Genomic DNA, 56,217 nt, shown 5'->3' with positions numbered 1-56,217 from the left:
GCCAGCTTCATATAGCGGCGCCAGATGGCCTGAACGGGATTGGCAATGCCAGGCAGCCCTTGCGGCGACAGCGATTTCGCCGCCAGGAAGCCGCCAATGACGAGGAAGACTTGCACGGCAATCCGTGCGTAATCGTAGAGCCAGTCGATCAGCGACGGCATGATGGTCCGCGCGTGGTCGGACATCGGGCCGTAGAAGGCCAGGTGGTGCAGGACGATCAGCTGCGCCGAACCTGCCTTCAACAGGTTAATCAGGACAAACTGCTTCTGGGGTGCCGGTTGCGATCCGGACGTGGGTACCGCTCCATGTATGAACTTCATGCCTAGCCTTCTCAACAACGAATCGTTCAACATTGCCTTGGAGACAATGTTGAGCGAGGCATCATAGCTGAGCTGGCGGAAGCATGGTCACTCGTTACATTCAGTAACTTTCGTCAATACGCTGTCTTTCTGCTAGGAACAGCTTCCATAAGCGTAGTATCCGGCCGACGTACGCCGCACATCGGTATATGCCGTCGTCAGGTAATAACCCAGGTACTGGTTCGAGTTCACCGCATACACCTGCCCGTCGGTACCGATGTAGGCGCGGCCATTGGCCACGTGCGCATAATTGCTGGCATACCAGTGGCTGCAAGTGAACGGCGCCGCCGTATTGCCGCCGACGATCTTGTCGATCATCGTCTTGATGGCCACCATCTGCCCACCGCTCTTGCCCGGGAAATTCACGTCCTCGTAGCCCCACCAATCCCAGCAGCCGCCCGGGTTGTTCGTGGTAGCGATGGTCTGCGGATACAGCACGACGATCCTGTTGGTATCGGCCCAGCGGTTATAGCCGGCGTTCTGGTAAAAGGCGGTGCCGGCGACCGACGCGCTTTGCAGGCAACCATGAAAAGCGACGTGCAACCGGCACGCCTGTCCTGCCGTGCAGGCAGCAGGAACATAGGCATAGCCGCTGCTGGCCATGCTGTAGGTGCCCGGATTGAAGTTGCCCCAGAATGCGGACTGGTCGAAGTTGATGAAGCTGCCGCTCAGGGTGCCGGTGTTCTTTGTATTCAGCGTCCCGTAAATCCATTTAAGAATCTCGCCGGCGGTATCGAAGTTGCAGTTGTTGAGGTAAGGGCTGCCATTGACGCTGCAGCCGTTGCCGAAGAAATCGGTCGGCACCGCGTGCTCGGCGGCGAGGTTGTTCTTGTAATAGATGTTCGCGGCCGGCAGGTAATTGGCGTACATCGTTTTCAGGTCATCCATCACCGGTTGGCGCACCGTGGAATCGATGGTGCCGGACAGCAGATAGACCCTGGAAGCAGACATATTGCCGGTCGGATCGATGTAGCCGTTGCCCGACCAGGTATTCACCACCGACATCAGATACGGCAGGTTGCGCGATCCCGTGTTGGCCATACACGGGCCGACCGAGATCGCGACATTGCCTTGCGAGCAGTACACCGGACCGCCGGCCACGATCCCCGCCCCTTTCCGGATCGTCTTCGAGTAGGCGAAATGCATCTGCGCTGCCATGTGCGCCCCGGACGAGAAGCCGGATACCGAGACTTCCTCCACGCTGACGTTGTATTTCGGCAGGGCGATGATCGCCCCCAAGGCGCTTGCGCTCGGCAAGCTGGTGAGAACGACCAATGCCGCAAGAAGTCTCGAGGCTGTAACGCGAATTGCCATGTGTTGTCTCCGCTCGTCATCGTTATGTGAATCCCAATGTGGCAACGACGCGTCAATTTTTAACAATTGACTAAAAGCAGAATAGTTCAGGTAGGTAAATATTCAAGCAGAAAGAGTGTGCCTGCGTGAGGAAATGCGTGTGCAAATAGTTTATGAAATCGCAACGTCCTAAAGCCGAGTTCACGAATGTTCGCTAACGATATTTGAGTCAGCACAAACCTCATGCACGAGATGTTGTAATCGTGTCCCAACAGAAATATTCGTAGCAATTGAACATCACTGGTGCAATAATATTTCTGCAAGTTAATTTTATAACAACCAGGGATAACCATGAAAAAGACCATCGCTGCACTCGCCGGCGCTGCTTACCTGCTCTGCTCCACGCTCGCCCACGCCACCGTCTACAAGCTGGATTTCACGGCGTCCGGCTACGGCCCGGGTATTTTCGGCGGCGCCGCCGCCCCGCAAAATTCGGTCACCGGTTCAATCCAGTTCACCGCAGCCTCGCTGGGCGCCGCCGTCACTTCGATCGACGCGGTCAACCTGACGATCGGCGGACACGCGTATAAACCTGCTGAGCTCGGCACCAGTTTCTACAGCGACGGTTACGTCTTCGGCGCCCTCGTGAACGGCGTCGGCGTCACGCGCACGAACTCGGACGACTTTTATCTGATCCTGTCGAGCAGTTACAACGTCTTCGCATACGCGGTGAACAACATTCCGGATACCTGGACCACGCGCAATATCACTGCCAGCTACACCGAGGTGCTGCCGCCGTCGGCTCCGGTACCGGAACCGGCTACCCTGGCCCTGCTGGGGCTTGGTATGGCTGGACTGGGCATGGCACGGCGGCGCCAGGCGCGGCGCGCCTGATCTTTACAAGCGGCCCATCGTCAACGACCGTACAGCGCCGTCATCCGCGCGCTCCCCAGCGCATTCGCATGCAGCATGAAACCCACCATCGCGCCCGACGGCGCCGGCGGTACAGGCAGCTTGTCCACCTTCAGCGCGTGGACGGTGAACACGTAGCGGTGCGGCTTGTCGCCAGCCGGCGGGCAGGCGCCGCCGAAGGACTGGGTCCCGAAGTCGCTGCGGCCCTGCTGGGCCCCAGCCGGTAACGCGCCGGGCTGGCCCTTGCCGGCGCCGGCCGGCAGGCTGCGTGTGCTCGCGGGGGAGGTCGTACACGACCCAGTGCCACCAGCCGCTGCCGGTCGGCGCATCCGGATCGTAGACGGTGATGGCAAAGCTTCTGGTCCCTGCCGGGGGATCGGTCCAGGACAGCTGCGGCGACTGGTTGCCGCCCTGGCAGCCGAAGCCGTCCAGGACTTGCGCGGCGCCGAGCGTACCTTGGTCGCTCAGGTCGGCACTCGTCAGGCTGAACGCCTGGTCGAGCGCATGGGCACATGGTGCTGCGGACAAGGCGCACGACAGCGCCAGCAGGATGGAACAGCGTGGAATGGACATGAAGTTCTCTAGGATGGACAGGAACTTCAGGATGCCGCCAGCGGTGCGCGCCGTTCGCTCGGATTGCTGCGCCGGTCGCTCAAGCCGGGGCGGCGCGGCGCGGGTCAGGCGCCGCCGTTCGCCACCGTGGCCGCATCGACGCCGAAGCGCTCGGCGAACTGGCGGCAGAAGCTCGGCACCGAGCGATAGCCGCAGGCGTGTGCCACGCTCTTGAGCGGGCGCCGCGTCGTCTGCAACTGATATAAACCGTGATCAAGCCGCGCCTCGCGTACCAGCACCCGCAGCGAGGTGTGTTCTGCGGCCAGGCGCCGGCGCAGTGTGGCGCCGCTTATGTGCAGCTGCGTTTCGACATCCGGCGACGACCAGTCGCGTGCCGGCGCGCTACTGACCAGCAGACGGATGCGGCTGGCCAGTGCCGGGTCCTGCGCCAGCCTGAACTGCGACTCGCCGCCGCGCACCAGCGCCAGCAGCAGTCCCAATAAAGCGTGGTCGCGCAAGAGATCGTCGCCGCTTTTGGCCGCGTCCAAGAGGCGCTGCAAGGCCTCGCCCAGCGGTGCCAGCGTTCCAGTCCCCAGTGCGGCGCCGGGTGCCGGTGGCAGCGTATGCGCATCCAGCAGCGTGCGCGCCAGCCCGATCACATGCCATGGGAAGACGATGCACCAGGTGATTGCTCGGCGAGTTGCTCGGCCAACTGCGTCAATCGCTCGTCATTGCGCGCGTAACGCTCGATCGCATCTGTGCGATCATCGCCGCCATGACCTACCGCCTCGCCCTCTTCGACTTCGACGGCACACTTGCCGATTCCTTCCCGTTTTTCCTGAGTGTCTTCAATACCATTGCCGACCGCCACGGTTTCAAGCGCATCGACACCTCCCGGGCCGGGCAGTTCCGCCATTACGGCATCCGCCGCATGATGGCCCACGTCGGCTTGCCGGCCTGGAAACTGCCGCTGGTCGCGCGCAGCTTCATGGGAATGATGACGGATAACGCGCACACGATTCCGCTGTTCGACGGCGTCGGCGACGCGCTGCGCCACTTGTCCGCCGGCGGTGTGCGGCTGGCGGTGGTGTCCTCGAATTCGGAACACAACGTGCGCCAGGTGCTGGGCCCGGAGCTGGCCGGGCTGGTCACGCAATTCGAATGCGGGATGTCGGTGTTCGGCAAGGCCAGCCGGATGCGCGCGGTACTCAAGGCCAGCGGCGTCGCCGCGGACGAGGCGATCTATGTCGGCGACCAGGATACCGATGCCGAAGCGTCGCACCGGACCGGCGTGGCGTTCGGGGCGGTGCACTGGGGCTATGCCACCATCGAATCCCTGCGTGAGGCCGGGTGCGACGAAGAGTTCGTCACGCCGCGCGACCTGCACCGGATCCGGCTGAGCAGCTAGTTACACTCAAGAAACAACATTTCCTCAGAAAAATTACGTACAGAGTTGAAGCAAAATACTTCGCATGCTAAACTTTCGCATATCAACAGTATTCAAGCGAAATATATTTACGCGAAGCTTCCATGACCCTGTCGGACCAGACCCTCAGTAGCCTTACAGCCGCCCTCACCCATGCTTCGCGCGCCTACCGCGCCGCTGCCGACAAGGTCGGCGCCGCCTATGGTTTGTCGCAGGCGACCGGCCTGCCGGTGCTGGTCATCAGCCGTTTCGGCGAGGCCGGCGTGCGTCCCGGCATCCTGGCCGAAACGCTGGGCCTGGAAGCCTCGTCGCTGGTGCGCGTGGTCGACCAGCTGATCGAAGCGCGCCTGCTCGAGCGCCACGAAGATCCGCACGACCGCCGCGCCAAGATCCTGCGCCTGACCGAGGAAGGCGAACAGACCGCCCAGCGCATGGACCAGGCTTTGATCCCGTTTCGCCGCAAATTGTTCGGGGATTTTGCACCGGAAGACGTCGAAGCCGCCCTGCGCGTGCTGGCCGGCCTGCCGGCGGCGATCGCCAACATTACCTTTGCCTCGGACAACGCAGAAGAGTCGATGCACGCATGAAGTTTGCTAGCAGGTCGGAGCTGCTGTTCTCCGTTAAGTCTTTCGCGGCAGCGATGCTCTCGGTATATCTATCCTTGCGCATCGGACTGCCGCGTCCTTTCTGGGCCATGATGACTGCCTACATCGTGGCCCAGCCGTTCGCCGGGCCGACCCGCTCCAAGGGACTGTACCGGGCGGGCGGCACCGTCCTCGGCGCCACCGCAGTCGTCCTGCTGGTGCCGCACCTGGTCAATGCGCCCGAGCTGCTGTCGCTGGCGCTGGCATTGTGGATCGCCGGCTGCCTGTATTTCTCGCTGCTGGACCGCACCCCGCGTTCCTACATGCTGATGCTGGCCGGTTATACCGCCGGCCTGATCGGTTTCCCGGCCGTGAGCAATCCGGGCGCCATCTTCGACATCGCCCTGGCGCGGGTCGAGGAAATCGTGCTCGGCATCACCTGCGCCACCGTCGTGCACAGCCTGGTGCTGCCGCAGTCCTTCGGTCCGGTACTGCTGGCGCGCCTGGACCAGGCGGTACGCGATGCGCACCACTGGATCCGCGATGCCCTCAACCCGGCCGGCGACGCGCGCTCGGCGGCCGACCGCCGCAAGATGGCGACAGACATCACCGAGCTGCGCATGATGAGCACCCACCTGCCCTTCGACACCTCGCGCCTGCGCTGGACCGGGAGCGCCGTGAACGCGCTGCAGGAACGCCTGTCGCAGTTCGTGCCCATCGTGTCCGGTATCGAAGACCGCCTGACCGCGCTGCGCGAGATGGGTGCGACCGGCGTGTCCGCGCACTGGAACGCGCTGCTGCAGGACGTCGTGGCGCTGGTCGAGACGCCGAAGAACACCGATATCGCCAAGGCGGGCGGCAGCCTGCACGAACGCATCGACGAACTCGCGCCGCCGGTGCTGCGCGGGCTGGGCTGGACTGGCATGATCGAACTGAACCTGGCCGCGCGCCTGCACCGCCTGGTCGACATCGCGGTCGAGATGCGCGCGCTGCGCCAGCATATCGACGCCGGCGTCCATGGCCGCCTGCCGCCTGAAGTGCGCCGCTTGCCTGGCGTGTCGCCCAGCGCGCTGCACCTGGACCGCGGCATGGCCCTGCTGTCGGCCTTTGCCGCCATCGTCGCCGTGCTGGTCTGCTGCGCCTTCTGGATCCTGACGGGTTGGCCGGCCGGGGCGGCGGCGCCGATGATGGCCGCCGTGCTGTGCTGCTTCTTCTCGACCCAGGACAACCCGGTGCCCTTCATCCGCGGCTTCCTGGAGTACACGATCTATTCGATCCCGGTGTCGGCGCTGTACCTGCTGGTGCTGCTGCCCGCGGCGCACAACTTCGAGACGCTGGTGCTGTTCTGCGCCCCGGTGTTCCTGCTGCTCGGCGTGTTCGTCGCGCGGCCGGCGACCTTCGGACGTGCCTTCCCCTTCCTGTTCGGCGTGACCGGCACGCTGGCGCTGATGGACACGGACACCGCCGACATGGTGTCGTTCACCAACGGCATGCTGGCGCAGATCGCCGGACTGGTGGCCGCCGCCGTCATCACCAGCATGTTCCGCCGCGTCGGCGCCGGCTGGACCGCGCGCCGCCTGCTGAAGGCCGGCTGGCGCGAACTGGCGCGCCTGGGCAAGGGCGAAAAGACCACGCTGGCGAAATTCTCGGCGCGCATGGTCGACCGCATCGGCCTGCTGGCACCGCGCCTGGCGCTAGCCGCCCAGGCGACGCCGGGCGACCAGCAAGGCTTGCAGGCGCGCGACGCGCTGCGTGACCTGCGCGTCGGCCTGAACATGACGCTGCTGCAGCAGATCCGTGCCCAGCTCGGCCGCGGCGACACCGCGCTCGGCCCGCTGATGTCTCAGCTGTCGCACCATTTCGAGCGCCTGCCCGCGCTCGACAAGGATGGCGAGACGCATCTGCTCGGCGCCCTCGACAACGCCCTGCGTGCTGTCTGCGAGGGCACGCACGACGCGCCCCAGCGCGAAGCCCTGGCCGCCCTCACCGGCATCCGGCGCGACCTGTTCCCATGGGCGGCGCCGTACCAGCCTGCCCACATGACTGCTGTTTAACCAAGGAGATCCGATGATCGGCGAAGTCAGCATCTATGGCCTCTACCTTCCTCCGCTCCTGCTTCTCACGCTGGCGGCATTGGTGGTATCGCGCCTGTTCAAAGTGGTCCTGGCCTGGACCGGCTTTTACCGCGTGGTGTGGCATCCCGCGCTGTTCGATTTTTCTTTATTTGTCATCGTGCTCGGCGCGCTGACGTATTTCACACGTAACTGGTCCTGACATGGCGACGAAAAATTTTCTTCCGGCGGTCGGCCGGGTTGGTATCACGCTGCTGGTGACTGCGGGCGCAATCTATGCGGGCTGGCAGATGTGGCGCCACTATGAGGTCGAACCCTGGACCCGCGACGGCCGCGTCAAGGCCTACGTGGTGCAGATCGCGCCGGACGTCACGGGACAGGTAACGAAAGTGTACGTGCACGACAACCAGCATGTGGCCGCCGGCGAACCGCTGTTCGAGATCGACCGCGCGCGTTTCGAGCTGGCGCTGCGCCAGAGCGAAGCCGAGGTGACGGCGGCCGAGGCGGCCCTGAGCCAGGCGACCCGCGAGAACAAGCGTAACACTCAGCTGGACGACCTGGTGTCGCAGGAAACCCGCGAGCAAGGCCAAACCCGCACCGACCAGGCCCGCGCCACGCTGGCCCAGGCCGTCGTCAACCGCGACACGGCCAAGCTGAACCTGGAACGCTCGCACGTGGTGTCGGCGGTGGACGGCATCGTCACCAACCTCGACCTGCGCGAAGGCGCCTACGCCACCGCGGCACACCCGGTGATGGCGATCGTCGACCGCAGCACTTTCTATGTCGAAGGCTATTTCGAGGAAACCAAACTGCCCGGCATCCAGCTCGGCGACAAGGTCGAAGTCACCCTGATGGGCACGCGCCAGCCGATCTCCGGGCACGTCGACAGCTTCGCCGAAGGTATCGCCGACCGCGACCGCTCGACCGGCGCCAACATGCTGCCGAACGTGAACCCGACCTTCAACTGGGTGCGCCTGGCCCAGCGCATCCCGGTGCGCATCGCGCTCGATCCGGTGCCGGCCAGCGTGCGCCTGGTCGCCGGCCAGACCGCCACCGTGAAGGTGCTGCCGGGCGCAGCGCAGCCTGCGCCTGCTGCGCCGGCCACCCTGCCTGCTACTCCGGCCACCCCGCCTGCCGCCAAGGCACCGGCCGTCGTCGCTGCGGCGCCGGCCGCCGCACCTGCTGCCAAGACAGCGCATTAAGGAATTCATCATGACCCGGTATCGCTCCACAGCCTCCATCAAGAAGGCGCTGACGCTGTCGCTGATGGCGGCGGCACTGGCCGCCTGCACCACGGTCGGCCCCGACTACCACGTGCCGAAAGAGGCCGTGGTCAAGCGCGACGCCGCCAATGCCAAATTCATGGGCGCGGCCGACAAGGCCTTCAAATCCGACCCGCTGCCGGCCGATTGGTGGCGCCTGTACCAGGACCCGGTGCTGGATAAACTGATTGCGAAAGCCTTCAGCGCCAACGCCGACCTGCGCGTCGCTGCTGCCAACCTGCAGCGCACGCATGCGGTGCTGGAAGAAGTCGAAGAGAAGAAGCGTCCCGAAGTCGAGGCCAGCGTGGCGCCGGTGTACGGCCGCCTCGCCGGCGAATCGATCGGCATCCCGGAACAGCTGCCGCGCAGCGGCCTTTACGACGGCGACATCCGGGTGTCCTACCAGCTCGACATGTTCGGCCGCATCCGCCGTGCCATCGAAGCCGTGGAAGCCGACGTCGACGCCGCCCAGGCCGCCGCCGACCTGGCCCACGTGACGGTGGCCGCCGAGACCACGCGCGCCTACGCCGACGCCTGCTCGGCCGGCTACCAGCTGAAGGTGGCGCAGCAGTCGGTCGACCTGCAGCAGAAGTTCGCCAACCTGACCGCCGAGCGCGTCCAGCGCGGCCGCGGCATCGCCATCGACAACAGCCGCGCCCAGGCCCAGCTCGACGGGCTGCGCGCCAACCTGCCGCCGCTGGTGGCGCGCCAGCGCACCGCGCTGTACCGCCTGGCGGTGCTGACCGGCGAAGTGCCGAGCGGCTTTCCGCAAGAGGTGGCGCAGTGCGCCACGCCGCCGCGCGTGATCAGCGCGGTCCCGGTTGGCGACGGCGCAGCCCTGCTGCGCCGCCGTCCGGACGTGCGCCAGGCCGAGCGCCAGCTGGCCGGCGCCACCGCCCGCATCGGTGTCGCCACCGCCGAGCTGTACCCGAACATCACGCTCGGCGCCTCGTTCGGCGGCGTCGGTTTCATGAACGACTTCGGCAACGCCAACACCTGGAAATTCTCGATCGGCCCGCTGATCCAGTGGAACCTGCCGTCGACCAGCTCGGCCCACTCGCACATCGCCCAGGCGAATGCCGCCACCGCGGGTGCGCTGGCCCACTTCGACGCGGTGGTGCTGAACGCACTGCGCGAGACCGAAAGCGCGCTGACGGTGTATGGCCGTGAACTCGACCGCAACTCGCTACTCCGCGCAGCGCGCGACCAGAGCGCGCTGGCGGCCCGCCAGACCGCCAGGCTGTACCAGTTCGGCCGCACCGACTTCCTGGCCGCGCTGGATGCGGACCGCACGCTGGCCTCGGCCGAGAGCATGCTGGCGGCGTCGGATGCGCAGCTGGCGGCGGATCAGGCGCAGCTGTTTCTGGCCTTGGGTGGTGGTTGGGAGAATGCGCGGCCGAAGGGTGGCGAAGGCCATGAAGGCGGCCACGGTGCGAAGGGAGAGAAATCCGAGCATGTGGCACAGGCGGGGCACGCAGGGCACGCCAAATAAAGAGCACCATTCCTGCTTGATCCGTCGCCCCTGCGCAGGCAGGGGCCCAAGTTTATTTGAAGGGCCTGGTTACAAGCTTGTGGCCCGTTACGAACTTGGGCCCCTGCCTTCGCAGGGGCGACGTAATTACTTTTATCTCTACTGATTATTGGTGCGGCTGCCCATTAGAAGCCCGCAACCCCGCATCCACCGGCAGGTTCACGCCGGTAATCAGGCGCGCATCCTCGCTCGCCAGGAACGCCATCGCAGCCGCAATGCCTTCCGGATCCTCGGGCGCCCCGAGCGGCATGCGTTTCTTGAACTCGGCGATCAGTTCGGGTTTGGCCATCATGTCCTCGGTCATCCCGGTCTTGGTAAAGCTGGGATTCACCGCATTCACCCGCACCCCATCCTTGGCCGCATCCATTGCCATCGCGCGCACCATGTTGCTGACCGCGCCCTTCGAGGTGTTGTAGGCGAACATCTCCCAGTCGCCGCCCAGGCCCGAGACCGAGGAGGTCATGACGATGGCACCGCGCGTCTTGACCAGTTCCGGCATCGCCGCCTTGGCCATGTGGAAGTAGCCGCCGACGTTGACCGCCATGACGCGTTCGAAGTCTTCTTCGCTCGTGTTCATGATGTCGCCTTCGGTGGCCATGCCGGCGTTGTTGATCAGGATGTCCAGGCCGCCGAAGCGCTCGACGGTTGCCTTGACGGCGGCAGTGGCGGTTGCCTTGTCGGCGGTGTCGCCGACGTGCACCAGCACGCGCTCCTGCGGCAGTGCGCCGGCGGCGTCCTTGAGCTTGGCTTCGTCGTTGTCGAGCATTACGACACGGGCGCCTTCATCGAGGAAGCGGCGCGCGGTGGCCAGGCCGATGCCGGAGGCGGCGCCGGTGACGAGTACGGTTTTTTCTTTGAAACGGGTCATCTTTTTCCTTTCTGCTTACAAAACTTTGTCGAGCGTGATCGGCAGGTCGCGCACCCGCTTGCCGGTTGCGTGATACACCGCGTTGGCGATCGCCGCGCCCACGCCCGTGATGCCGATCTCGCCGATGCCCTTGGCACCGAGCGGGTTCACATGGGGGTCGTCCTCGTCAACGATCTGGACGTCGATTTCCTGGATGTCGGCATTGGTCGGCACGTGGTACTCGGCCAGGTTGCCGTTCACCGCGCGGCCGTTGCGCTTGTCGATCAGGGTTTCCTCGAACAGGGCCAGGCTGATGCCCCAGACCACGCCGCCCATCAGCTGGCTGTAGCCGGTCTTTTCGTTCATCAGCTTGCCGACGCCGTAGACGCCGACCACGCGCGGCACGCGGATTTCTCCCAACGCTTCGTCGACCTGCACTTCGACGAACACCGCACCGAACGCATGCATCGAGTATTTTTTCGGCGCGTCGCCCGGCTCGGCCTTGGCCGTGACTTCGACCGCCTCGCCATGGCTTTGCCGGTGGCGGGTGGCGATCTCCAGCATGCTGGCGCGTTTCGACGGATCGGCCAGCAGGTACAGCTCGCCCTGCTCCACCCCGACCGCATCCGGCAGCGCCCCGAACAGCGGCGAGCCGTCGTCGGCGGCGGCGATGCCGATCAGTTTCAGGCGCAGCGCATGGCCCGCGGCCTGCACCGCCGGGCCGACGCTGGCCACCGTGGTCGAGCCGCCCGACACCGGCGCTTCCGGCATCTGCGAGTTGCCGAGTTCGAAGCGCACGTTCTCCACCGCGACGCCCAGCGCATCGGCCGCGATCTGCGTCATGACCGTGTAGGTACCGGTGCCCAGGTCCTGGGTACTGGAACGGAACAGGGCAATGCCGTCCGGCTGCAGGCTGGCCGAGCACTGGCCGGCCGAGCGGTTGGTCGGATAGGTGCAGGTGGCCATGCCCCAGCCGACCAGCTTGTCGCCCTGGCGCATCGAGCGCGGCTGCGGATTGCGGTCCTTCCAGCCGAAGCGCTCGGCGCCGATCTCGTAGCACTGGCGCAGCGATTTGCTGGAGAACGGCAGTTCCTTGCCCGGGTCGATCTCGGTGTAGTTCTTCAGGCGCAGTGCGACCGGGTCCATGCCCAGCTCGTAGGCCAGTTCGTCCATCGCCGACTCCAGCGCGAACGAACCCGAGGCTTCGCCCGGCGCGCGCATGAAGGTCGGCGTGCCCAGGTTCATCGGCGCCAGCCGGTGCGAGGTTTCCTGGTTCGGGCTTTCGTACATCATGCGCGTCATCAGCGCGGTCGGTTCGATCCAGTCCTCGATCACCGAGGTGTAGGCGACCGTGTCGTGGCTGGATGCCATCATGCGGCCATCATCCAGCGCGCCGATGCGCATGCGCTGCTCGGTGACCGGGCGCTGGCCGACCGGGCCGAACATCTGGTTGCGGTCGAGCGACAGCTTGACCGGGCGGCCCAGCTGCTTCGCTGCCATCGCGGTCAGCGGCACGTGCGACCACACCGACCCCTTGGAACCGAAGCCACCGCCGACGTAGGGGCAGATCGAGGTCACGTTTTCCTGCGGAATGCCGAAGATGGCGGACAGGATCTTCTGCACGCCCTTCATGTACTGGGTCGAGTCGTGCACCGTCAGCTTGTCGCCGTCCCACTCTGCGATGGTGGCGTGGGTCTCGAGCGGGTTGTGGTTTTCGATCGGGGTGGTGTAGACCGCGTCCACATGCTTGCTGGCCGCCAGCAGGCCGGCCTGCAGGTCGCCGCGCCTGGTGTCGGTTTCCTCGGTCAGCACTTTTTCCGGTGGATGCACGGATTGCTTGGCGACGTCGAAATCCAGCACCGCCGGCTTGTGCTCGTATTCCACGCGCAGGCGGGCGGCGGCGTCGCGCGCATGTTCCAGCGTGTCGGCCACGACCACGGCAATCGGCTGGTTGTTGTAATAGACATCGTCTTCCTGCAGCAGCGTCAGGCGGCGGCCGACCGGCGGCTGGATCTTGCCGTCCTTGGTTTCCTGCGGCAGGCGCATGGCGTTCTGCGGCGTCATGACCAGCAGCACACCGGGCACGTCGCGTGCCGCGCTGTCGTCGATGCGCAGCACGCGTCCGCTCGGGATCGTGGACGTGACCAGCACCGCGTGGGTCAGTCCTTCGACCGGGTGCTCGGCCGAGTAACGGGCCTGGCCGCTGACCTTGGCCCAGGCGTCGGTACGGTTGATGGGTGCGCCGATTGCGTTCATACGTTTCCTCCCGCTGCAGTCTGTAAAGCGCGCACGACCGCGCGTTGGGCCAGTTCGACCTTGAAGGCGTTGTCCTTGTAGGCATGGGCGCCGGCCACCGCCGCCGCGGCCACCTTGGCCAGCACCTCGTCGGTCAGGGGTTTGCCGCGCAGCGTGTTTTCGGCGTCGAGCGCGCGCCAGGGTTTATGGGCCACGCCGCCCAGCACGATGCGCGCGTCGCGCACCAGGTCGCCATCCATCTCGACGGCGGCCGCTACCGACACCAGCGCAAACGCATAGCTGGCGCGGTCGCGCACCTTGATGTAGTGCGAAGTCTGGGTAAATTTTGCCGGTGGCAGTTCGACCGCGACGATCAGTTCGCCCGGCTGGATCACGGTATCGTCCTGCGGCCGGTCTTCGGGCAGGCGGTGGAACTCGGCCACCGGCACCTGGCGCGCGCCATCCGGCCCCTGCAGGTGGACGACGGCGTCCAGCGCCACCAGTGCCACGCTCATGTCCGAGGGATTGGTGGCGATGCATTCCGGGGTGGCGCCGAGGATCGCGTGGATACGGTTATAGCCTTCGAGGGCGTCGCAGCCCGATCCCGGGTTGCGCTTGTTGCAGTGGGCGAAGGTGGGGTCGGTGAAGTAATAGCAGCGGGTGCGCTGAAGCAGGTTGCCGCCGACCGTCGCCATGTTGCGCAGCTGGGTCGTGGCACCGTTCAGGATGGCTTCCGACAGGATGCGGTAGCGCTGGCGCACCAGCGGGTGGTTCGCGGCCGCGGTGTTCGACACCGTGGCGCCGATGCGCAGGCCGCCGTCCGGCAGTTCCTCGATGGCGGACAGGGCCAGGCGGCTGACGTCCACCAGGCGGACCGGCTTTTCGATGCCGCTTTTGTACAGGTCGAGCAGGTTGGTGCCGCCGCCGATGAACTTGGTGCCGGGCTGGCGCGCCAGTTCGATCGCGTGGTTCACGTCGTTCGCGCGTTCATAGGATATCGAGTGCATGGATTCCCCTCAGGCCTGGCGCAGGACGACGCTGCGGATCGCCTTGACGATGTTCGGATAGGCGCCGCAGCGGCACAGGTTGCCGCTCATGCGCTCGCGGATCTCATCGTCGCTGAGCTGGCCGGGGTCGAGTTGCTGGCCTTCGGTCAGTGCGCTGGCCTGGTGCTGCTTGACTTCGTCGAGCAGGGCCACGGCCGAACACAGCTGGCCGGGGGTACAGTAACCGCACTGGAAGCCGTCGCAATCCATGAAGGCCTGCTGCATCGGATGCGGTTCGCCCTCGTGGGCCAGGCCCTCGACGGTCGTGATCTCGCGGCCGTCGTGCATGACGGCGAGCGTCAGGCAGGAATTGATGCGCTGACCGTCCACCAGCACCGTGCAGGCGCCGCACTGGCCGCGGTCGCAGCCTTTCTTGGTGCCGGTCAGGTGGGTGACTTCGCGCAGGGCGTCGAGCAGGGTGACGCGCGGTTCGATATGCAGCTGGTGCTCGGCGCCGTTGATGCGCAGCGTCAGCGCTTGGGGAGGGACGTAGGAAGGCGCGTCCTGCACCGCCGTCGCGTCCAGGGTCTGGTCGTCTTGTGGCATTGCTGGTCTCTCGATTCGGTTGGTAGTGTGTTATTGATCATCGCCGAAATCAAAAAAATGCGCAGCGCGCCAGCGGCAATTCCGCTTGGAAATCAAAGACTTGTGGAAACTTTTGGAAGGCAGGCGGTGTGCGGCGTTGCAGAGGGCGTTTGAAGAGTTCTATACTCGGGGCCGTGATGCACACAGGAATGACCCATGCGCTCCCCTCTTACCAGGCTGACTTATTTGCTGCCGACGCTGCTGCCGACTTTGCTGCTGGCCGGCTGCGTCAACGATTCGGCCAGCTATACCATCGATAACGACCGCGACCATGCCGTCGTGGTGAGGGTGACGCAGGATTATTTCTGGAGCAAGCAGGCATCGCTGAGCGTGCTGGCCGCACGCCTGCCGGATTGCCAGCGCCGCTTCGATTTCGGCAAGACCGACCTGACCGACCTCAACATCGAACTGTTCTCGACCGGCCAGGAAACCTTCCTGCTGCGCGCCGGCGAAGACATGTGGCAGATCGAAACCAACAACTGCACCCAGTTGCCGGCGCCGGGAGACGACGTGCAGGCGCAGCCGATCGGCGTGTTCCACCTGGACGGCAAGAAAAAGCTGGTGTTCGAGAAAGCGGAAGGCGCTGCCTGAGCGTAGCAGCCGCTTAAGGACGCAGCCAGCCGCGCGCGATCGGCCGCGCCAGCAGGCGACGATACATCGTTGCCATCATGTCCGCCAGCGCCGCGCACAGCCAGGTTACGGCTGCGGTATGGAACAGCAGGGTCATGGCGAGCGCCATGGTGAATCCGCCCAGCATGTCGAGCGGCCAATGCACGCCGAGGAAGACCCGGGCCCAAGCCACGGCCAGCGCCAGCGGCAGCATGGCCAGGCCGAAGCGGCGCACGGCGGGCGCACGGTCACTGGCCAATACCAGCGCCACTGTGAACATGATCGTGCCGTGGTCGCTCGGGAAGGAACTGTTGGCCGCATGCGGCAGGAAATTGTGACCGATATGCTCGGCGAAGGGCCGCGCGTGGTACCACAACAGGCCGATGAGCACGTTGAGCGTCAGCGCGCAGACCGTGGCGGCCAGCGCCCGCACCGCCGCTTCGCGCTGCTGCGCCTGCCCGCCCATCCACAGGGCGGCGAGGCCGAACGGTACCACCAGGATCAGGTATTTGGCGGCGAATATACCGAGGTCGAGGCGCCAGCCATGCAGGCCGGCGTCCGCGTTGAGCATGGAAAACCACAGCAGGTTCAGGTGTTCGAGCATGATGAAGTGTGCCTTTACAGTAAGAGCATCACTTCTTTATAGATGCTCCCCGGTGCGCCCGGAAGAGCGAACTCAGCCGTAAGTTTAACCTGCCTCAACCCATCTCGCTATCGAGGTGCGCCATCTGTGCGGCGTTGTAGCGCTCGCCCGCAGCCGCATTCGGCGGCACGATGGCTTCCAGGCGCGCCAGGTCCTCGGGCTTGAGCACCAGGTCGGCCACGCCCAGCGCTTCCTGCAGGCGGTCGCGGCTGCGTGCGCCGACCAGCGGCACCACATCGGCGCCCTGCGCCGCCACCCAGGCGATCGCCAGCTGGGCCACGGTCACGTCCAGGTCCTGCGCCAGCGCGCGCATGCGCTCGACCAGGGCCAGGTTGGCATCCAGGTTGTCGCCCTGGAAGCGCGGGCTGGCCAGGCTGCGGAAATCCTTGTCGCCGCCGCGCGCGCGGCTCCAGTGCCCGCTGATCAGGCCGCGCGACAGCACGCCGTAGGCGGTGATGCCGATGCCGAGCCGGCGCGCGGTCGGCAGGATCGCCGCTTCGATGCCGCGCGAGATGATGGAATATTCGATCTGCAGGTCGCTGATCGGGTGCACGCTGCTGGCGCGCTGCAGCGTGTCGGCGCCGACTTCGGACAGGCCGATGTGGCGCACGTAGCCGGCCTTGACCAGGTCGGCGATCGCGCCCACCGTCTCTTCGATCGGCACGTCGGGATCGAGGCGCGCCGGACGGTAGATGTCGATGTAGTCGGTGCCCAGGCGCTTGAGGGTATAGGCGACGAAGTTGCGCACCGCTTTGGGGCGGCAGTCGTAGCCGTTCCAGGACCCGTCCGGCCCGCGCAGGGCGCCGAACTTGACGCTGATCTGCACGTTCTCGCGCGGGCGGCCGACCAGCGCATCGCGGATCAGCATCTCGTTATGGCCCATGCCATAGAAGTCGCCGGTGTCGAGCAGCGTGATACCGGCGTCGAGCGCGGCGCGCAGGGTGGCGATGCTTTCGTCACGGTCCGCCGGACCGTACAGGTCCGACATGCCCATGCAGCCCAGGCCCAGGCGCGAGACGCGCGGGCCGTGTTGTCCGAGTCCGGTGGTGTGCATCGTCTGTCAATGTTCCTTTGGCTAGCGTTGTCCGGTCAACTGGCGCAACCGCGTGATTTCGGCGCTGCGTCCGAGACGGTCGAGCGCCTGCTCGAGCAGGGTACGATCGCCCTCGCGCAGCATAGTCCATTGCGTGAAATACTCGTGCACGGTACGCCAGGGCGGAAATTCGGGCGGCATGCTGCGCCAGGCGCAGCCGGTGTGGAGGAAATACAGGACGGCGCAGAATACGTCGTACAGGTCGTGCTTGCGCGGACGGGTCTTGCGGCGCGCCGCCTCAAGCATGTCGCGCACCTGGTCGAACTGCTCACGCGGTACATCGCTCGGGAATATTGGCCTGGACATGTCGCTCGCCTCAAAATGACTTGGAACGCTCGATCCGGAACAGGTTCCCGATCGAAGCTGAATGGGAACACACCCTTGTTGACTTTTAAACTTCGTCAATACGAGTGTAGCATGCGTTCCGCATCCCTGTGTGCCACGCTGGTGCAGGCGTGTAGCGCCGTGCGCACTCGCGGTGCATACAGGAAAGTGAGGGAGAAAAGACAGGGCGGCGCGTATGCCGCCCGGTGGAAAGCGCTTGTCGCGCTTTGGTCGGACGCGCGCTTAGTCGCGGGCCAGCGCCAGGAACTCGGTGCGCAGCGCCAGGTTCGGCTGCAGTTCGCCCAGCATGGCCGAGGTGATGGTTTCCTCGCCCGGGGTGCGGATGCCGCGGCTTTCCATGCACATGTGGCGGCACTTGATGACCACGCCGACGGCTTTCGGTTCCAGCACTTCCATCAGCGTATTCGCGATCTGCACGGTCAGGCGTTCCTGCACCTGCAGACGCTTGGAAAACACGTCGACCAGGCGGGTCAGCTTCGACAGCCCGACGATCTTGCCGTTCGGCAGATAGCCGACGGTGGCCTTGCCGAAGAACGGTGCCAGGTGGTGTTCGCAATGGCTGTAGACCGGGATGCCGCGTACCACGATCAGTTCGTTGTATTGCTCGGCGCCGTCTTCGAAGGCTTTCAGGATTTCGACCGGATCCTGGTCGTAGCCGGAAGTCCAGTGTTTCCAGGCCTTGGCGACGCGCGCCGGCGTCTCGTGCAAGCCCGGACGATCGGGATCTTCGCCGATGCTGGCCAACATGCGGCGCCAGTCGTTTTCGGTGAAGAGTTCTTTGTCAGACATGGTGGTCCCTAAATATATGTAGATAAAACTGCCGAGAGTATATAGAAAATGCTGTGGACCTACAGGTCCCGGGCCGACTGTTGACCAAACCGGGCGCATCTGTTGTAGCGATGCGCTAGCGTTGTTGACGTCCTTATCACCGCTTGGGAGACAAACATGCTCGGCAGCACTGTTTTGGAAGTCGCGGTCGGCCTGACGTTTTGTTACGGCACGGTCGCCCTCATCGTGAGCACCCTGCAGGAAGCGCTGGCGGCACTGTTCCGGCTGCGCGCCAATACCTTGCTGGCCGGCGTCAAGAGCATGCTCAACGACCCGCGTTTCGACGGCCTGGCGCGCGCCGTGTACGCCCACCCGCTGGTCAATCCGCACACCGACGGCACGGCGCAGGACGAAGCGTCGCTGCGCACCAAACCATCGTACATCGAACCCGCGCATTTTGCGATTGCCCTGGTCGACAGCCTGTGGAAGGCGCCGGGCGACTTCCTGGCCTTGCGCGGCGCCATCGACACCATCCCCGACCCGCAGCTGCGCAGCGCGCTGCAGGGCATGTACAACCGGGCCCGCGACCTGCAGCAGTTCCAGGACATGCTGGCCGGCTGGTTCGACAATGCGATGGCGCGCATGTCCGGCACCTATAAGCGGCGCCAGCTGCTGATCTCGTTCCTGCTGTCGCTGCTGCTGGCGATCCTGTTCAACATCGACAGCATCCACCTGTTCCGCACGCTATGGCAGCAGCCGGCGCTGGTGGCGCACCTGCAGGACGTGCCGGATGCGATCGATCCGGCGCTGGTCGATGCCCTGATGACGCTACCGATCGGCTGGCGCAGCTTCCCGCCGCAGATGAACGCCGACTTTGCGCTGCAGGTGTCGGGCTGGCTGCTGACCGCCTCGACCACGCTGTTCGGGGCGCCGTTCTGGTTCGACCTGATGCAGCGCCTGGTACGCATGCGCAATACCGGCAACAAGCCGGAAGAGATCCCGCCCGGGCTGCGGATGGAAGGCCGGATCGCGGCGACGCCGTCGCCGGGACGCCTGCCCTAGTCTGCTTGCCCTAGAGCGCCTGTTCCGAGCGCCAGGCAAAGCCCAGGATAAGGCGCATCGCCGCAGCGGCGGACCGCGAAGACAGTACGCCAGTACGGCGAGACGATGCAACGCCGCCATGGGGTTTGTCAGGCGCTCGGGCGATGCGAGTCGACCAGGATGCTCGATATCGAGATATGCGGCACCCGCTCCGGCCATGCGTCGCCGGGGCCGAACCAGCGTGCTTCCAGGATTTCGTTGGGATCGGTCTTGATCTCGCCGTCGAGATAATCGGCGGTAAAGGCGATCATCAGCGAATGCGGGAACGGCCATGACTGGCTGCCGAAGTATTGTAGATTGTGCACACGCAGGCCGACCTCCTCGAACACCTCGCGGTGCACCGCTTCCTCGATCGTCTCGCCGGCTTCCAGGAAGCCGGCCAGCGGCACGAAGCGCTGGACGGCCGACTGCGCATGCAGGGCCAGCAGCACCTTGTCTTCCTTGCGGATCAATACCATCATCGCCGGCGAGATGCGCGGATAGGCCATGTGGCCGCAGTTCACGCACTTGAAGCAGCGCTCGCCGCCGGCCAGCGCGGTGCCGCTGCCGCAGGCGCCGCAGAAGCGGTGCGTGCGCGCCCATTCGGCGAGCTGCACCGCGCGCATCGCCACGCCCAGCAAGCCTTCGTCGAGCTCGCCGAACAGCGAGCGCAGGCCGCGCCAGCCATAGCCGCTCGGCGCCAGCGCCTCGTCGTCGACCCAACCGGCCTGGCAATAACGATCGTCCAGCAGGCCGACCGGCTGCAGGCGCTCCGGATCGAGGCGCAGGCTGGTCACGGCCGCCTCGTCCGGCAGGGCCAGGTCGGCTTCGCGCACCAGCAGGCGGCCGTTATGGAAGATGAACGACAGGGCATCCGGGCTGGAGCGGGGTGCCATCAGGGGCGTGAAGGAAGCAGGCGTGTGCAGCATGGGAAATCGGCTAAATATCCATTGGTCATTAGCCTGATGATACGCCGAACTAAAGTCGTCCGCTGTGTTCAAAGACTTTGCTGGACCATACGACTACCCGCATGAGCCCCCACCAGGAGAGAGCGATGAACGAGGCGCCCGTCGTGCTTGGCATCAACCGGACGCAGGATGCCAGCGTCTGCCTGATGCAGGGATCGCGCCTGCTGTGGGCGATCCAGAAAGAACGCCTCACGCGGCGCAAGCATCACTGGGGCAAGGTCGGCGATTTTCGCGACCACTACGGCCCGCGCCTGCCCTGGCCCGAGCGTCCGATCGACGTCGTGGTCGAATGCTTCTCGTCGGACCTGGAAGCCGGCAACCTGGCGCTGTACGAAGACGAGCTCACCGCCAGCCTGCGCCTCGCGCCCGACTGCCGGCGCGCGCGCATCTCGCACCACCTGGCGCACGTCTACAGCGTGTTCCACCCATCGCCGTTCCGCGAGGCCGCCGTCATGATCGTCGACGGCCAGGGCAGCCCGGTGTCCGAGCTGACCGAGCACTGGGGCGGTGCCGCCTACGTGCCGGGCGACTGGCGCGAAGTCGCCTCGTTCTACCGCGCCGACCGCGAACGCGTGCTGTGCCTCGACAAGCAGGTCTGGAACCGCGACGATGCGCGCTTGGTCGGTCTCGGCATGTTCTATTTCCTGCTAACGCAAACCATGTTCCCCGGCGAAGGCAACGAAGGCAAGGTGATGGGCCTGGCGCCGCACGGCAACGCGCGCGTGCTCGGCCTGCCGCCGCTCGACGTCGAAGCCGGCCAGGTCAGCATCCCGGCGCCGTGGCGCGCCATCCTGCACGAGCGCGAGCGTTTCCGCTACGGCCAGCCGGGCACCGTCTTCGACGACTGCGCCAACCTGGCGGCCGCCGGCCAGCGCGCCTTCGAGGACGCGCTGCTCGAAGTGGCGCGCTGGCTGCATGCGCAGACCGGCCTGCCGCGGCTGTGCTTTGCCGGCGGCACCGCGCTGAACTGCTCGGCCAACGAAAGGCTGCTGCGCGAAACGCCCTTCCGCGAGGTCTTCATCCCGCCGGCACCCAGCGACGCCGGCACGGCGCTGGGTTGCGCCATGTACGGTTTGGCCGAACTGTGCCACGAAAGCCCCGCCTTTCGCTGGACCCACGACGACCTCGGCCCGGCCCCGAATCGCCAGGACATCGAGGCCGCCCTGCTCGACCGCGACGATGTGAAAGTCGATTACCTGCCGGGGCTCGACGCGCTGAGCAGCCACATGCTCGACTTGCTGCGCAACAACCGCGTGCTCGGCCTGCTGCAGGGACCAAGCGAGTTCGGTCCGCGTGCGCTGGGCCACCGCAGCATCCTGGCCGACCCGCGCCGCGCCGCCATACGCGACTGGATCAATGCCCGCGTCAAGCAGCGCGAATGGTTCCGGCCGCTTGCGCCGGTCGTGCTCGAAGAGCGTGCGCACGCGTATTTCGACCTGCCCGGCCCGTCGCCCTTCATGCAGTTCGCGGCGCCGGTGCGCCCGCAGATGGCGGCGCGGGTGCCGGCCATCACCCACGTCGACGGCACCGCGCGCCTGCAGACGGTCGGCCCGGACGGCGATCCGCTGCTGCGCCGCCTGCTGGGCGGCTTCGAGGCGCGCACCGGCGTGCCGATCCTGCTCAACACCTCCTTTAACGGCAAGGACGAACCGATCGTCGAGACGCCGCGCGAGGCGCTCGCCTCGTTCCGCCAGATGCCGCTGCACGCACTGGCCATGCCGCCCTTCCTCGTCACCAAGCGCATCGAGCCGGAGCTGCCCACATGATCCGCGCCTATCCGGGGCAGGCCAGCGTGTGGCCCGGCGGCACGCTGACCCTGCACGTGTCCACCGACAGCCCGCGCTTCCGGGTCGCCTTTCAGCGCTGGTCCGACGAGCCCGAACTGCTGCAGCGCTCGGACTGGCTGCCCGGTGTACAGGCCGAGGCGCGCGCCGCGGACCAGGACTGGGCCTGGCCTGCCTATACATTCGCCATCTCGGCTGGCTGGCCGTCCGGCGTGGTGATCGCCGACCTCGAGGAAGAAGGCCGCAAGCGCGCTTTCGACCTGGCGCGCAGCGACGGCGCCGCCCTGTTCGTGGTGCGCGGCAGCGGCCGGCCGCTGCTGTATAAATTGCCGCTCGCCACCTACCACGCCTACAACCGCAGCGGCGGCGCCTGCTTTTATGCCAGCCCGCCGCGTTCGCTCGAGCCGCCGGGCGCGCGCGTGTCGCTGCGCCGTCCCGGCGGCGGCATCGGCGGCGACGTCTGGGGCGCCCCCGACCATTACGACGCCGCCTCGCCGCGCCAGTCCTTTGCCCACTGGGATGCGCGCTTCATCCGCTGGATGGCGCGTGCCGGCTATGCGGCCGACTTCTGCACCGACCTCGACCTCCACGCCGACCCCGGCCTGCTGCGGGGACGGCGCCTGCTGGTGTCGAGCGGCCACGACGAATACTGGAGCGAAGCCACGCGCGATGCGGTCGAGGCGTTTGCGGCAGGCGGCGGCAACCTCGCCTTTTTCGGCGCCAACCTGTGCTGGTGGCGCATCCACCTGGTCGACGGCGGCGCGGCGATGGTGTGCCACCAGGGCGGACCGCAGGGCGCGCGCGACCACTGGTGGCCCGCCAGCGGCGCCGGCCGGCCGGAAGACGGCCTCGGCGGCGTCAGCTACCGCAACGGCGGTGGCTGGTGGGACGGCCAACGCACGACACGCGGCTTCATCGTCCAGCAGCCGCGCCACTGGGTATTCGCCGGCACCGGACTGGCGCGCGGGGAAGCCTTCGGCCGCGATACCTGGCCACCGCTGGCCGGCTACGAATGCGACGGCGCGCCGCTCGATGCGCTGGACGGCATGGAAGGTGCGCGCCTGGCAGCCCGCGCTGTTGCCACCGGCACGCCGCCCGGCTACCAGCCGCTGGCCGTGGCGCCGCTGGATGCCGGCTGGCAGGAACTGCCGCCGCGCGAAGGCCTTGCGGCCGGAGAAGGCCTGCATGCCGCCACGCTCGGCCTGTTCCGGCACGAAAGCTGGCGCAAAGGCGCAGGCAGCGGCACCGCCGGCGGCACCGTCTTCTCGGCCGGCACCACCGACTGGGCGCAGGTGCTCGGCAACGCGCGCGACCGCCGGGTAGAACGGATCACGCGCAACGTGCTCGACACGCTGTTGCATTGAGGAGCCCGCCATGTCCCGGCGACCGCTGCTGCACCGGCTGGACCCCGCATCCGTCATCGTGTTCCGCGCCCTGCAGCTGGGCGACATGCTGTGCGCCGTGCCGGCGCTGCGCGCCCTGCGCACGGCGCTGCCGCAGGCGCACATCGCCCTCGTCGGACTGCCGTGGGCGCAGCAGCAATTCGCCGACCGCTTCAAGGCGTACGTCGACGAATTCATCGCCTTCCCCGGCCATCCGCTGCTGCCGGAACAGCCGGTGCGGCACGAGGAACTCACCGGGTTTTATACCGGCCTGTGCCAGCGCCGCTTCGACTTGGCGCTCCAACTGCACGGCAGCGGCGAGGTCAGCAACGATATCGTCAGCGGCTTCGGCGCCGGCGCGATGGCGGGCTTTTGCCGCGGCGACGCGATCACACGCGAACGTACGGCCCTGTTCCGGTATCCCGAGACCGGCACCGAGCCGGAACGGCTGCTGTTGCTGATCGAACAACTCGGTGCCGGCGCCGCCACGGCGGCGGCCGGTACGCAACTGGAATTTCCGCTGTCGCGCCAGGACGAGGACGAGCTCGCGGCCAGCGGCGTCGCCCGCGGCCTGGAACCGGGCCGCTATATCTGCATCCACCCCGGCGCGCGCCACCGGGACAAATGCTGGCCGCCGCGCCACTTCGCCGAACTGGGCGACCGCCTGGCGTCCGAATTCGGGCTCAAGGTCGTGCTCACCGGCTCGGTCAAGGAAGCCGACCTGACGGCCGAAGTCGCGCAGCACATGCAACAGACGCCGGTCGACGCCGCCGCCCCGATCTCGATCGGCGCCATGGCCGCCCTGATGCGCGATGCGTGCCTGCTGCTGTGCAACGACACCGGCGTGTCGCACATCGCCGCCGGCCTGAGACTCAAGAGCGTGGTCATCTTCAGCAAGGCCGACATCGCGCGCTGGGCCCCGCTCGACCGCCACACCCACCGCTGCATCTGGGATCCCGGCGCGGAACGGGCGTCCGTCGTGCTCCAACATGCGCGTGCCCTGCTGGCGGGCACGGCGCCCAGCCGCCAGCGCACGGTCGGCATGTGGCCGTACTGGTGAAGCGCAGGCGGCTCGCACGACTGCCTGAGCCACTGCCTGCGTTAGTGCCTGCGCTACTGCTTGTGCTACTGCCTATGCTACTGCCTGTGCTACTGCCTGCGTTACTGCCTGTGCCCCTGCCTGCGTTACTGCCTGTGCCCTTGCCTGCACTACTGCCTGCGTTACTGCCTGTGCCCTTGCCTGCACTACTGCCTGCGTTACTTCCTGTGCCCTTGCCTGCACTACTGCCTGCGCCCCCTGCGTGCCCCTGTCTACGGCGCGGTTTATGCTGCCGACGCCGCCAGCGCCGCACGTGTCAGGCCGGCCGCCTCGTCCACGCTCACCTCGGCCACGAAACTCACGTCGTGCGCACAGCGCTGCGCCAGGTTATCCCGTCCGCACACCGGACAGCGCGTGCGCACCGACAGGGCCGCCCACAAACCGGACGGCCGCAGCGGCATGCCTTCCAATAAATTGGTCAGCCAGAAGATGCCGACGCTGGGCACACCCAGCGCCAGCGCCAGGTGCAACGGGCCGGTATCGTTCGACACCACCAGCGCCGCCCGCTCCAGCAAGCCGCATAGCCCGCCCAGGTCTAGGCCGCCGCTTTCCGGCGTGCCGGCCAGCACCACGGCGCGATGGCGCATGGCGCCGGCCACGGCCCGGACCAGCGCCGCCTCGGCCGGCGCGCCGTTGATGGCCACCTGTGCGCCCTCGGCAGCCAGCATGTCGCCGAGTGCCGCGAAGCGCTCGGGCGGCCAGCAGCGGCGCGGGTCGGTGGCGCCGGGCTGCAGGATCACCAGGCGCTCCCCTGCCCCGGGCGGCAAGGCCTGCACCGCCTTGGCGCGGTCGATGGCGGTGACGGCCAGTTCCGGCATCGGCATCGGGCCGGGCCAGGCGCCGGCCACCCCGGCGATTTCCAGCAGCGCCAGCCTGCGGTTGACAGGTTCGCGGTACGGCAGCCAGCGGTCGAGGGCGGGGGCGTCGGGCGCGCGCATGCCGACCGTGAGCCGGGCCTGCAATTGCATCAGGAAGGGATTCGAATACAGGCCGCCGCCGAACATCTGCAGCGCCAGGTCGAACCGTTCGCCGCGCATGCGCTCGATGAACAGCGCGATGGCGTGGGCGTCGGCAGATGCATTGGCAGATGCGTCGGGCGGCATACCGAGGCCCGGCAGCGCCGGTATCTCGGCCACGCGGTCCACCGGCCCCGGCCGTCCGGCCAGGAACGCCCGGTGCCATGCCTTGCCGATGAAGACCAATTCGGCGTCGGGATAGGTGTGCTTCAGCGCGTGCAGCGCCGGCAGGGCGAACACGAAATCGCCGACCGCATTCGGCCGCAGCACCGCGATCCTGCGTACGCCGTCGAGCCGAGGCCAGGTGCGGTCCATCGCTTACTCGAGCGTACCGGAGCGCCGGCCCTGCGGCAGGCGATCCTGCGGCAGGCGATCCCGGGGTAGGCCATCCTGGGGCAGGCGCTCCTGCTGCATCGGATCGGGCCCGTCCGGCTCCAGCGGCAACACATACGGCGCATCCACCGCGCGCACCGTGACCGTGGTCGGCAATTCCATGTGATAGGCGCCGGAAGGCAGGATCGCGCAGCCGCCGTAGCGCGCCATCACGCGCTGCTGGGCCAGCACGTCTTCGCCGCAGTGCTGGGACGGCAGCTCGCGCCAGAAGTCGAAACCGCCGGCGGCGCGCAGCATGCCGGTGTCGAACATCACGCAGCCGCCGACCCAGGCCACCTTGTAGCGCCGGTTGACGGCATCGCCGGTGGCGAGACGGGTCTGCACGTGGAACAGGTTGGCGGCGCTGTGCAGGTGGTGGCGCGCCCAGGCCGCGCTGCCGGTGCGCACGGTTTCCGGACGCACCGGCCCGTTCCAGAATTCGACAGCTTCCTGTGCCGGACGCAGCTGGCCGAGATGGCTCAGGCCGTGCAGCGCGCTGCCGACGAAGCCGCAGCCCTCCGCGCGCAGTACGCCGTGCAGGCGCGCCACCAGGTCCGGTTCGAGGATGACGTCGTCGTCGACGAACAGGCACACCGCGGCGCGGGCCTGGGCCAGCAGGAAGGCGCGCTGCTCGGCCATGCCGCGGCGCGGCAGGCGGCGGTAAGTGTCGACGCTGCGGCCGGTGGCGCGCAGGTAGCGCAGCACGGCGGCCACCTCGGGCTGCTCGCAGGCGCCGGCGCGTTCGGACTGGTCGGAAACGACGATGCGCAGCCGCGGCCAGCTCTGGCTGCCGAGCGTGGCCAGCGTGACGGCCAGCGCCGCCGGACGGTTGCAGGTCGGAACCAGCACGTCGATGGTGTCGTGGCCGCCGCTCATGGCACTCCTCTGCCGAGACCCTGCGCCTGACCGTTCAGGTAGGGATTGAGCGCGGGATCGTTGTACATCTTGAACTGGCGGTACAGCTTGAAATAGGCGCGCCCGTCCTGGGCTTCCTGCAGCAGCGTGTCGAAGCAGGATTGCAGGTCGTCGCGCTGCACCACCAGACGCTCGAGCTTGGCGGTGCAGGCCTGCACGTGGGCATCGGTGGCATCGGCGCGCCGCGCCTGGGCGCGCATGTGATGGATCTTGAGGGACAGGATCGACAGGCGGTCGATCATCGCGCCCGCGGTCTCGCTCGACAGGCGGGCGCCGGGCAGGCTTGCCACACCGGCCAGTTCGGCCAGCAGGGCTTCGTCGATGGCTTCGACGGCGTCGTTGCGGCGCTGGTTGTAGCGGTCGATCAGGCGCTTGCTTGCGGCGATCTCGTCCGGCGGCACATCGACCCGGCGCGCGCGGTCTTCCTCGCGCCAGAGCAGGCCGTTGTAGCGGTGGTTGGCGTCGATCGCCTGCCACAGGCTGGCGGACGCCTGGGCATGGGACAGCATCGGCCAGTCGCGTTCGTGCAACTGGCGGTCGTGGAACGCGGCGACGGATGCGGCGTCGATTTCTGACTGCATGACAACTCCGTTCTGGCAAACTGGCGACTCAGCTTGGAGTCGGCAGGCGGTCTGGAGTTCTTGTCAGTCATGCGGCGCTTGGCCCAGCGCAAACGCGTGCCCGCGCCGGGCGTGGATCAGGCGGCGCTCAGGCTGGGCAGGCGTGCGGCGGCAGGACGCGCCGGCGCATGCGCCGTTTGCCCACGCCGGGCCTCGGCGCCATGGGCGTTCCCGGCGAGGCGGAACACGCTCACCAGCTGCGCCAGGCCGGCGGCCTGCTCCTGCAGCGAACTCGAGGCGCCGGCGGCTTCCTCGACCATGGCGGCGTTCTGCTGGGTCACCTGGTCCATCTGGCTGACGGCCTGGTGGATCTGCTCGATGCCCGTGCTCTGCTCCTGGCTGGCCACGGTGATCTCGCCCATGATGTCGGCCACGCGGCGGATGCTGTCGACGACTTCCTGCATCGTCGCGCCGGCCTGGTCGACCATGCGGCTGCCGCTGTCGACCTTCTCGACCGAGTCGTTGATCAGTTCCTTGATTTCCCTGGCGGCGGTGGCCGAGCGCTGCGCCAGGTTGCGCACCTCGGACGCCACCACGGCAAAGCCGCGGCCCTGTTCGCCGGCGCGTGCCGCTTCGACCGCCGCATTCAGGGCCAGGATATTGGTCTGGAAGGCAATGCCGTCGATCACGCCGATGATGTCGGCGATCTTGCGCGCCGACGCCTGGATCGCACCCATGGTGTCGACCACGGCGCCGACCGTGGCGCCGCCCTTCACGGCGATCGCCGAGGCCGAGGCCGCCAGCGTATTGGCCTGGCGCGCGTTGTCGGCGTTCTGCTTGACGGTCGCGCTCAGTTCCTCGACCGAGGCCGAGGTTTCTTCCAGCGTGCTGGCTTGCTGTTCGGTGCGTCCCGACAGGTCCAGGGTGGCGGCGCCGATCTGGGACGAGGCCGAGGCGATGGTGTCGGCCTCGGCGCGCACTTCGCCGACGATATTGGCCAGGCTGCCGTTCATCTCGCCCAGCGCCTGCAGCAGCTGGCCGAATTCGTTGCGCGCATCGGTATGGATGTCGGCACTCAGGTCGCCCTTGGCCACGTTGCGCGCGATCGCGACCGCTTCGGCCAGCGGCTTGACGATGCTGCGCGCCAGGAACATGGCGGCGGCGACGCCGGCCAGGCAGCCGGCCAGAATGGCCGCGCCCATGAACCATTCGTTGGTGCGGATGGAGCGGTGTGCCAGTTCGACGGTCGCCTGGCTGCGCGTGTCGAGCAGGGCCTGCAGCTCGTCGTAGGCCGGCTGTCCTTTACGGTACGCCGGGTTGACCCGGGTGATCAGGATGCGTTCCGCCTCGTCCCATTGGCCGGCTTCCAGCGCCCGGGTCGCATTGCGGATGTCTTCGATGCCCAGGTCGCTGCTCTGGCTGTACCACTTGTGCACGAGCGCCTTGGCGGCCGGGGTGCGCAGCGAGGCATCGAATTGGTCGCGCGCTTTTTCCAGTGCCAGGGTATTGTCGGCGATCTGCTTGAAATGCACCGTCAGCGGGTGGTCGTGCAACTTCGCGTAATCGGTGTCCGGGTTGTGCTGCAGAGCTTGCAGCAGCTGGCTGCGGTTGGTTTCCATACGCAGCATGATGCCGGTGATCATGCTTTGCTGACGGGTGTCGCGCAATGCCGCGGTCTCGAGTAGAGAAACGGCACTTTGCGTGTTGTAGTAGCCCAGTGCACCCACTGCCAGGATGATGCCGATGAGCAAAGCAACAACGGACATGACGATAGTTTTGATACTGATGTGTCGCATTGGTGAATACTTTCTTGGAACGATATCGGCGCAAACGGAGAGTGAGGAAATCGCATCGGGCGGCGCCGTCGCCAGACCTGTGGCTGATGAGATTAAAATATCCACCAAGCAATAATTGGTGATTATCATTGAATCCGTCAATTTTTCCAAGAGGAAACACGTGTTGTCGCCCTAAAAACACACATTTTCATCAAATCAGGCTACCTGATACATCCTTCGCGTGCCATGGACGAAAAAAAGGGGCGGTGCCGTTTGGCGACCGCCCCGAACAAAGGAGGAGAACTACAGAGAAAACGCTTGCTGCTACTGCTCACTGCAGGGTGAAACGTCTGCGCAAGCAGACAGACGCGCCGCCCGAATCACTTCAGCGCATTACTTCAGCATGCGCGAGCGGCTTGCCACGAAGGCGATCAGCGCTGCCAGGCCGCCGACATAGGCGATCGCCACCTGCATGCCCATGCCCTGGGCGATGGCGCCAATTACCGGCGGGCCCATCAGGCTGCCGCTGTAGGCCATGCTGGCCACGCCGGCCAGTGCCACCGGGCCCTGGGCGCCGGCGGCGCTGAACACGAAGGGGAACACCAGCGCCAGGCCCAGGCCGGCCACCGCGAAACCGGCCAGCGCCAGGTAGGCGTTCGGCGACAGCACTGCGAAGAACAGGCCGGCCGCACCCAGCATCGAACCGCTGGTGACCAGGGGACGCGCGCCGTAGCGGGTCTTCAGCTTGTCGCCGACCAGGCGCGCCATCAGCATCATCACCGAGAAGGCCGACAGGGCCAGCGGCGCCAGGCCGTCCGATGCGCCGAAATGCTCTTTCAAGAACACGCCGCTCCAGTCGGCGATGCTGCCTTCGGCCATCGAGCCCAGGAAACCGATCGCGCCCAGGAACAGCAGCGGGCCGCGCGGCAGCGAGAACGACTTCTTCTCGACTTTCTGGCCGACGTCGTCGGCATCCAGCAGCGAATACGCAAAGTACAGGGCCACGGCGAGCGGCGCCGCCAGCATCATGAAGTGGGTGCCCGGGGCGATGTGCAGGCTGGCCATCAGGCTACCCAGGGTCGCACCGGCCAGGCCGCCGGCACAGCCGAGACCGTGCAGCTTCGACAGTTCCGATTTGCCGGTGCGCTTTTCGCGCTCGGTGGCCGATGAGTTGATGGCGACGTCGAAGGTGCTGGCGGTGATGCCCAGGCTCAGCACGGCCAGCATCAGCAGCGGCACGGCCGGGGCGACGCCGATCGCGATCAGCACGCACAGCAGGGCCAGGCCGGCGAACAGCATGGTCTTGCGCGCACCGAGCGAAGCCATCATGCGCGACGACACCGGGTAGGACAGGACGGCGCCCAGGCCACCGCACAGCAGCACCATCGACAGCGCGGAGTGCGACACGTGAACGCGTTCGGCCATCGACGGGATACGGCCGGCCCACGAACCCATGATCACGCCAAACAGGCTGAACAGGACCGGGAGGGCATATTGTTGCGCCTGCACCATCGACTGGCTGCGTGATGCGATGGCACTGGTACGGCGGGGAGTTTGCATTTGAAAGATTTCTTTTATTGGGTGACTGTTGAATCACAGGCGCTGAAAGCACAACGCCAACCACAAGTAGTTGTCGTCGAGAAACTGATGAAGGTGAATTCTACGCACTTTCATGGGAGTTTGCTTTGCCCACCGGAAAAAAAATTCTTTCAGTTTGTAACCTTCCATCGAAGCGTTGCGCATTCCAGACAATGCCCAAAAATGGGGCAGCTTTTTTACAAAAAATTGAAAAAATCAGCGGTTTTAAGGCTGATTTCGATGAAAAAGACGCGTGATATCAGCCATATGCGGTGGTGATAACCAGGCGAGGACTGTAACTACGGCAACTATCGCCGGGACCCAAAAGCCTAAAATGTAAAATCAAACGGGCAAGAATCCATGGGCGACTTTAGCCAGTCTGATATCTGCATTTGAGCTCACGTAGTTACAAATCGAACATCGGACGTGCTGCGAATTTCCTACCGTTAATGTGCGATGCATCTGAGCCAGGTCCGGCTAAGATGTGTTCTCGCTGGCATCGTGCCGGCACTGCGAAAGGCGATGGATGCAGAGGTTTTTGTTTGCGACAGGGATCGAGAGCAGCTATCCGGTCATCGAAGGATCGGATGGGGCGCCCTTGCGCGTGGATGAAATGGAAAAGGCCGATCATTACCGGCGCTGGCAAGAAGACCTGCAGCTGGCGCACGAGATCGGCGTCGACGCCTTGCGCTACGGCCCTCCCTGGCACCGCGTGCATCTGGGACCGGGACGGTATGACTGGGAATTCACCGACGGCGTCATGGCGGAATTGCAGCGTCTCCACATCACCCCGATCGTCGACCTGTGCCATTTCGGCGTGCCCGACTGGGTCGGCAATTTCCAGAACCCCGACTTCCCGCGCTGGCTGGCCGAATATGCGCGCGCCTTCGCCGAGCGCTTTCCGTGGATTACCTTCTATACGCCGGTGAACGAGATGTACGTCACCGCCAAGTTCTCGGCGCGGCTGGGCATGTGGAACGAGCGCCTGGCGTCGGAGCGCGCCTTCGTCACCGCGGTCAAGCACCTGGCCCGGGCCAGCATCCTGGCGACCGAAGCCATCCTGAAGGCCCAGCCCGCCGCCCGCTTCGTCCAGAGCGAATCGTCCGAGTACTATCACCCGGTCGGCCCGGACGCGATCGGCTACGCGCGCCACCTGAACGAATTGCGCTTCCTGGCGCTGGACCTGGCGTATGGCCATGACGTCAGCGGCCGGATGTACGAATTCCTGGCCGACAATGGCATGACGCGCGAGGAATACCATTTCTTCCTCGACCGCGGCATCAAGTCGCGCTGCATCATGGGCAACGATTACTACGCCACCAACGAGCACATGGTGTATGCCAACGGCAAGGTCGACATCTGCGAAATGTTCGGCTACTACATGATCACCAAGCAGTACTACGAACGCTACCGCCTGCCTGTGATGCATACCGAGACCAATAACCGCGACGAAGGCGACGGCGAAAAAGACGCCCGCGTCTGGCTCGAGAAACAATGGTCGAACCTGGTTCGCCTGAAATCGGATGGCGTGCCCCTGCTCGGCTTCACCTGGTACAGCCTGACCGACCAGGTCGACTGGGACAGCTCTCTCACCGAAAACAAGGGCAAGGTGAACCGCTACGGCCTGTACGGCCTGGACCGCCGCATCCGCCCGGTCGGCAGCGCTTACCGCGACCTGATCAAGACCTGGCGCCATCAAGTCGACAACGACTTCATCTGCCTGGGCTGAACGCCTCCTCCTGGTTGCCTCACGGCCGGGCAGCACGCTGCGTCCGGTTCCCGGCCAGGTATGGAGGATAAGATCGGTTAGTTGCAAATATGCAGAGTGCGTAAAGCCGTCCCTGCCGTTACCAACCCCCGCTCCTGCGGCAGGCTAGGCCACGCTTGATTGCGCTATCAAGCCATGCCGTCGGTTTTACAGCCGGTATCGTCAGATCCGTGCCTGCTTTTAATAAAGGATTTTCTAAATATAGTGCTATGCAACATCGATAGTGCTTTACAAAATTTTTGACTTGCTGAAGACTTGGTAAAAAATAAAATGATAGCGCTAACTGCTATCCACACGGAGACCAGACTATGGCAGCAAGCAATTCCCCTCCCACACCACAACACCCGCACAGCTGGGTCGTCATGGGCGTCAGCGGCTGCGGCAAGAGTACCGTCGGCGCCGCCCTGGCCGCGCGCCTGGACCTGCGCTTCATCGAAGGCGACAGCTTCCACCCGGCCCGCAACGTGGCCAAGATGTCGGCCGGCCTGCCGCTGGACGACCACGACCGCGCCGACTGGCTGCAGGCGCTGGCCGCCGAAATCCGCAGCGCACGTGCCCAAGGCACCGGCCTGGTGCTGTCCTGTTCCGCGCTCAAGCGCCGTTACCGCGACCTGTTGCGCGAGGCCGATCCGGACCTGCGCTTTGCGCACCTGCAGGGGCAGCGGGCACTGATCGCCGAGCGCATGGCGGGCCGCAGCGGCCACTACATGCCGCCGGCACTGCTGGACAGCCAGCTGCGCGACCTCGAGCCCCTGGACGATGGCGAAGCCGGCCTGCGCCTCGACATCACCGAAGCACCGCAAGCGCTGGTCGATCGCATCGTCCGGCGCGCCGCCTGAACGACGCCTCCGCATCGGGCTTTTGCATCCTGCTCTGAAAGGATCTACCTGTGTTGAACATGTTATCGGTGCTGCTGGCGGTCGGGCTGCTGACCTTGATGATCGCCTGGGGCAAGGTGCAGCCCCTGATCGCGTTCGTGATCGCCGCCCTGGTGGCGGCCCTTATGCTGGGGATGCCTGCCGCGAAGATCCCCGGTGCCATCGAAAAAGGCATCGGCGACCTGCTCGGCTCCCTGGTGGTGATCATCTGCCTGGGCGCCGTGTTCGGCAAGCTGATCGCCGACAGCGGCGCCGCCCGCTGCATCGCCGGCTCCCTGGTCAAGCGCCTCGGCCTGGGGCGCATCCCGGTGGCGATGACGGTCACCGGCTTCGTGGTCGGGCTGCCGCTGTACTACAACGTCGGCTTCGTGCTGATGGTGCCGCTGATCTTCTCGCTGGTCTACCAGTCGGGCCGGCCGGCGGTGGCGCTCGGCATTCCGCTGCTGGCCGGCCTGTCGATCGCGCACGGCTTCCTGCCGCCCCACCCTTCCGCCACCGCGCTGGTGGCGGCGGTGCATGCCGACATCGGCAAGACCCTGGTCTACGGCCTCGCCGTGGCGATCCCGACCCTGATCATCGCCGGGCCGATCTTCGCCATGTCGCTGGGCCATATCCGCGCCCAGCCGTCGCAAATGTTCCGCCACACCGAGGTGCCGGACACCGAGCTGCCCGGCGCCTTCAACAGCTTCGCCACCGCGCTGCTGCCGGTGGCGCTGCTGGCCGCGCTGACGCTGCTGACGCTGGCCCGCCCCGAGTTGACCAAGCCGCTGGCCTTTTTGTCCAACCCGCTGGTGGTGATGCTGCTGTCCTACGCCGTCGCGATCTGGACGCTGGGCCTGGCGCGCGGCAAGACGCTGCCCCAGGTCATGCAGTCGGCCCAGGAAGCGCTGCGCGAGATCGCGCCCATCCTCCTGATCATCGCCGGCGCCGGCGCCCTGAAACAGGTGCTGGTCGATTCCGGCGTCAGCGCCGAACTGGGCAAGCAGCTGAGCCAGATGCCGGTGCCGCCGCTGCTGCTGGGCTGGGCGGTGGCGACGCTGATCCGCATCTGCCTCGGCTCGGCCACCGTGGCCGGCGTGACCGCCGCCGGCGTGGTCGGCCCGCTGGTCGAGAGCTCGGGCTGCGATCCGAACCTGATGGTGCTGGCGGTCGGCGCCGGCAGCCTGATGTGCAGCCACGTCAACGATTCCGGCTTCTGGATGTTCAAGGAATATTTTGGCCTGTCGCTGAAGGATACCTTCCGTTCGTGGTCGATGATGGAGACGCTGGTCGGCATCTTCGGGCTGCTGTTCGTGCTGCTGCTGTCGGTGCTGATCAAATAAATCAAACAGGAGACAATAACAATGAAGATGATGTCGCCTTCGCGCCCGGCGCCGCTGGTGCCCGCACTGGCGCTCGGCCTGGCGCTCGGCCTGGCCTTCGCCGCGGGCGCCGTATCGGCCGCGCCGGCTTCCACCTCGGCCTACCAGCAGATGCCGGACGACCCGCACGCGGTCGTGGTGCGCGCCCGGGGCGACGGCGTGACCGACGACAGCGCCGCCATCCAGGCAGCGATCGACAACGCCGCCAACAAGGGTGAAGGCGGCCTGGTGTTCCTGCCGTCGGGCCGCTACCGCATCACGCGCAGCATCCTGATCCCGCTCGCCGTGCGCGTGTACGGCGTCGGCAAGACCCGCCCGGTGTTCGTGCTGGGGGCGAACACGCCGGGCTTCCAGAAGGGCGTGGCCAATATGGTGATCTTCACCGGCGGCGACCAGTACACGGTCGGCAAGGTGCCGATGCCGGTACAGGGCGAAGTCCCCTTCAGCGGCAAGGTGCGCGACGCCAATTCCGCCACCTTCTATTCGGCGCTGTCGAACGTCGACTTCGAGATCGGCGACGGCAACCCGGCGGCCAGCGCGGTGCGCATGCACACCGCCCAGCACTCGAACCTGAGCCACATCGATTTCCATACCGGCTCGGGCCTGGCCGGCGTCTACCAGGTCGGCAACATCGCCTACAACCTGCGCTTCTTCGGCGGCCGCTACGGCATCCTGGCCGAAAAGACCTCGCCGGCCTGGCAGTTCACGCTGCTGGACGCGCAGTTCGACGGCCAGCGCGACGCCGCCATCCGCGAGCACGAAGCCGGCCTGACGCTGGTGAACACCGATATCCGCAACACCCCGGTCGGCATCGAGATCGACCGCGGCTACGGCGACTGGCTGTGGGGCCGCGACGTACGCTTCGACAACGTGACCAAAGCGGCGCTGGTCGTCAGCAACGAAAACAACGTGTATACCCAGGTCGGCTTCGAGAACGCCAGCGCGCGCAAGGTGCCGACCTTTGTGCGCTTCCGCGACAGCGGCAAGACCCTGGCGGGCGCCAACGGCGGCGGCGCCTACAAGGTCGACGCCTTCAACTACGGCCTGGCGCTGCAGGACATGGGCACGCCGGGGCGCTTCGCCACCAATTACAAGACCTCGCCGCTGTCCGCCTCATCGGCAACAGCAACAGCAGCGGCAACGTCGGCGGCGCCGGCGTTGCGGCCGCTGCCGCCGACCGCGCAATGGGCCAACGTGCGCAGCTTCGGCGCGCGCGGCGACGGCAAGGCCGACGACACCGCGGCGCTGCAGAAAGCGATCGACAGCAATCGGGTGGTCTACCTGCCGCTCGGCTTTTATCTGGTCAAGGACACCATCCGCATGAAGCCGGATACGGTGCTGGTCGGCCTGCATCCGGGCCTGACCCAGATCGTCCTGCCGAACGGCGCGGCCGCGTTCGAAGGCGTCGGCAGCCCCAAGGCGCTGCTGGAAAGCGCGCGCGGCGGCGACGCCATCGTGTCCGGCATCGGCCTGGCCACGGGCGAGGTCAACCCGCGCGCGGTGGCGCTGCTGTGGCGCGCCGGCGCCAACTCCCTGGTCGACGACGTGCGCATCCAGGGCGGCCACGGCACCCGCCTGGCCGATGGCCGCCGTAGCGATCCCTATCAGAAGGACGCCAATTTCGACCCTACCGCCCACTGGGACCGCCAGTACCCGAGCCTGTGGGTGACCGATGGCGGCGGTGGCACCTTCTCCGGCATCTGGACCCCGAGCGGCTATGCCCAGGCCGGCTTCACCGTCACCAACACCAGCACGCCGGGCCACGTCTACGAACTCTCGGCCGAGCACCACGTCCGCGCCGAGATCGTGCTGGATGGCGTCAAGAACTGGGAATTCCTGGCGCCGCAGACCGAGGAAGAGGTACGCGACGGCATGGATGCGGTCTCGCTCGAGATCCGCAACTCGAGCAACCTGCTGTTCGCCAACTACCATGCCTACCGCGTGACGCGCTCGATCAAGCCGGCGCCCAGCGCCGTGAAGATCACCAACTCCAGCGACATCCGCTTCCGCAACGTCCACGTCAACGGCGAGAGCGGTTTTGCGACTTGCGACGACAATGGCTGCGCTACTTATTTGCGCGCGTCCAAGTACCCGTACGAGCAGGCGATCGTCGACGTCACCCGCGGCCTGCAGGTGCGCGAGCGCGAATTCGCGGTGTTCGACTACAGCGGCAAGCAAAGCGCCGCACCGGCGCCATCGGGAAAAGTCGAGAAGCTGGCCGACGGCTTCTATTCGATCGCCGGCGGCGCCGTCGACGGCAAGGGCAAACTGTACTTTGTCGACCGCCACTGGCGCCGCATCCACGGCTGGAGCCGCAGCGAGGGTCTGACGGTGGAGCGCGATGCGCCGCTCGACCCGGTCAACCTGGCGGTCGACCGCAGCGGCAACCTGATGGTGCTGTCCTCGTGGGGGCCGGAAGCCACGGTGTACGCCTTCAAGCCGGGTACGCCCGCCACCGAGATGGCGACGATCAAGCCGACGCCGTTTGCCCAGCGTACCGGGGCGCGCGTGGCGATTCCCGTCAACTTCTGGCAGAACGCCGAATTCAAGGACCAGATCGACCCGCAGACCTATGAATTCACCACGCTGGCCGAGATGTTCGCGCGCGACGTCGCACTGCCCAAGGCGCGCGAATACGTGTCGCCGGACGGCAGCCTGGTGCTGCCGGCCTACCGGGTCCTGCGCCAGGGTCCGGCCGACCACCTGGGCTACCGCTGGTCGGACACGCTCGACACCCACGGCTTGGTGCAGGGCGCGGTGGGCGAGCGCGTGGTGTTCACCAACGGTTCGGAAAACCGCACCTTCAGCGGCCTGCTGGGCCAGGGCGGCGCCATCACCGACCTCAAGGCGGTGGCCGACCGCGGCGGCGAAAGCGCGGCGCTGGGACCGGACGGCAAGGTCTACGTCGCCAACGGCCAGGTGTTCGTCTATGAAGGCGGCAGGCAGACCGGGCGCATCGACGTGCCGGAGCGCCCGCTGCAGCTGCTGTTCGGCGGCCCGGACAAGCGTACGCTATTCATCCTGACCCACCACAGCCTGTATGCGGCGCGCGTGGAATAAGCCGATGCGAGTGCGTGCTTGCCTCCCCCTGCTGCTGGCGCTGGCTTGCGCCTGGACCTGCGCCAGCGCCCAGCAGCCCGCCGCGCCCGCGGTGGTCGCATTGTGGCCGGACGGTGCGCCGGGCGCCGAAAAGCGCCACGGCGAGCCCGAAAAACTCACCGACGGCGCCTATGTGAGCAACGTCCACGACCCGTCGCTGACCGTGGTCCCGGCCGACCCGCGCCATGCCAACGGCGCCGCCGTGATCGTGGTGCCGGGCGGCGGCCACCGCATGCTGGTGTTCCAGAACGAAGGCATGCTGGCCGCGAAGACCCTGAACCGCGTGGGCGTTTCCGCCTTCGTGCTCAAGTATCGCCTGGCGCGCGACACCGGCTCGGGGGCACATTACAGTATCGAAGGCGACGCCGCCGCCGACCTGCGGCGCGCGGTGCGCTGGGTGCGCGCCCATGCGCGTGACTACGGCATCGATCCGCAACGGATCGGCGTGATGGGTTTCTCGGCCGGCGGCGAACTGGTGACGCTGGTGGCCGACAATCCCGAGCCGGCTGCCGCCACCCCGCGCGATGCGCTCGACCGCCAGAGCGGCCGGCCCGACTTCCAGGTGCTGGTGTATCCCGGTCCGCTGGGCGTGCCGGCACGGGCGGTGCAGGATGCGCCGCCCGCCTTCCTGGTGGCCGGCTCGCGCGATGCCTGCTGCATGCCGCCGGCGCTCGGCCTGTACCAGCAGCTGGTGCAAGCCGGCGTCGCGGCCGAGCTGCACCTGTACGCCGACACCGACCACGCCTTCAACATGGGCCAGCGCGGCGAGCGTGTCTCGCTGCAGCACTGGCCGGACCGCCTGTCCGACTGGCTGGCCGACGGCGGCTGGCTGGTGCCCCGGGCCGGACGCAAGCCCGAGGGCGTGCCGGCACCCTGACGATCAAGAGGAAACTGAATGCGCTACTTTTTACCGATGCTGGCCGCCGGCGCCGCACTGTCGATGGCGGCAGCGGCCGGCGCCGCCGATACCCAGTTCAAGCTGCTGGTGCTGGCGATGCCGAACAAATACCACTACGAGTACATTCCGATCGCACGCGCCAGCCTGGAGCAGCTGGCCAGGCTGCACAACTTCGACCTGGTCTACACCAACCGCCCGGACAGCTTCGAGGGCGACCTGAAGCAGTACGGGGCCATCGTCCTGCTGAACACCGCCGGCGAAGAACTGAATCCGGCCCAGCGTACCCGTTTCGAGGCTTACATGAATGGCGGCGGCAACGCCGTCATCGTGCACCGCGCGATGATCGCGCCGAAGGACGGGTGGGTCTGGTACGAGAAGCTGGTCGGCCGCTCCTTCACGATCCACCCGATCGTGCAGACTGCCGCCATCGACACCGTGGACAGCAACTTCCCGGCCGCCTACGGCGTGCCGCAGCGCTGGATGTGGAGCGACGAGTGGTACGAGCTGACCAACCCGTACAAGGTGGAGAACCACACGGTCCTGAAGGTGGACGAGTCCAGCTACGACCCGACCCGGATCTGGCCGGGCCAGGTGGCGCACGGCATGGGTGCGGAGCATCCGGTGGCCTGGTACCGCACGGCCGGCCGGTCCGGCCAGGGCCGCGTGTTCGTCACCACCCTCGGGCACAACGCCGAGATGTACCGCGACCCGCAGTACCTGGGCCACCTGATGGGCGGCATCTGGTGGGCCGCCACCGGCAAGGGGCAGCGGCCCGCAGCGGCACTGAAACCCTAGCCGCGCAGGAAGTCCAGCATCAGCGCATTCAGCTGCTGCGCATGGGTCGCTGCGAAGCCGTGCGGCGCGCCCTGGATCACCTCCAGGCGGCTGCCCTTGATCAGCTCGTGCGAACGGCGGCCCGAGACGGCGAGCGGCACCACCTGGTCGGCGTCGCCGTGCACGATCAGGGTCGGCACGTCGAACTTGGCCAGGTCGGCACGGAAATCGGTCTCGCCGAAGGCGACGATGCATTGCGCGGTGCCCAGCGGCGAGGCCGCCCAGGCGATCCACTTGCTGAAGGCGAGCAGCTCATTACTGGACTGGGGCCCCTGGCCGGAGGACTTGTCCAGGTTGTAGAACTTGTAGAAGAAGTCGCCGAGGAAGCCGAGGCGGTCGTGCCTGACCGCGTTGAACATGTCGGCGAACACCGATTCGTCGACGCCCTGCGGGTTGTCGCCGGTCTTCAGCAGGAAGGGCGGCACCGCGCCCAGCAGCATGGCCTTGGCCACGCGCGCGCTGCCGTAGCGGCCGATATAGCGCGCCACCTCGCCGCCACCCATCGAGAAGCCGGCGATGACGGCGTCGCGCAGGTCCAGCTTCGTCATCAGGTCGTTCAGGTCGGCCGCGAAGGTGTCGTAGTCGTAGCCGGCGGTCGGGTGGCCGGACTGGCCGAAACCGCGGCGGTCGTAGGCGATCACGCGGTAGCCGGCTTCGGACAGGGCGGTGATCTGCGATTCCCACATGCGGTGGCTAAGCGGCCAGCCATGGACCAGCACCACGGGCTGGCCGCGTCCCTGTTCGTAATAATAGAGTTCGGTGGGGTGCGGACCGGACGTATGGAGGCGCGGCATGGTGGTTGTCTCCTTTAAGGGCAAGGTTATTGGAAAGCCAGTGTAAGCTTTCCACCCGCACCGCTTCGCACGCTTGCGCTAGAGTCCCCGGCTGGCGGCCGCGTCGCGCAGAAGCCGTTCGACGCTGTCGAAGTCCGCCGGCTTGGTCAGGTGCGCATCGAACCCGGCCTCGCTCGAGCGCTTGCGGTCCTGTTCCGCGCCCCAGCCGGTCAGCGCCACCAGCGTGGCGTCCTGCATGCCGGCCAGCGCCCGCATCGCCTGCGCGACCTCGAAGCCGCTGCGGTCGGGCAGGCCGATGTCGAGGAACACCACGTGCGGCGGCTGCGCCGCCGCCGCCGCCAGCGCCGCGGCGCCGTCATGCGCCAGCCGCACCGCATGGCCGCTCATCTCGAGCAGGGCGCCCATGGTCTGCGCCGCATCGAGGTTGTCGTCGACCACCAGCACGCGCAGGGTGTCGGCAGCCGCGGGGCCGGCCGGCTCGACAGCCGCATCCGCCGGCGCCTCGGGCTGCGCCTGCGCGGGCTGCGCCTGCGCGGGCTGCGCCTGCGCGGGCTGCGCCAGCGGCAGCCACACCGTGAAGCGGCTGCCCTGCCCGGCCCCACCGCTCTCGGCGCCGACCCGGCCGCCGTGCAGCTCGACCAGGCGCCTGACCAGGTTCAGGCCGACACCCAGCCCGCCCTGGGCCATCGCGTGGCCGTTGTGCGCCTGCACGTACATGTCGAACACGTGCGGCAGGACCTCGGCACCGATGCCGATGCCGTTGTCGATGACGGAGATCGCCACCTCGTCTCCCTGCAGCACCGCCTCGACGGCGATGCATCCGCCGGCGGGCGTGTACTTGGCCGCGTTGTTGAGCAGGTTGCTCAGCACCTGGGCGACGCGGTGGCGGTCGGCGTTCAGGGCGACCTCGGTTTGCGGCAGGCGCTGCGCCAGCTGGTGGTCGCCGGCATGCAGCAGCGGCGTGCTGATCTCGACGGCGTCGCGCACCACCTCCTGCAGCGTCACCGGGGCGCGCCGCAGTTCGACCTTGCCCTCGGACAGGCGCGCCATGTCGAGCAGGTCGTCGACCAGGCGCACCATGTGGTCGACCTGGCGCTGCATCATCGCCTGCACCTTGCCGGCGTTGGCCGAGGTGGGCCGCACCCGCATCAGTTCCAGGCCGGTGCGGATCGGCGCCAGCGGATTGCGCAGCTCGTGCGCCAGCGTGAACAGGAACTCGCTCTGCATGCGGTTCTTTTCGGTCAGCTCGTGCGCCAGGCGCTCCTGCTCCTGCTGCGCCAGCGCACGGTCGTGGACGTCGATCACGGTACCGACGTAGCCGGCAAAGTTGCCGGCGTCGTCGTAGCGCGGCAGGCCGGTGTCGACCACCCAGCGGTAAGTGCCGTCCTTGCGGCGCAGGCGGAAGTCAGCCACGTACGGCGTCTGGGCGGCGTTACACGTCAGGAAAATCGCCTTGGCCTGCTCGCGTTCGTCGGGATGGATGTTTTCGGTCCAGCCGATGCCCAGGTCCTGCTCCATCGGCCGGCCGGTAAACTCGTACCAGCGCTGGCTCAGGTAATAACAGTAGCCGGTGGCATCGGTGGTCCACAGCATGACGGGTGCGCTGTCGACCAGCGTACGGAAATAGGTTTCGCGCTGCGCCAGCTCGTCCTGGTGGCGGCGCTGTTCGCGCGTCAGGGCGATCTGGTGGCGCACCCGTGCCAGCAGCTCGTTGGCGGCGAAGGGCTTGACCAGGTAATCGTTGGCGCCAGCCTGCAGGCCCTCGACCTTGGCTTCCTCGCCGGCACGGGCCGACAACAGGATCACCGGCAGCTGGCGCACGGCGTCGTTGGCGCGGATGCGCGCGATCAGGCCGAAGCCGTCCAGCTTGGGCATCATCACGTCGCTCAGCAACAGGTCGGGCGGATCGCGCAACAGGTGCTCGTAGGCGGCTTCGCCGTCGCTGCAGGCGCTGACCGTGGCGTACGGGTCGAGCAGCGCTTTCAGGTAGGCGCGCATGTCGTTGTTGTCGTCCGCGATCAGGATGCGCGGCAGGACGGCCGGCGCTTCCAGCAGGGCCGTGGCCGTCTCTTCCACCGCGCCGGTGGGAGGGAGAGGCCGGCTGTTCGTCGTTTCCTGGTCCGGCAGCCAGCGCAGCGCTTCCTCGACAAAGGCGGCGCCCATGCGGCCGCCCTCGCCGTCCGCCGTGGCGGCGCCCGGCGCGGCGGCGCCCGGATCCGGCTGCACGATGCGGTCTTCGGGCAGGTGCGCGTGGCCGAACGGGATGTCGACGTCGAAGCGGGTTCCCTGCCCCTCCACGCTGTGCACCGCGATGCTGCCGCCGTGCAGGCGCACCAGTTCCTGGATCAGCGCCAGGCCGATGCCGGTGCCTTCATAGGTGCGGCCGGGGGTACCCTCGATGCGGTGGAAGCGCTCGAATACGCGCGGCAGCTCGGCTTCGGGAATGCCGCTGCCGCTGTCGATGACCGACAGGCGCGCCATGCCGTCGAGGTGGCGCAAGGCCACCGTCACGCCGCCGTGCAGCGTGAACTTGAAAGCATTCGACAGCAGGTTGAAGACGATCTTTTCCCACATGTCCCGGTCGACCCAGACCGGCTGCTGCAAATCGTGCAGGTCGACGTGGTAGGCCAGGCCGCCCTTGACCATCGCCGACTCGAACACGCTGGCCAGGTCGGCGGTCAGGCGCGCCAGGTCGACCGGTTCGTAGGTCGCCCGTACCCGCCCGGCTTCGATGCGCGAGAAATCGAGCAGCGAATTGACCAGCTTCAGCAGGCGCAGCGCGTTGCGGTGGGTGACATCGATGCGCTTGCGCTGCACCGGTCCCAGCGGCTCGGCGGCATCCGCCAGCGCGTCGTCGAGCGGCCCCAGGATCAGGGTCAGCGGCGTGCGGAATTCGTGCGAGACGTTGGAAAAGAAGGCGGTCTTGGCGCGGTCGATCTGGGCCAGCTCCTCGACGCGGCGCTGTTCCTTTTCGTAGGCGATCACGTTACCGACCGCGGTGTTGACGGCGGCGCCCAGCAGGCCGTAGAAATTCAGGTAGTCGGCATCCAGTTCGCGCGCCGCGCTGACGCCGGCCACCACGAAGCCGTACAGCTCCTGCTGGCCCGGCACCGTCACCGGCAGCACCAGCGCCGCATCGGGCGCGATATCGTAGGGGCCGCATTTGACCTTGCCGAAACGCGGCCGCAGGCCATGCACCTGCTGCGCGCTGCGCGCCTGGGCGGTGGCGGCGAATGGCCACAGCGCATCGTCGAACGCGACGTACTCGGGCGCCAGATCCGGGTGCCCATCCAGGCCGGCGCTGCCGCAGCGGTGCAGCATGCCGCTGTCGGCATCGATGTGGTACAGCAGCATGAACGGCAGGTCGAGCGCCAGGTTCGGATGGTGGGCCGCGATGTCGCTGCCGATGTCGCTGACCGCGCGCGCATCGCCGATGGCGGCGCTGAGGTCGCGCAGGCCCTGCGAGCGGCGCGCGTTCAGCACCGCCGATGTCGCTTCCGAGATCGGGTGGAAAATGCCGCCCACCTCGCCCGACTCGTCGCGGATCGGCGAGAACGAGAAGGTCATGAAGGCTTCCTCGAGGTAGCCGTGGCGGTCGAGGAACATGCGCTGGTCGCGGATATAGGTGCCCTCGCCGCGGTGCGCGCGGTCAAAGGCGTCGCCCACCACCGGCAGCGCGCTGGCCCAGATTTCCTTGAAGGCGCCGCCCATCGAGCGCGGATGCAGGTCGCCGCAGATCGGCCGGTAGGCGTCGTTGTAGATCTGGATATCGTCCGGCCCCCAGGCCACCAGGATCGGGAAAGTCGAGGACAGGCACAGGCTGACCGAGGTGCGCAGGCTTTGCGGCCAGGTGTGCAGCGGACCGAGGGGCGTCTTCGACCAGTCCATCGAACGGATCAACGCGCCCATTTCGCCGCCGCCGGCTAGCCAGCTGAGATCGTCGTTCGTATTCTGGTCGGACATGGAGGCCAATTAAATGAAAAATAATTGCGGATTCCATCACATTGTACGGCAAAGCAACCGCAACATCCGTTCAAATAATGCGTGCCCGACGGTCCGTTTGTCAGTCCTGTTTCGCCTGATGGAACACCAGGTCTTCCACCGGTTCGCCCTTGCACAGGTGCTGGTCGATGATGCGGTCCATGTTGCCCGGCGTCACGTTGTAATACCAGGTGCCGTCCGGCTGGACGCACACGATCGGGCCACCCTTGCAGGCGGCGAAGCAACTGACCCGGCTGCGTTTGACGCGCAGGTCACCGGCGTTCAGGCCGGCGGCCTTGAACTTGTCGCCCAGGCTGTCGAACAGTGCCTGCGACTGGCCGTCTTCGGTGCAGCGCGGCCCGGTGCAGACCAGCAGGTGGCGGCGGTAGTCGCCGATCTTCGGTTTCGGAATCGGGTTGTCGATCGGTTCGGTGCTCATGCTTCGCTTTCTTCGGTTGCGGACGCCAGCGCGGCGGCATCCAGGGGTTCGTCCAGCGTGGCCTGGATGTAGTCGGCCGGCAGGCGGTGGCGCGCCGCCAGGGTGGCGATGTCGGCGCCGGCCGCGTGTTCGGCCTGCAGCGTTTCCAGCCAGCCGAGCAGGCCGGTGGACAGCGAGCGGCCGGCTTTTTCGCCGTCGCGGGTGCTGCCGCCGTCGTCCATGTCGTATTTATTCGCGTAACCACGCGGCGTCACCATCAGGCCGTTGCGCACGAAGGTATTGCTGTTGCCGATCAGGACCGTGCTGAGCATGCCGATGTCGGCATCCGCCATGCTGTCCAGCGTGGTGAACACGATGTTCTCGCGGCGGCGGTAGGCACTCTTGACGATGGCGACCGGGGTATCCGGGCGGCGGTGGCGCAGGAACAGGCGCTGCGCCTCGACGATCTGGCGCGTGCGGCGTCCGCTCTTCGGGTTGTACAGCGCCACCACGAAGTCGGCCATGGCGACGGCATCCAGCCGGCGCGCGATGGTCGGCCACGGCGTCAACAGGTCGGACAGCGAGATCGCGCAAAAGTCATGGGTCAGCGGCGCGCCGACCAGGGCGGCGCAGCTGTTCAGCGCCGAGGCGCCGGGGATGATCTCGACCTGGACTTCGTCGTCCGGGGTCCAGCCGGACTGGAACAGTACCTCGAAGGTCGGGCCGGCCATGCCGTAGACGCCGGCGTCGCCGGACGAGATCAGCGCCACCTTCTTGCCGGCGCGCGCCGAGGCCAGGGCGCTGACCGCGCGGTCGAGTTCCTCGGTCATCGACTTGCGGATGATCTCCTTGCCTTCGACCAGGTCGGCCACCAGCTTGATGTAGGTGACGTAGCCGATCACCACGTCGGCTTCGGCGATCGCCGCACGGGCGCGCTGGGTCATGTGGTCGACGCTGCCGGGGCCGATCCCGACCAGCATGATCTTGCCGGGCGCTGGTGCGTCAGCGGGCACCGCCTGCGTGAATTCTTGGTTCATTGGGTTTTCCTTGCGATCGAGACGGTGGCATTGCGGCCATCCTCGCCCCGGTGTTTGTATTTTTCGACGACCAGCGCGCTCATGGGCGTGCCGGGACCGGCGGCCAGCAGAGCCGCCGCTTCGCTGACCGAGGGCGTGCCGGTATGGCGGCGCACGACCTCGGACGGATTCGGCACCTGTACCCCGGCCAGCTGCTCGGGCGGATAGAACTGCAGCGGCCAGTCGTAGCGCTGGGCCAGCGCCAGCAGCGCGGCTTCGTCCATCTTGAGCGTGATGCTGGCGGCGGCCACGACCTGGTCGGGCACCGCATTGACCAGCGCCAGCGCCACCTCGACCGCCTTGCTCACGGTCTCCAGCGAGGTACCGCGGTCGCAGCCGAGGCCGATGGCGAAGGTGATCATGCGCCGCTGTCCTGGTCCGCGTCCCGTGGCGGGCGATACACCACCAGGCGTTCCTTCAGCGCGTCCCAGCGCTCGGCCGGCACCTCCGCATGCGTCACCCACAGCAGGGCGGCATAGCGCTCCAGCGGCACCTCGTCGAAGCGGGCGAAACGGTGGATGTTGTCCGGCAGCGGCGTCGGACGGGTCCACCAGTCGGGACTACCCGCTTCCTGGATGAAGGCGATCGGCTCGCCGTTCACCACGTGGGCCGAGACCCGGGTGATGTTGATCTTCGGCGCTTCCACACGCCAGCCGAGGTTGCGACCGAGGATGTCGACCGGGATGGTGCGGCCGACGTCCGACGCCGTGGTCAGCACCGGCGCCGCGTCCAGCAGCAGCGCCACCCGCTCGCTCCATTCGTTGGCGCCGCCGACGTGGCCGGACAGCACCGGAATGACGTACTGGCCGGCGTCGTCGACCACGATCACGCCCGGGTCTTCGTCCTTGCTGCGCAGGTGCGGCGCGATCAGGCGCACCACCGCGCCCAGCGACACGAAGAACACGATCTGGTCGTAGCCGGCGAACAGCGGGCCGATCTCGTCGCGCAGCGCGCCCTCGTAGGCGCGGATCGCGTTCGGCAGGCCGGAAAAGCTGGCCGCGAACTTGGCCGAGGTGCAGATATCGGCGTCGGGCAGGTCGACCGCCAGGCGCGCAGCCTGGGCGGCGCCGTGCTTGGTGATCGCCACCAGGCACAGGCGGGGGTTATCGGTTGGTGCGCTCATGCGCTCTCCTCTAATAAAGGTAGTGGGCCGCTCTTCTTGAGGCAGCCCTTGATGCGTTCGCCGCGGATACGGTGCGGATGCTTGACGATCAGCAGCGACAGGTAGCTGACCTTGGTACCGCGCAGCGCCAGGATGTCGCGCGCGCTGAAACGGCGCTCGTCGGGCGCGCCGACGCGTTCGATGAAGTGGGCCCCGGCCAGCAGGTCGCGCCGCTCCAGCCAGTCGATCAGCTCGTCCAGCAGCGGCTTCACTTTCATCAGCACCAGCGTGTCGAAGTCGGGCAGCAGGCGGTCCACGGCGCTGACGCCGTAGGCGGCCGGCACGATGGCGACGGTGTCGTCCTGCTCGGCGAAAGGCACCGGCACTTCGGCGCAGGCGGCCGTGAAGGCATTCACGCCGGCGATGATCTTGACGCCCACCTGGGCGTCGAGCGCGCGCACGGTGCGCGCCAGGTGGCCGAAGGTGGCGTAGGTGCTGGCGTCGCCCTCGACCAGGAACAGCACGTCGCGGCCCGCGCGCAGCCAGGGCAGCACGGTCTCGGCGGCGCGCAGCCAGGCGCGCGCCAGCTTCTCGCCGTCGTGCGTCATCGGGAACAGCAGCAGCGCGTGCTCCGCGGGCGGCACAAGGCCGGCGCGCTGCACGATGTCGAATGCATAGCTCGGGGTCTTGCCGCTGCGCGCCGGGTAGACCCAGACCGCATCGCGGCGCTGCAATTGCTCCCAGGCGGCGCGCGTGATCAGGCCGGGGTCGCCGGGGCCGAGCGAGATGCCGTACAGTGTTCCGGTCATGCTTCGCCTCCTTCACGATGCGCACACACGATCCATACCGGGTTTTCGGCCGCCATGCGGTGCATGTGCAGTATCGGCTTGCTGCGCGCGGCCTGCAGTTGCAGCACGTCCCAGGCTACACCCTCGATGCCGTCGAGGGTAGCTGTCGCAGTCGCCAGGTTTTCCAGCGTGACGAAATTCATGACCAGGTTGCCGCCGGGGCGCAGGCGCGCCACGATCATCGATATCAAGGTCGCCAGCTCGCCACCGGAGCCGCCGATGAATACGGCATCCGGATCCGGCCAGGCATCCAGCCCTTCGGGCGCCTTGCCCTGATACAGGCTGTAGTTGCCGACACCGAAGGCCGCGTGGTTCTGGCCGGCGATGGCGACATCGGCGTCGTTCTTCTCGATCGCGTACACGTGGCCCTGCGGGCACAGGCGCGCCGCTTCCAGGCCGACCGAACCCGAACCGGCGCCGATGTCCCACACCACGCTATCAAGCCGCAGCTGCAGGCGCGCCAGGCTCACCGCGCGCACTTCCTGCTTGGTAATCAGGCCCTTCTCGGGCTGGCGCTGCACGAATGCGGCATCCGCCAAGCCGAACTGCACCGGACGCGGCGCCGGCGTCACGCGCCACAGCAGCACCACGTTCAGCGCCGCGAAGCGCATGCCAGCCGCATCCTGTGGGCTCAGTTCGGCCAGCACCCGCTCTTCCGGCTGCAGCAGGTTTTCCACCACCGCCATGTGGAAGTCGTCGCCCAGGCCTTCGGCCAGCAGCAGGCGCGCGATGCGGTCCGGGGAATTGTCGGGACTGGTCAGCACCAGCAAGCGCGCATGGCGGCGCAGTGCCTGGGCCAGGCCGTACAGGCCGTGCTGCGGGGTGCTGCCGCGCGCCCACTCGCCGGCATCCTTGGCATGCACCGAGACGATGCGCGCATCCTGCCAGGCCAGCCCGATGCGTGCGCAGGCCAGCTGCAGCGTCGACAGGTTGGGCAGGATGTCGAGCGCCTGCACGCACAGGTGCTGGGCCAGGTAGGGCGCGATGCCGTGGCACAGCGGGTCGCCGGTGGCCAGCACCACGCAACTCTGGTGGTCGGCACGCGCCGCGCGCACCCAGTCGGGCACCGCTTTCAGCTTGCCGGTGAGGTCATGCTGGACGGCGCCCGGTTTCAGTTCGCGCGCCAGCAGCGCCAGCGTGCGGGCGCCGCCGATCACCACGTCGGCATGGCGCAGGTAAGCCAGCGCGGTGGCGTTCAGGCTGGCGACGCCGTCGTCGAGCACGCCGATCACGCGGCAGGGGTTGGGGTCTTGTACAGTGGTGTCCATATCAGTCAGTGTCGAGGATGTGGTCGATGCTGGTGCGGCCGGCCGCCGGCGCGGCGCGCGGCAGCCCGGGCGGCGACAGCACGTCGGCCACCTGCTTGCCTTCGAAGTCGGTGACGATCACGCGCAGCTGGAAGGCGCGGCCGTAGCGTTCCGGCGCCGTCAAGGTATCGATCGCCGCCTGCGCCAGCGCGTGGTGAAAGGCGTCGCCCAGCCCGCGCTCGACCATCAGCTCGGCGCCGAAGCGCGCGGTCTCGGCGGCGGCGATGGCGGCGCAATCCTCCGGCGCGGCGCCGATGCGGCGCGCGATCTCGGCCACCAGGTCGGTATCGACTTCGCTGCGGTTGGCGTGGGTGATGGTCTCGCCCTGGGCGATCTTGGTCAGCTTGCCGACCATGACCGCCAGCACCACCAGGCCGATGCCCTGCGCCGCCGCCTCGTCCAGCGCGTAACGCAGAAAGTCGCCCATCTGCACGAAGCAGGCCGACGGCAGTTCCGGCCGCTCGGCGCGCAGCGTGGCCATGGCGAAGGTCTCGGTACGCCCGCCGGTGGTCAGCGCAACCAGGTCGTGGCCGGTGGTGGCCGCCACCTGCACGCCCTGCACCACGCTGGCGCGCCAGGCGGCTGTGGAATACGGCTTGACGATGCCGGTGGTGCCAAGGATGCTGATGCCGCCCAGGATGCCCAATCGCGCATTCGTGGTCTTCTTTGCCATGACCTGGCCGTCGGGCACGCTGATGGTGACCTCGATGCCGTGTTCCATCAGTAGCTGCGGCGCCGCTTCGCGCAGGTTGTCGGCGATGTTCCGGCGCGGCACCGGGTTGATCGCCGGGCCGCCGACTTCCAGGCCGAGGCCCTTCATCGTCACAGTGCCGACGCCGTCGCCGGCCAGGTACGCGACGGTGCCGGCCTGGCCGGGCAGCAGGCGCAGGTCGACCGTCAGGTGGGCGCCGTCGGTGCAGTCCGGATCGTCGCCGGCGAACTTGATCACCATCGCGTGCGCCTGCCGGCCATCGCAGCGGCCGTCGTGCACGGCGAAGCGCACCCGGGTGCCGTTCGGCAGCAGGCTTTCGATCTCGAGCGGCACCGCGCCGCCGGCCAGGCCCAGCACCGCCGCGCGCGCCGCCGCCGCCGCGCAGGCGCCGGTGGTGAAGCCAGTGCGGGTGCCGCGCTCGGCCGTCTTGTCCTTCATTTTTGCGCCGCCTGCATGGTCTTCTGCCTGGCCTCGGCCAGCGCCAGCAGCGCGTGCAGGGCCGCCACCACCAGCGTGGAACCGCCCTTGCGCCCGCGGATCACGATCCAGGGCACGTCCTGCAGTTCGGCCATCAAGTCCTTCGATTCGGCCGCAGAGACGAAACCGACCGGCATGCCGACCACCAGCGCCGGGCGTACGCCCTCCTCGCGGATCAGGCGTACCAGCTCGATCAATGCGGTCGGCGCATTGCCGATGCCGACGATGGCGCCGTCCAGCAGTCCGCGGCTGGCCGCCTTGCGCATCGCCTGCACCGCGCGCGTGGTGTCTTCCTGCTTGGCGCGCTCGATCACGTCGGCGTCGCTGATGAACTGCCAGGTTTTCATGCCGAAGTGCGCCAGGCGCGGCTGCGACAGGCCGGAACAGATCATCTCGACGTCGGCCACCACCGGGCGGCCGCCGGCCAGCATGGCCTCGATACCGGCGTCGATCGCATTCGAATGGAAATCGGTGAGGCCGTTGAAATCGAAGTCGGCGTTCGCATGGATCATGCGGCGCACGATCGGCCACTGCTGTTCGGTATAGGCGTGCGTACCGGCTTCGGCGTCGATGATGGCGAAGCTGTCGTGCTCGATGGCCTGGCCGGCGCGGGTCAGCTGTTCGGTGACGGTGTTAATCGTGCTCATGCCGGCTGCGTCTCCGCGTGGTCGTGATCGTGGTCGTGATCGTGATCGTGATCGTGATCGTGTGCATGGTCGTGGTCGTGATCGTGATCGTGATCGTGTGCATGGTCGTGCCCATGAGCGTGGTCATGCGGATGCTCATGACCTTGGTCATGCCCGTGTGCGTGATCGTGTCCGTGCTCGTGCGGGTGCGCAGCGCCGTGGTCCGGGCCATGCGCGTGACCGTGGTCGTGGGTGTGCGCATGCGAGTGGCCATGGCCCAGGTCGTGCGCGAGCTCGCGGTAGCCGCAGCCGTCGCATGGCAGGCGGCTGTCGGGCACGCCGGCACGCAGGTCGGCCACGCGCTGGTCCATCAGTTCGAAGATCTCCTTCTCGAAGCCGAAATGCTCGCCGCAGAAAAAGCGCACCTGCGGGTACTGGCCGCGCAGGTGCTCGACCTGGCGGTGGATGCGCTGCATCAGCGTGCCGGTGTACAGGTAGTATGGCAGCACCACGACCTGGCGCATGCCGAGCAGCACCTGGCGCTGCACCACCTTTTCCAGGCGCGGCCAGGTGATGCCCGTGAAGGCCAGGTCGACCAGTTCATGATCCCCCTCTTCCTGCAGCCAACGTGTCATCTTGGCCATCTCGCCGTTGGCGCCGCGGTCGGAGGAACCGCGGCCCAGCACCACCACGCCGGTGGTGGTCGGATCCGGCATGTCGAGCGCATTCATGGCCTTGCGCAGGCGCCGCTTCAGGATCGCCAGGATCGGATCGCAGGCGGTCAGGTGCGGCGCCAGCAGGATCTCAGCCTGCGGGCACGCGATGCGCGCCTGCTCGACCGCTTCCGGAATCTCCATCTTGACGTGGCCGGCCGCATTCAGGATCAGCGGCACCACCAGCACCCGGCGCGAGCTGCGCGCGGCATCCAGCAAGGCGGCGTTCAGCTCCGGCGGCGCGAATTCGATGAAGCACAGGTCGATGCGCAGCTCGGGCCGGCGCGCGCGCCACTGCGCCACGAACTCGCGGATTTCCTGGTTGCCCGAATCCTCGCGCGAGCCGTGGCCGACCAGCAGCACGGTGTCGTCCGCGTGCAGCGTGACGGAGGGAGTAAAGATGATCTGATTCATGCGCTGGCCTTCCTGAAGCGATGGGTGAATGTGGGGTCGTACAGCTTGGAGCGCACCAGCGTCTCCCAATGCAGCGCGCCCAGTGTGGGACTGGCGACGATCATCGCCTGGCTGGCGACGCCGGCCTCGCGGCAGCGCGCCTTGATGTCGGCAAGGGTGCCGCGGATGATCTTTTCCTCGCCCGGCCAGCTGGCCTTGTGCACCACCAGCATCGGCGCGTCGTCGGGCCAGCCGGCCGCGCGCAGCGCCGCCTCGACCTTGTACATCAAGGTGATCGACAGAAAGATGCAGATGGTGGTGCGGTGCGCCGCCAGGCTGGCCAGGTCTTCGCCGTCCGGCATCGGCGTACGGCCTTCGACCCGGGTGAGGATCACGGTCTGGGTCACTTCCGGCAGCGTCATCGATTCGCCGGCGGCCGCCATCGACGCCATCGCCGACGACACGCCCGGCACCACCGCCCATTCGATCCCGGCTGCCGTGAGCGGGCGCGCCATCTCGATCAGGGCGCCGTACAGGGCCGGGTCGCCGGTCTGCAGGCGCACCACGGTGGCGTGGCGCTGCGCCTGGTCGATCAGCCAGGCGGTCATCTCTTCCAGGGTCATGTCCTTGGAATCGCGGATGGCGCAGCCGGGCGGCGCGTACAGGGTAACGGCGTGGTCGACCAGCGAACCGGCGAACAGCACGGCGCCGGCCCCCTCCAGCAGCCTGCGGCCTTTCACGGTGATGAGTTCGGGGTCGCCGGGACCGGCGCCGACGAACCAGATCTTGCCGGCGGCGTTGTTGGCGATGTGGATTGTCATGTCGGTGTCTTCGTCAAAGGTTGGAACGGCAGGATGCGCAGCGCGTCCAGTACCGCGTCCACGCTGCGCGGCGCCTGCCCGGCCGGCAGCACGCCGCGCGTGACCAGGTGCGCATGCAGCGCCAGCGCCAGCGGCGGGCGCTGGCCGGCGGCGTCGAGCGCATCGACGTCGGCGCCGACCGCCTGCGCCGGCCCGGACGCGATCACGCGCCCACCCGCCATCAGGTGCAGGTCGTCGGCCCAGCCGTAGGCGAAATCGATGTCGTGGGTGGACAGCAGGATGGTCGTGCCGCGCGCCGCCAGGCGGTCCAGCAAGGCGGCCAGGTCATCCTGCATCGGCGCGTCGAGGCCAGCCATCGGTTCGTCCAGCAGCAGCACGTCCGGCGCCATCGCCAGCACGCCGGCGATGCAGACCCGCTTCTTTTGGCCAAAGCTGAGGTGGTGCACGGCGTGCCGCGCATGTCCGCCCAGCCCGACCGCATCGAGCGCGGCTTTTACGCGCGCGCGGACGGTGGGGGCGTCGAGGCCGAGGTTCAGCGGGCCAAAGGACACGTCTTCCTCGACCTGGGCCGAGAACAGCTGGCGCTCCGGATTCTGGAACACCAGGCCGACGCGGCGGCGCAGCTGCGTCAGCCCGCCGCGGCCATAGTCGTAAGGCTGGCCGTCCAGCAGCAGCCGGCCGGCGGTCGGGCGCAGCAGACCGTTCAGGTGCTGCAGCAGCGTGGTCTTGCCGGCGCCGTTGGCGCCCAGCAGCGCGTGACGGCGGCCGCGGCCCAGCGCCAGGCTGCAGTCGCGCAGGCCGCTGCTGCCGTCGGCAAAGGCGTGGCCGACCGCCTGCATCTCGATGATGCGATTCATACGCGGTCTCCGGCCGCGACCAGCAGCAATAGCGCCGCAGCCAATGCCGCCCACGCAGTCTGGCGGCGCGCCTGCGGGAACTCGGCCGGCAGGAAACGCAAGGTGCCCTGGTAGCCGCGCGCCTCGGCCGCCATCTGCAGGGCGCTGGCGCGCTGCCATACCTGCACCGCCATCTGCCCGGCCAGCAGGCCGGTCGAGCGCCAGGCGTGGCGCCAGCCGCGGTAACCGAGGCGCGCGCTCTGCGCCGTGACGCCCTCTTCCCAGGCCTGGCGCAGCACGAACAGCATGCGGTAGCACAGCGCCATCAAATCGAGCAGCAGTTCGGGCGTGCGCAGGCGGCGCAGCAGCGCCAGCAGGTCGGGCAGCGGCGTGGTCAGCACAAAACCGAGCAGCGCCGCCAGCATCGCCAGCGAACGCCCGGCGGTGCGTGCCACCGCCGGCCACATCGAATTAGCCCAGTGCCAGCTGCCGTCAACGCCGGGCGTCACCAGCATCGTCAGGCAGGACAGCAGCAGGAAGCCGAGCGGCGGCAAGGCCACCGCCACATAAGTCCGTAACGGTACGCGCGCGCCGATCAACGCGGCCAGTGCCAGCACGGCCGCCAGCACGGCCAGCGTGCCGGGACGCGTGGCGACCCAGGCCGCGCCCATGCCGCCCAGCGCGAACAGGGCCTTGGCCGAGGGGGCGACGCCCTGCCAGTGGCTGGCGTAGGCGGCCGTTTCAATCCGCACGTGGACCCTGCTCCGAAGATGCGACCGCAAGCTCGCTCTTGCGCGCACGCTCGCGCGCCACCGACAAACCGAGCCAGTAGCCGATCACGCCGGCGCCGATGGCAGCCTGCAGCGCGAACAGCAGCGAGGCGATCTCGCTGCTGGCCGGCTGGAACACCGGCGCGAACCAGGGTTTATAGTGCGGCGCGATGGTGCCGATGGCCTGCTGGGCGCGGTCGTCGGAGCCGCCAAATACGCCTTCGCTCCCGGGCGGCGCGCCGATCAGGCACAGCGGCAGCACGGTCAGCAGGACGATGGCCGCCCACAGCAGCCAGTTGCGCGTTTTCATGCGCCCTCCCGCGTGCGCAAGGCCATCACCGGCAGCGCGCGCAGCTCGTGCGCATTGAAGCGCGCCATCGCGTTCACCACCAGCACCGTCAACAGGCCTTCGCTGATGGCGATCGGCACCTGGGTCAGCGCGAAGATGCCGGCGAATTTGAGGAAGGAGGTGTCGAAACCGCCGACCGCATCCGGGAAGGCCAGCGCCAGTTGCGCCGACGTGGTGAGGTAGGTCGCCAGGTCACCCAGGCATGCGGCCAGGAACACGGCGACGGAGCGGCCCGCCCCCAGCTTTGCCGCGGCACGGAACACGGCGTAGGAAACGAACGGACCGACGATCGCCATCGAGAACACGTTGGCGCCGAGCGTGGTCAGGCCGCCGTGCGCCAGCAGCAGCGCCTGGAACAACAGCACGACGAAGCCCACCGGCACCATCGCCGCGGGGCCGAACAGCAGCGCGCCGAGGCCGACGCCGGTCGGGTGCGAGCAGCTGCCGGTGACCGACGGCAGTTTCAGGGCCGACAGCAAAAAGGCGAAGGCGGCGGCCACGCCGAGCAGCATGCGCCGCTCGGGATGCGCCTGCAAGCTGCGCCCCATCGAGCGCAGGCCCCAGGCCAGGAAGGGAACGGAAACGGCGGCCCAGCCGAGCGCATGCGCCGGCGGCAGAAAGCCTTCCATGATGTGCATTCGAAACCTCCCGTCGAATGGTCGATAAGGACACCAGACGGAGGCTGAAAAGACGGTCGACGGACGGGGAGCGGGACTGAAAGCGGGCGCGCAAGCCGGTCGACAGCGGCTTCCCGTCACCCCGGGGAATGGTGCTGACAATTCGGGCCGGTATTCTGGCTCGCCTTCGTCCTCCTCCGGGCCTTCCCACGATTGCGTCGCAGTGGCGTATTGCCGGAGTCGTCAGGCTTACAGCAGCGGGGGCTGCACCGGAATGACCGCATTTCTCATGCGGCGTCACCGGTTTCCCGTTTAACGCCATCCCCCGACGGGAATGGACGCACCCAAAGTCGGGATATTACACGGATGAGAACCCGCGTGCCAGTCTTGCCATGCCGGATTGTGGCTGGCGCGCCATCGGCAATGCCGCCTCGGCCCGGCCTGCCGGCGCGGCATTGATGCGTAGCCGGCCTTGATCTGCGCCTGATCCGACCGTCGCGGCGGCGGGATTTTCCTGCCGCCGCGACGGTCTATATCGGAGTACTCGTCACAGGAGAACGTCATGCCGTATGTCGATGGTTTTGTGGTGCCTGTTCCACGTGCCAAGCTGGACGCCTACAAGGACATGTCCAGGGCCGCAGGCAGGATCTGGCGCCAACACGGCGCACTCGAGTTCCGCGAATGCATCGGCGATGACGTCAAGCCGGGCAAGCTGACGTCGTTTCCGCAGAGCGTGCTGCTGGAGGATGGGGAGGTGGTGGCGTTTTCGTGGATCTTCTACGCATCGCGGGCCAAGCGCGACGAGGTCAACGACAAGGTGATGAAGGATCCGCGCATGGCCGAGTTCA

General features: G+C 67.2%; 52 protein-coding genes, 3 pseudogenes and 1 riboswitch (2 of these 56 cut by a window edge). Of the genes and pseudogenes, 20 read left to right on the top strand and 35 right to left on the bottom strand.

All coding sequences use genetic code 11. The features are described 5' to 3' along the window. A protein-coding gene (locus tag U1H99_RS15650) for an acyltransferase family protein (protein WP_323142638.1) crosses the window boundary here: on the bottom strand, positions 1-320 show its start. 838 nt of this gene lie to the left of the window's left edge; only the first 320 of its 1,158 coding nucleotides appear in the window; it begins with the start codon at positions 318-320; its stop codon lies off the left edge, out of view. A gap of 132 nt (positions 321-452) precedes the next feature. Beyond that, positions 453-1,739, bottom strand: a complete 1,287-nt coding sequence (locus U1H99_RS15645) for an extracellular catalytic domain type 2 short-chain-length polyhydroxyalkanoate depolymerase (protein WP_323142637.1) — start codon at positions 1,737-1,739, stop codon at positions 453-455. A gap of 264 nt (positions 1,740-2,003) precedes the next feature. Here U1H99_RS15645 and U1H99_RS15640 point away from each other — a divergent pair, with 264 nt between their 5' ends. Next, positions 2,004-2,546, top strand: a complete 543-nt coding sequence (locus U1H99_RS15640) for a PEP-CTERM sorting domain-containing protein (RefSeq protein ID WP_323142636.1) — start codon at positions 2,004-2,006, stop codon at positions 2,544-2,546. A 20-nt stretch (positions 2,547-2,566) separates the two neighbouring features. Here U1H99_RS15640 and U1H99_RS15635 read toward each other — a convergent pair. From U1H99_RS15635 to U1H99_RS15625, 3 genes and pseudogenes are all read right to left on the bottom strand, one after another. Then, positions 2,567-3,137: pseudogene (locus tag U1H99_RS15635) on the bottom strand (YbhB/YbcL family Raf kinase inhibitor-like protein). A 104-nt stretch (positions 3,138-3,241) separates the two neighbouring features. Further along, positions 3,242-3,775, bottom strand: coding sequence for a helix-turn-helix transcriptional regulator (locus U1H99_RS15630; protein ID WP_323142635.1), 534 nt, complete (start codon positions 3,773-3,775; stop codon positions 3,242-3,244). Beyond that, positions 3,772-4,032: a hypothetical protein gene (locus U1H99_RS15625; RefSeq protein WP_323142683.1), complete on the bottom strand. Its 261-nt coding sequence runs from the start codon at positions 4,030-4,032 to the stop codon at positions 3,772-3,774. The genes U1H99_RS15630 and U1H99_RS15625 overlap by 4 nt, the downstream gene beginning before the upstream one ends. Between U1H99_RS15625 and U1H99_RS15620 the strand changes: the two genes are divergently transcribed. From U1H99_RS15620 to U1H99_RS15595, 6 genes are all read left to right on the top strand, one after another. Next, positions 3,955-4,524: an HAD hydrolase-like protein gene (locus U1H99_RS15620; protein WP_323142682.1), complete on the top strand. Its 570-nt coding sequence runs from the start codon at positions 3,955-3,957 to the stop codon at positions 4,522-4,524. The genes U1H99_RS15625 and U1H99_RS15620 overlap by 78 nt on opposite strands. Positions 4,525-4,646: 122 nt before the next feature. Then, the gene (locus tag U1H99_RS15615) at positions 4,647-5,129 is read left to right on the top strand and encodes a MarR family winged helix-turn-helix transcriptional regulator (RefSeq protein ID WP_323142634.1); all 483 of its coding nucleotides are present in this window, start codon (positions 4,647-4,649) and stop codon (positions 5,127-5,129) included. Further along, the gene (locus U1H99_RS15610) at positions 5,126-7,180 is read left to right on the top strand and encodes an FUSC family protein (protein ID WP_323142633.1); all 2,055 of its coding nucleotides are present in this window, start codon (positions 5,126-5,128) and stop codon (positions 7,178-7,180) included. The genes U1H99_RS15615 and U1H99_RS15610 overlap by 4 nt, the downstream gene beginning before the upstream one ends. A 13-nt stretch (positions 7,181-7,193) precedes the next feature. Further along, the gene (locus U1H99_RS15605; RefSeq protein ID WP_323142632.1) at positions 7,194-7,400 is read left to right on the top strand and encodes a DUF1656 domain-containing protein; all 207 of its coding nucleotides are present in this window, start codon (positions 7,194-7,196) and stop codon (positions 7,398-7,400) included. A 1-nt stretch (position 7,401) separates the two neighbouring features. Beyond that, complete coding sequence (locus U1H99_RS15600; protein ID WP_323142631.1) at positions 7,402-8,400, top strand: efflux RND transporter periplasmic adaptor subunit; 999 nt, start codon at positions 7,402-7,404, stop codon at positions 8,398-8,400. Positions 8,401-8,410: 10 nt separating this feature from the next. Next, positions 8,411-9,952, top strand: coding sequence for an efflux transporter outer membrane subunit (locus tag U1H99_RS15595; RefSeq protein ID WP_323142630.1), 1,542 nt, complete (start codon positions 8,411-8,413; stop codon positions 9,950-9,952). 145 nt (positions 9,953-10,097) lie between these two features. On the opposite strand, the gene budC is transcribed toward U1H99_RS15595, so the two are convergent. The 4 genes and pseudogenes from budC to U1H99_RS15575 form a co-directional block, all read right to left on the bottom strand. Continuing rightward, positions 10,098-10,859, bottom strand: a complete 762-nt coding sequence (gene budC, locus U1H99_RS15590) for a meso-2,3-butanediol dehydrogenase (protein ID WP_323142629.1) — start codon at positions 10,857-10,859, stop codon at positions 10,098-10,100. A gap of 15 nt (positions 10,860-10,874) precedes the next feature. Next, the gene (locus U1H99_RS15585; protein WP_323142628.1) at positions 10,875-13,094 is read right to left on the bottom strand and encodes a xanthine dehydrogenase family protein molybdopterin-binding subunit; all 2,220 of its coding nucleotides are present in this window, start codon (positions 13,092-13,094) and stop codon (positions 10,875-10,877) included. Further along, the gene (locus tag U1H99_RS15580) at positions 13,091-14,080 is read right to left on the bottom strand and encodes an FAD binding domain-containing protein (RefSeq protein WP_323142627.1); all 990 of its coding nucleotides are present in this window, start codon (positions 14,078-14,080) and stop codon (positions 13,091-13,093) included. The genes U1H99_RS15585 and U1H99_RS15580 overlap by 4 nt, the downstream gene beginning before the upstream one ends. Positions 14,081-14,089: 9 nt before the next feature. Beyond that, a pseudogene (locus U1H99_RS15575) lies at positions 14,090-14,671 on the bottom strand ((2Fe-2S)-binding protein); the annotation flags it as partial. Positions 14,672-14,860: 189 nt separating this feature from the next. On the opposite strand from U1H99_RS15575, the gene U1H99_RS15570 reads away from it, so the two are divergent. Then, positions 14,861-15,295, top strand: a complete 435-nt coding sequence (locus tag U1H99_RS15570; protein WP_323142625.1) for a hypothetical protein — start codon at positions 14,861-14,863, stop codon at positions 15,293-15,295. A 13-nt stretch (positions 15,296-15,308) separates the two neighbouring features. Here U1H99_RS15570 and U1H99_RS15565 read toward each other — a convergent pair whose 3' ends face one another. From U1H99_RS15565 to folE, 4 genes and pseudogenes are all read right to left on the bottom strand, one after another. Next, the gene (locus U1H99_RS15565; RefSeq protein WP_323142624.1) at positions 15,309-15,917 is read right to left on the bottom strand and encodes a phosphatase PAP2 family protein; all 609 of its coding nucleotides are present in this window, start codon (positions 15,915-15,917) and stop codon (positions 15,309-15,311) included. A 94-nt stretch (positions 15,918-16,011) separates the two neighbouring features. Further along, entirely contained in the window at positions 16,012-17,010 is a 999-nt protein-coding gene (locus tag U1H99_RS15560) for an aldo/keto reductase (protein ID WP_323142623.1), read from the bottom strand. A gap of 69 nt (positions 17,011-17,079) precedes the next feature. Continuing rightward, positions 17,080-17,355 (bottom strand): annotated as a pseudogene (locus U1H99_RS15555) (transposase); the annotation flags it as partial. Between the two features lie 261 nt (positions 17,356-17,616). Further along, positions 17,617-18,183, bottom strand: a complete 567-nt coding sequence (gene folE, locus U1H99_RS15550; protein WP_141836953.1) for a GTP cyclohydrolase I FolE — start codon at positions 18,181-18,183, stop codon at positions 17,617-17,619. A 156-nt stretch (positions 18,184-18,339) separates the two neighbouring features. Between folE and U1H99_RS15545 the strand changes: the two genes are divergently transcribed. Next, positions 18,340-19,224: a hypothetical protein gene (locus tag U1H99_RS15545; protein WP_323142622.1), complete on the top strand. Its 885-nt coding sequence runs from the start codon at positions 18,340-18,342 to the stop codon at positions 19,222-19,224. 128 nt (positions 19,225-19,352) lie between these two features. Here the strand turns inward: U1H99_RS15545 and nudC are convergent, their stop codons facing one another. Next, entirely contained in the window at positions 19,353-20,171 is an 819-nt protein-coding gene (gene nudC / locus U1H99_RS15540; protein ID WP_323142621.1) for an NAD(+) diphosphatase, read from the bottom strand. Positions 20,172-20,296: 125 nt separating this feature from the next. On the opposite strand from nudC, the gene U1H99_RS15535 reads away from it, so the two are divergent. Genes U1H99_RS15535 through U1H99_RS15525 form a run of 3 tightly spaced genes read left to right on the top strand, consistent with a single transcriptional unit; the run spans position 20,297 to position 24,436 of the window. Beyond that, entirely contained in the window at positions 20,297-21,976 is a 1,680-nt protein-coding gene (locus U1H99_RS15535; protein WP_323142620.1) for a carbamoyltransferase family protein, read from the top strand. After that, positions 21,973-23,358 carry a N,N-dimethylformamidase beta subunit family domain-containing protein gene (locus U1H99_RS15530; protein WP_323142619.1) on the top strand — a complete coding sequence of 462 codons (1,386 nt, stop codon included), beginning with the start codon at positions 21,973-21,975 and terminating at the stop codon, positions 23,356-23,358. Before U1H99_RS15535 ends, U1H99_RS15530 begins: the two co-directional genes overlap by 4 nt. A gap of 10 nt (positions 23,359-23,368) precedes the next feature. Continuing rightward, positions 23,369-24,436 carry a glycosyltransferase family 9 protein gene (locus U1H99_RS15525; RefSeq protein WP_323142618.1) on the top strand — a complete coding sequence of 356 codons (1,068 nt, stop codon included), beginning with the start codon at positions 23,369-23,371 and terminating at the stop codon, positions 24,434-24,436. Positions 24,437-24,699: 263 nt separating this feature from the next. Here U1H99_RS15525 and U1H99_RS15520 read toward each other — a convergent pair whose 3' ends face one another. From U1H99_RS15520 to U1H99_RS15500, 5 genes are all read right to left on the bottom strand, one after another. Then, entirely contained in the window at positions 24,700-25,806 is a 1,107-nt protein-coding gene (locus U1H99_RS15520; protein ID WP_323142617.1) for a glycosyltransferase family 9 protein, read from the bottom strand. 3 nt (positions 25,807-25,809) lie between these two features. Then, a complete protein-coding gene (locus U1H99_RS15515; protein ID WP_323142616.1) occupies positions 25,810-26,739 on the bottom strand; it encodes a glycosyltransferase family 2 protein in 930 nt (309 codons plus the stop codon). Then, positions 26,736-27,359: a DUF4254 domain-containing protein gene (locus U1H99_RS15510; RefSeq protein ID WP_323142615.1), complete on the bottom strand. Its 624-nt coding sequence runs from the start codon at positions 27,357-27,359 to the stop codon at positions 26,736-26,738. The genes U1H99_RS15515 and U1H99_RS15510 overlap by 4 nt, the downstream gene beginning before the upstream one ends. A gap of 116 nt (positions 27,360-27,475) precedes the next feature. Continuing rightward, entirely contained in the window at positions 27,476-29,104 is a 1,629-nt protein-coding gene (locus U1H99_RS15505; protein WP_375341615.1) for a methyl-accepting chemotaxis protein, read from the bottom strand. Between the two features lie 402 nt (positions 29,105-29,506). Then, on the bottom strand, positions 29,507-30,673 hold the full coding sequence (locus U1H99_RS15500) for an MFS transporter (protein ID WP_323142613.1): 1,167 nt from the start codon (positions 30,671-30,673) through the stop codon (positions 29,507-29,509). Between U1H99_RS15500 and U1H99_RS15495 the strand changes: the two genes are divergently transcribed. The 7 genes from U1H99_RS15495 (at position 30,674) to U1H99_RS15465 (ending at position 39,490) form a co-directional block, all read left to right on the top strand. Next, a complete protein-coding gene (locus U1H99_RS15495) occupies positions 30,674-30,970 on the top strand; it encodes a hypothetical protein (protein WP_323142612.1) in 297 nt (98 codons plus the stop codon). 259 nt (positions 30,971-31,229) lie between these two features. Further along, positions 31,230-32,420, top strand: coding sequence for a family 1 glycosylhydrolase (locus U1H99_RS15490; protein WP_323142611.1), 1,191 nt, complete (start codon positions 31,230-31,232; stop codon positions 32,418-32,420). A 347-nt stretch (positions 32,421-32,767) separates the two neighbouring features. Further along, on the top strand, positions 32,768-33,298 hold the full coding sequence (locus tag U1H99_RS15485; protein ID WP_323142610.1) for a gluconokinase: 531 nt from the start codon (positions 32,768-32,770) through the stop codon (positions 33,296-33,298). A 59-nt stretch (positions 33,299-33,357) separates the two neighbouring features. Continuing rightward, the gene (locus tag U1H99_RS15480; RefSeq protein ID WP_323142681.1) at positions 33,358-34,659 is read left to right on the top strand and encodes a gluconate:H+ symporter; all 1,302 of its coding nucleotides are present in this window, start codon (positions 33,358-33,360) and stop codon (positions 34,657-34,659) included. Between the two features lie 21 nt (positions 34,660-34,680). After that, the gene (locus U1H99_RS15475; RefSeq protein WP_323142609.1) at positions 34,681-37,758 is read left to right on the top strand and encodes a glycosyl hydrolase family 28-related protein; all 3,078 of its coding nucleotides are present in this window, start codon (positions 34,681-34,683) and stop codon (positions 37,756-37,758) included. Positions 37,759-37,762: 4 nt separating this feature from the next. After that, positions 37,763-38,674: an alpha/beta hydrolase gene (locus U1H99_RS15470; RefSeq protein WP_323142608.1), complete on the top strand. Its 912-nt coding sequence runs from the start codon at positions 37,763-37,765 to the stop codon at positions 38,672-38,674. Between the two features lie 18 nt (positions 38,675-38,692). Then, positions 38,693-39,490, top strand: coding sequence for a ThuA domain-containing protein (locus U1H99_RS15465; RefSeq protein ID WP_323142607.1), 798 nt, complete (start codon positions 38,693-38,695; stop codon positions 39,488-39,490). Here the strand turns inward: U1H99_RS15465 and U1H99_RS15460 are convergent. From U1H99_RS15460 to U1H99_RS15385, 16 genes are all read right to left on the bottom strand, one after another. After that, the gene (locus tag U1H99_RS15460; RefSeq protein ID WP_323142606.1) at positions 39,487-40,323 is read right to left on the bottom strand and encodes an alpha/beta fold hydrolase; all 837 of its coding nucleotides are present in this window, start codon (positions 40,321-40,323) and stop codon (positions 39,487-39,489) included. The two genes, U1H99_RS15465 and U1H99_RS15460, sit on opposite strands and share 4 nt — an antisense overlap. 78 nt (positions 40,324-40,401) lie before the next feature. Beyond that, complete coding sequence (locus U1H99_RS15455) at positions 40,402-44,286, bottom strand: ATP-binding protein (RefSeq protein WP_323142605.1); 3,885 nt, start codon at positions 44,284-44,286, stop codon at positions 40,402-40,404. 100 nt (positions 44,287-44,386) lie between these two features. Next, entirely contained in the window at positions 44,387-44,743 is a 357-nt protein-coding gene (locus U1H99_RS15450) for a (2Fe-2S) ferredoxin domain-containing protein (RefSeq protein WP_323142604.1), read from the bottom strand. Beyond that, positions 44,740-45,759: a precorrin-3B C(17)-methyltransferase gene (gene cobJ / locus U1H99_RS15445; RefSeq protein WP_323142603.1), complete on the bottom strand. Its 1,020-nt coding sequence runs from the start codon at positions 45,757-45,759 to the stop codon at positions 44,740-44,742. Before cobJ ends, U1H99_RS15450 begins: the two co-directional genes overlap by 4 nt. Then, the gene (locus U1H99_RS15440) at positions 45,756-46,160 is read right to left on the bottom strand and encodes a cobalamin biosynthesis protein (protein ID WP_323142602.1); all 405 of its coding nucleotides are present in this window, start codon (positions 46,158-46,160) and stop codon (positions 45,756-45,758) included. The genes cobJ and U1H99_RS15440 overlap by 4 nt, the downstream gene beginning before the upstream one ends. Beyond that, the gene (locus U1H99_RS15435; RefSeq protein ID WP_323142601.1) at positions 46,157-46,921 is read right to left on the bottom strand and encodes a cobalamin biosynthesis central domain-containing protein; all 765 of its coding nucleotides are present in this window, start codon (positions 46,919-46,921) and stop codon (positions 46,157-46,159) included. Before U1H99_RS15435 ends, U1H99_RS15440 begins: the two co-directional genes overlap by 4 nt. Continuing rightward, positions 46,918-47,709, bottom strand: coding sequence for a precorrin-2 C(20)-methyltransferase (gene cobI, locus U1H99_RS15430; protein WP_323142600.1), 792 nt, complete (start codon positions 47,707-47,709; stop codon positions 46,918-46,920). Before cobI ends, U1H99_RS15435 begins: the two co-directional genes overlap by 4 nt. Then, complete coding sequence (gene cbiE / locus U1H99_RS15425; RefSeq protein ID WP_323142599.1) at positions 47,706-49,016, bottom strand: precorrin-6y C5,15-methyltransferase (decarboxylating) subunit CbiE; 1,311 nt, start codon at positions 49,014-49,016, stop codon at positions 47,706-47,708. Before cbiE ends, cobI begins: the two co-directional genes overlap by 4 nt. Position 49,017: 1 nt before the next feature. After that, positions 49,018-50,205 carry a cobalt-precorrin-5B (C(1))-methyltransferase gene (locus U1H99_RS15420; protein WP_323142598.1) on the bottom strand — a complete coding sequence of 396 codons (1,188 nt, stop codon included), beginning with the start codon at positions 50,203-50,205 and terminating at the stop codon, positions 49,018-49,020. After that, positions 50,202-50,891 carry a precorrin-8X methylmutase gene (locus tag U1H99_RS15415; protein WP_323142597.1) on the bottom strand — a complete coding sequence of 230 codons (690 nt, stop codon included), beginning with the start codon at positions 50,889-50,891 and terminating at the stop codon, positions 50,202-50,204. Before U1H99_RS15415 ends, U1H99_RS15420 begins: the two co-directional genes overlap by 4 nt. Continuing rightward, entirely contained in the window at positions 50,888-51,997 is a 1,110-nt protein-coding gene (locus U1H99_RS15410) for a sirohydrochlorin chelatase (RefSeq protein ID WP_323142596.1), read from the bottom strand. Before U1H99_RS15410 ends, U1H99_RS15415 begins: the two co-directional genes overlap by 4 nt. Then, complete coding sequence (gene cobM, locus U1H99_RS15405) at positions 51,994-52,797, bottom strand: precorrin-4 C(11)-methyltransferase (RefSeq protein WP_323142595.1); 804 nt, start codon at positions 52,795-52,797, stop codon at positions 51,994-51,996. Before cobM ends, U1H99_RS15410 begins: the two co-directional genes overlap by 4 nt. Then, positions 52,794-53,654 (bottom strand): energy-coupling factor ABC transporter ATP-binding protein, encoded by an 861-nt coding sequence (locus U1H99_RS15400; RefSeq protein WP_323142594.1) that lies wholly within the window; start codon positions 53,652-53,654, stop codon positions 52,794-52,796. Before U1H99_RS15400 ends, cobM begins: the two co-directional genes overlap by 4 nt. Continuing rightward, entirely contained in the window at positions 53,651-54,385 is a 735-nt protein-coding gene (gene cbiQ, locus U1H99_RS15395) for a cobalt ECF transporter T component CbiQ (protein ID WP_323142593.1), read from the bottom strand. The genes U1H99_RS15400 and cbiQ overlap by 4 nt, the downstream gene beginning before the upstream one ends. Then, positions 54,375-54,713: an energy-coupling factor ABC transporter substrate-binding protein gene (locus U1H99_RS15390; protein WP_323142592.1), complete on the bottom strand. Its 339-nt coding sequence runs from the start codon at positions 54,711-54,713 to the stop codon at positions 54,375-54,377. The genes cbiQ and U1H99_RS15390 overlap by 11 nt, the downstream gene beginning before the upstream one ends. Continuing rightward, positions 54,710-55,390, bottom strand: coding sequence for an energy-coupling factor ABC transporter permease (locus tag U1H99_RS15385; RefSeq protein WP_323142591.1), 681 nt, complete (start codon positions 55,388-55,390; stop codon positions 54,710-54,712). The genes U1H99_RS15390 and U1H99_RS15385 overlap by 4 nt, the downstream gene beginning before the upstream one ends. 128 nt (positions 55,391-55,518) lie before the next feature. Further along, positions 55,519-55,730, bottom strand: a riboswitch (cobalamin riboswitch). 201 nt (positions 55,731-55,931) lie between these two features. Here U1H99_RS15385 and U1H99_RS15380 point away from each other — a divergent pair. Then, positions 55,932-56,217 carry the 5' portion of a DUF1428 domain-containing protein gene (locus U1H99_RS15380; protein ID WP_323142590.1) on the top strand. The gene runs 74 nt beyond the window's last position, so only the first 286 of its 360 coding nucleotides appear in the window; its start codon is at positions 55,932-55,934; its stop codon lies off the right edge, out of view.

The organism is Massilia phyllosphaerae (assembly GCF_034659755.1).
Lineage (GTDB): Bacteria > Pseudomonadota > Gammaproteobacteria > Burkholderiales > Burkholderiaceae_D > Telluria > Telluria phyllosphaerae.
Note: the sequence above shows the minus strand (reverse complement) of the source record. Positions and strands in the feature narration are given on the sequence as shown.

Coding starts and splice junctions, on each gene's coding strand:
- U1H99_RS15640 (WP_323142636.1), top strand. CDS start 2,004: ATGAAAAAGACCATCGCTGCACTCGCCGGCGCTGCTTACCTGCTCTGC.
- U1H99_RS15625 (WP_323142683.1), bottom strand. CDS start 4,032: ATGGCGGAACTGCCCGGCCCGGGAGGTGTCGATGCGCTTGAAACCGTG.
- U1H99_RS15615 (WP_323142634.1), top strand. CDS start 4,647: ATGACCCTGTCGGACCAGACCCTCAGTAGCCTTACAGCCGCCCTCACC.
- U1H99_RS15610 (WP_323142633.1), top strand. CDS start 5,126: ATGAAGTTTGCTAGCAGGTCGGAGCTGCTGTTCTCCGTTAAGTCTTTC.
- U1H99_RS15605 (WP_323142632.1), top strand. CDS start 7,194: ATGATCGGCGAAGTCAGCATCTATGGCCTCTACCTTCCTCCGCTCCTG.
- U1H99_RS15600 (WP_323142631.1), top strand. CDS start 7,402: ATGGCGACGAAAAATTTTCTTCCGGCGGTCGGCCGGGTTGGTATCACG.
- U1H99_RS15595 (WP_323142630.1), top strand. CDS start 8,411: ATGACCCGGTATCGCTCCACAGCCTCCATCAAGAAGGCGCTGACGCTG.
- budC (WP_323142629.1), bottom strand. CDS start 10,859: ATGACCCGTTTCAAAGAAAAAACCGTACTCGTCACCGGCGCCGCCTCC.
- U1H99_RS15585 (WP_323142628.1), bottom strand. CDS start 13,094: ATGAACGCAATCGGCGCACCCATCAACCGTACCGACGCCTGGGCCAAG.
- U1H99_RS15580 (WP_323142627.1), bottom strand. CDS start 14,080: ATGCACTCGATATCCTATGAACGCGCGAACGACGTGAACCACGCGATC.
- U1H99_RS15570 (WP_323142625.1), top strand. CDS start 14,861: ATGCGCTCCCCTCTTACCAGGCTGACTTATTTGCTGCCGACGCTGCTG.
- U1H99_RS15565 (WP_323142624.1), bottom strand. CDS start 15,917: ATGCTCGAACACCTGAACCTGCTGTGGTTTTCCATGCTCAACGCGGAC.
- U1H99_RS15560 (WP_323142623.1), bottom strand. CDS start 17,010: ATGCACACCACCGGACTCGGACAACACGGCCCGCGCGTCTCGCGCCTG.
- folE (WP_141836953.1), bottom strand. CDS start 18,183: ATGTCTGACAAAGAACTCTTCACCGAAAACGACTGGCGCCGCATGTTG.
- U1H99_RS15545 (WP_323142622.1), top strand. CDS start 18,340: ATGCTCGGCAGCACTGTTTTGGAAGTCGCGGTCGGCCTGACGTTTTGT.
- nudC (WP_323142621.1), bottom strand. CDS start 20,171: ATGCTGCACACGCCTGCTTCCTTCACGCCCCTGATGGCACCCCGCTCC.
- U1H99_RS15535 (WP_323142620.1), top strand. CDS start 20,297: ATGAACGAGGCGCCCGTCGTGCTTGGCATCAACCGGACGCAGGATGCC.
- U1H99_RS15530 (WP_323142619.1), top strand. CDS start 21,973: ATGATCCGCGCCTATCCGGGGCAGGCCAGCGTGTGGCCCGGCGGCACG.
- U1H99_RS15525 (WP_323142618.1), top strand. CDS start 23,369: ATGTCCCGGCGACCGCTGCTGCACCGGCTGGACCCCGCATCCGTCATC.
- U1H99_RS15520 (WP_323142617.1), bottom strand. CDS start 25,806: ATGGACCGCACCTGGCCTCGGCTCGACGGCGTACGCAGGATCGCGGTG.
- U1H99_RS15515 (WP_323142616.1), bottom strand. CDS start 26,739: ATGAGCGGCGGCCACGACACCATCGACGTGCTGGTTCCGACCTGCAAC.
- U1H99_RS15510 (WP_323142615.1), bottom strand. CDS start 27,359: ATGCAGTCAGAAATCGACGCCGCATCCGTCGCCGCGTTCCACGACCGC.
- U1H99_RS15505 (WP_375341615.1), bottom strand. CDS start 29,104: ATGTCCGTTGTTGCTTTGCTCATCGGCATCATCCTGGCAGTGGGTGCA.
- U1H99_RS15500 (WP_323142613.1), bottom strand. CDS start 30,673: ATGCAAACTCCCCGCCGTACCAGTGCCATCGCATCACGCAGCCAGTCG.
- U1H99_RS15485 (WP_323142610.1), top strand. CDS start 32,768: ATGGCAGCAAGCAATTCCCCTCCCACACCACAACACCCGCACAGCTGG.
- U1H99_RS15480 (WP_323142681.1), top strand. CDS start 33,358: ATGTTATCGGTGCTGCTGGCGGTCGGGCTGCTGACCTTGATGATCGCC.
- U1H99_RS15475 (WP_323142609.1), top strand. CDS start 34,681: ATGAAGATGATGTCGCCTTCGCGCCCGGCGCCGCTGGTGCCCGCACTG.
- U1H99_RS15470 (WP_323142608.1), top strand. CDS start 37,763: ATGCGAGTGCGTGCTTGCCTCCCCCTGCTGCTGGCGCTGGCTTGCGCC.
- U1H99_RS15465 (WP_323142607.1), top strand. CDS start 38,693: ATGCGCTACTTTTTACCGATGCTGGCCGCCGGCGCCGCACTGTCGATG.
- U1H99_RS15460 (WP_323142606.1), bottom strand. CDS start 40,323: ATGCCGCGCCTCCATACGTCCGGTCCGCACCCCACCGAACTCTATTAT.
- U1H99_RS15455 (WP_323142605.1), bottom strand. CDS start 44,286: ATGTCCGACCAGAATACGAACGACGATCTCAGCTGGCTAGCCGGCGGC.
- U1H99_RS15450 (WP_323142604.1), bottom strand. CDS start 44,743: ATGAGCACCGAACCGATCGACAACCCGATTCCGAAACCGAAGATCGGC.
- cobJ (WP_323142603.1), bottom strand. CDS start 45,759: ATGAACCAAGAATTCACGCAGGCGGTGCCCGCTGACGCACCAGCGCCC.
- U1H99_RS15440 (WP_323142602.1), bottom strand. CDS start 46,160: ATGATCACCTTCGCCATCGGCCTCGGCTGCGACCGCGGTACCTCGCTG.
- U1H99_RS15435 (WP_323142601.1), bottom strand. CDS start 46,921: ATGAGCGCACCAACCGATAACCCCCGCCTGTGCCTGGTGGCGATCACC.
- cobI (WP_323142600.1), bottom strand. CDS start 47,709: ATGACCGGAACACTGTACGGCATCTCGCTCGGCCCCGGCGACCCCGGC.
- cbiE (WP_323142599.1), bottom strand. CDS start 49,016: ATGGACACCACTGTACAAGACCCCAACCCCTGCCGCGTGATCGGCGTG.
- U1H99_RS15420 (WP_323142598.1), bottom strand. CDS start 50,205: ATGAAGGACAAGACGGCCGAGCGCGGCACCCGCACTGGCTTCACCACC.
- U1H99_RS15415 (WP_323142597.1), bottom strand. CDS start 50,891: ATGAGCACGATTAACACCGTCACCGAACAGCTGACCCGCGCCGGCCAG.
- U1H99_RS15410 (WP_323142596.1), bottom strand. CDS start 51,997: ATGAATCAGATCATCTTTACTCCCTCCGTCACGCTGCACGCGGACGAC.
- cobM (WP_323142595.1), bottom strand. CDS start 52,797: ATGACAATCCACATCGCCAACAACGCCGCCGGCAAGATCTGGTTCGTC.
- U1H99_RS15400 (WP_323142594.1), bottom strand. CDS start 53,654: ATGAATCGCATCATCGAGATGCAGGCGGTCGGCCACGCCTTTGCCGAC.
- U1H99_RS15390 (WP_323142592.1), bottom strand. CDS start 54,713: ATGAAAACGCGCAACTGGCTGCTGTGGGCGGCCATCGTCCTGCTGACC.
- U1H99_RS15385 (WP_323142591.1), bottom strand. CDS start 55,390: ATGCACATCATGGAAGGCTTTCTGCCGCCGGCGCATGCGCTCGGCTGG.